The sequence below is a fragment of the Herbidospora cretacea genome, from assembly GCF_001570605.1.
Taxonomy (GTDB): Bacteria; Actinomycetota; Actinomycetes; order Streptosporangiales; family Streptosporangiaceae; genus Herbidospora; species Herbidospora cretacea.
This window is the reverse complement of sequence record NZ_BBXG01000004.1, coordinates 281,189-337,040: the sequence shown is the minus strand read 5'-3', so window position 1 is coordinate 337,040 and position 55,852 is coordinate 281,189. Positions and strand designations below refer to the sequence as shown.

The following is a 55,852-nucleotide window of genomic DNA, read 5'->3' as shown; positions in this document are numbered from 1 at the left end:
GGGCTCACGTGACGGGGACGATCTCCGCCGCCACGAGCACGCCGTCCTCGACGCGCAGGACCCCCAGCGTGCCGTGGGGCTGGCGGCGCTTGTCGGTGGGCGAGCCCGGATTGAAGATGCGCAGCCCGTCTCCGCTGTCGTCGAGGGGGATGTGCGAGTGGCCGTACACGACCAGATCGGCGTCCGGGAACCGGGCCTTCATCCGGGCGATCCGCCCTTTGGCCGGGCCGCTGTCGTGGATCATGGCCACCCGCAGACCGCCGAGCGTCAGCTCCAGCGTCTCGGGGGCCTCGACGTCGGGGCCGTCGTTGTTGCCCTTGACGACGTGGACGGGCGCGAAGGCGGCCAGCTCGTCGATCACCCAGCCGGCGCAGACGTCACCGGCGTGCAGGATCGCGTCGGCTCCGCGCAGGTGCTCGGCCACCCGGGGCGGGCACGCCTTCCAGAAGCGCGGGGCGTGCGTGTCGGACAGGACGACGATCCTCATCGTCCCATGATGGGCTCGACGCGGGCTGATCGTTGACATCTATCCCTATATTTCCTACCTTTTTACTTAGGAATTGGAGGAGATGCCGTGACCACCCACGCCCCCGCCTTCGCGAGCCCCGCCGACGTCGACGCCTTCGGCCCCTACGGACCGGGCCGCCTCGACCGGCGGACCGACCGCCCCGTCTACCCGTTCCAGGACCGGATCACCGCCGACGGCTCCAGCGGATACCCGGCCGAGCCGGGCCGCTACCACCTGTACCTCGCCCACGTCTGCCCGTGGGCGCAGCGGGTGGCGATCATCCGCGACCTGGCCGGGCTCCAGGACGTCGTGTCGCTCTCCTACGTCGACGACGCCCGCGACTCGCGCGGCTGGGCGTTCCGGGAGAACTGGGGGCCCGACCCGGTCAACGGCTTCACCTTCCTCGCCGAGGCCTACGAGGCCACCGAGCCCGGCTACCCCGGCCACATCTCCGTGCCGGCCCTCTGGGACCGCCACACCGGCCGCGTCGTCAGCAACGACTTCCCGGTGATCCCGTTCGACCTCGCCACCCAGTTCGCGGCCTTCGCCACCGCCGGAGCCGACCTCTACCCGGAGGACCTGCGCGCCGCGATCCAGGCCCTGGACGAGGAGATCGCCCGCGACGTCAGCGCCGCCGGCCACCAGGTGGCCAGGGCCGCCACCCAGGAGGAGTACGAGGAACGCCGCGCCCGCGTGACCGAGGCGCTCGACCGCCTCGACGCCCGCCTCGCCGGCTCCCGCCACCTGTTCGGCGACCGGCTCACCGAGTCGGACGTGCAGCTCTTCGTCGCCCTGGTCCGATACGACCTGCTCACCAACCCTCTGGCCGGGATCGGCGAGGAGCGCCTGACCGACTACCCGCACCTGTGGGCCTACGCCCGCGACCTGTACCGGATCCCGGCGTTCCGCGAGACCACCGACTTCGCCGCCTTCCGCCTGACCACCCGCCCCGCCTACGTCGGCGACGGCCCGGCGCGCGTCACGGTCGAGCCCCGCCTGGCCGACTGGGACGAGCCGCCCGCGCGAGGTTGACGCCGCTGGCGATGACGCCGATGTGGCTGAAGGCCTGCGGGAAGTTGCCCATGAACGTGCCCGTCGAAGGATCGATCTGCTCCGGCAGCAGGCCGACCGGGCTGGCGCGGGCGCACAACGACGCGTAGAGGTCCTCGGCCTGGTCGAGGCGGCCCTGCAGGATCAGGTTGTCCACCAGCCAGAAGCTGCAGAGCAGGAACGCGCCCTCGTCGCCGGGCAGTCCGTCGGGCGAGTGGTCGTGCAGATACCGGTAGAGCAGGCCGTCACCGGCCGACAGGCGCCCGGCGATCGCCTCGGTGGTGGCCACCATGCGCGGATGGCGGGCCGGCACGACCTTCCGCAGCGGCAGCGCGAGCAGGCTGGCGTCCAGGCTGCCGCCGCCGTCGAGGTGCTCGCTCAGGCATCGGGCCCTCTCGTCCCAGGAGTGTTCGAGGATGTGCTCCCGCAGTCTCCCGGCGGTGGCGCGCCAGGCGGCGATCGGCCCGGACAGGCCCAGCCGCCCGCCGATGGCCGCGGCCCGGTCGAGGGCCACCTGGCACATCGCGGCCGAATAGGTGAAGGTCCGGCCCTCGCTGCGCACCTCCCAGATGCCCTGGTCCGGCTGCCGCCAGCGGTGCGCGGCCGATTCGGCCAGCTCCGTCAGCCGGGACCACAGGGCGGGCTGGAGGTCGCGGCCGGGCGTCAGCCACTGGTCGGCGCAGTCGAGCACCTCGCCGTACACGTCGTGCTGGCGCTGGTCGGCGGCGCCGTTGCCCCACCGCACGGGGGCGGAGCGCCGGTAGCCCTCCAGGCCGGGGTCCTGGATCTCCTCCGGTACGGGACGACCGCCCGGCGTGTACATGATCAGCGGATGACGGCTCTGTTCGAAGGCGTCGAGGACCCATCCGAGGAAGGCGTCGGCCTCCTCCTCGAAACCGACGCGGCGCAGCGCGAACACGGCGAAGGCGGCGTCCCTGATCCAGGTGTAGCGGTAGTCCCAGTTGCGGACGCCGCCGATCGGCGCGGGCAGCGAGGAGGTCGGCGCGGCGACGAGCGAGCCCTCGCCCCAGTCGTCGCACAGCTTCAGGGTGATCACCGACCGCCGGACCAGCGCCTCCTGCGGCCCCCGGTAGTCGCACTGGGCCATCCAGCGCCGCCACGCCTCGGCCGTCTGCCGCAGCATCTCCTCGGGTTCGAACCGGTGGTGGCGGTGGATGTGGCCCCAGGACAGCACGAGGTCGAGCCGGTCGCCCTGCCTAAGGTCGTGCGCCGTGCGCAAACCGTTCAGCGGACGGCTGGAGCGCAGGTGCAGCCGCAGTTCCGGCCGCTGGAGGGAGCGCACCTCCAGCCCGCTCGCCATCGCCCTGGTCTGCCCGCCCCCACGCGGCTCCAGTTCCACCCGCAGGCGCACCGTCCCGGCCACCACGGCCACCGAGCGCACCAGCTCGCAGCGCCCGCCGCCCGCGTCGTCGCTGAGGTCGGCTCCCGCCCGCAGGGCCAGCGCGTCGGTGATCCGGACCAGGCCGGCCGGGCCGCGCAGCTCGGTCACCAGCACGGCCGTGTCCGGCTCGTAGTACTGCCGGACCTCACGCAGGTCGTCGACGGTGACCGTGAAGTGGCCGCCCCGGGCGTGGTCCAGCAGACCGCACAGGAGGGGTTCGCTGTCGAAACGGGGCAGGCACAGCCAGGGGATCGACCCGTCCGCGCCCACCAGCGCCGCCGTCGTGCCGTCGCCGATGAGGCCCAGGTCCTCCAGCCTCGGGTAGCCGTCGTGGCGGTGGAAAGGCCGGAACGGCGGATCGAGATCGAGCATGGCGGACCTGCTCCCTCCACCCCGTCCGGAATTCGCCCATAACGGTACGAATACGGCGATGTCTACCCGCGCGGCGCCCGTTCAACCAGTTCGTCGACGGTGCCGGACATGATCGTGCGGAGGTGCTCGGTGATGTGGTCGAGCGGCCAGTCCCACCAGGCCAGGGCCAGCAGGCGCTCGACGTCCGCGTCGTCGTGGCGGCGGCGGATGAGGCGGGCGGGGTTGCCGCCCACGACGCCGTAGTCGGGGACGTCGTCCACGACGACCGCGCCGGAGGCGACGATCGCGCCGTGGCCGATGCGGACGCCGGGCATGACCGTCGTCCGGTAGCCCAGCCAGACGTCGTGGCCCACCACGGTGTCGCCCCGGCCGGGGAGGCCGGCGATGAGGTCGAAGTGGTCGGACCAGGAGCCGCCCATGATCGGGAAGGGGAAGGTCGAAGGGCCGTCCATGCGGTGGTTGGCGCCGTTCATGATGAACCGCACACCCTCGCCCAGCGCGCAGAACCTGCCGATGACCAGCCGGTCGGGGCCGTAGTGGTAGAGCACGTTGCGGGTCTCGAACGCGGTCGGGTCGTCGGGGTCGTCGTAGTAGGAGAACTCGCCGACCTCGATCAGCGGCGAGGTGATCAGCGGCTTGAGCAGCACCACTCTCGGCTGGCCGGGGATCGGGTGCAGGACGGTCGGGTCGGCGGGCACGGTCGGCACGGGGACTCCACTAATGCGACAGATGATGCATTAGCATGCTGCCATGACGCCGCCCCCCGAGCAACCGGACCACCGTCCATGACTCCCACCGCCCGGCCCGGCGGCCGGACCGCCCGGGTCCGCGCGCAGGTCCTCGACGCCGTCCGCGCGGAGCTGGGCGAACACGGCTTCGACGGGCTGACCCTGGAGTCCGTCGCCGCGCGCGCCGGCGTGCACCGCGCGACGGTCTACCGGCGCTGGGGCGACGTCGGGGGGCTGCTCGCCGACGTGCTCGACGCGGCGGGCGACGACGACTGGCAGCCCCCCGACACCGGCTCCCTCGAAGGCGACCTCACGGCGCTGAACGAGGAGATCCAGTGGGCGCTGACGGTGCGGCCGTCGATCATGGCGGCGCTGATCGCCGCCTCGTTCCGCTCCGAGAAGGCCGCCGAGGCGCAGCGGCGGCTCTGGGACGACCGGTACGCCCAGTGCGAGGTCATGGTCGACCGGGCCGTCGAGCGTGGGGAACTCCCGCCAGGCACCGATGCCCGGCGGCTGCTCGTCGCCGCCACCGCGCCGGTCTACCACCAGCTCGTGCTGCTCCGCACGCCCCCCGACCCGCGCCTGCCCGCCGACACGGCCAGGACGGCCACCCTCGCCGCGACCGCCGGAGCCTTCACGACTACTCTCCGTGCCTGAAGTCTGTTTTCAACGACGGAGAGTGACGCCATGACCAAGACCTTCGTGACGGCCCTGCTCATCCTGGGCGCGGCCGGGATCGCCGCCCCCGCCCACGCCGCCGACGACCCGGACTCCAACTTCGGCCCGGGGGTGAACGCGGCCGGCAACTGGAACTTCTCCGCCGCCTCTGTCTGCTTCCAGGAACTGGCAGTGGTCCCGGTCGGCGCACCCTGGACCGGCAACCAGACGAACCACTGCGTCAACGGCAACGTCCTCAACCACAGCGGCCAGTAGAGACGAGGTCAGGGCCGGGGGTCACCGCATCGGCCTGGCCGATGCTCAGAGGAACGAGGCGACCAGCTCGGCGAACTCCTCCGGCGTGGCGATCCGCACGCCCAGGCTCTCGGCCTTGGTCCGCTTGGAACCGGCCTTCTCCCCCGCGACCACCAGCGCCGTCTTGGCCGACACGCTCGACGACGCCTTGCCGCCCGCCCGTTCGATCAGCTCGTTCATCTCGTTGCGCGACAGCGCCTCCAGCGATCCGCTCATCGCCCCGGTGACCACCACCGACATGCCCGCCAGCGGGAGATCCGAGACCTCGTCGGCCGTGACGTCGCGGGCCTCGACGCCCGGCTCGGTCATGTTGACCCCGGCCGCGATCAGCTTGTCGATGAGCGGGGCGACCTCGATCAGTTCGGCGACCACGACCGGGGCCTTCTCCGGGCCGATCCCCTCGACCTCCTGGATCGCCTCGGCGGTGGCGGCGCGGATGGCGTCCATCGTCCCGAAGTGGCGGGCGATCCGGCGGGACATGCTGCGGCCGGTGCCGCGCACGCCCAGCGCGCAGAACACCCGGCTGAGCGGCTGGCCCTTGGCCCGTTCGAAGGCGGCCAGGAGGTTGTCGGTGCTGGTCTCGCCCATGCGCTCCAAGCTCAGCAGCTGGTCGCGGGTGAGGAAGAACAGGTCGGCGAAGTCGGTGATGAACCCCACGTCGAGCAGCTGCTTGATGCGGTTGACGGCCAGGCCCTCGATGTCGAGCTGGTCGCGGCCCGCCGCGTATTCGATCGAGGCGATGGCCCGGCAGGCCCGGCCGCGCACGCAGCGCCAGCGCTCCTGGCTGCTGTCGATGGCGTCGCCGCACGACGGGCAGACCTCGGGGATCGGGATCGGCCGCTCGTCGCCGGTGCGCAGGTGGACGACCGGCGCCTCCACCCGGGGGATCACGTCGCCCGCCTTGTAGACGGTGACCGAGTCGCCGAGCATCAGGCCGCGCCGGGCGATGTCGGCGGCGTTGTGGAGGGTGGCGTAGGTGACGACCGACCCGTCGAGCTCGACCGGCTCCAGCACGGCGCGGGGCGCGATGATGCCGGTGCGGCCGGTGTTCCACTCGACCGCCAGCAGCTTGGTGATCTTCTCGGTGGCGGGCAGCTTGTAGGCGACCGCCCAGCGGGGGGCCCGCGAGCTGAACCCGGCCAGCGCCTGGTCGGCGGCCAGGTCACACTTGATCACGATGCCGTCGATGCCGAACTCCAGCTCGGCCCGCGCGGCGGCGATCTCCTCGACCCGCGCCTGCACCTCTTCCAGGGTGGACACCAGCACCCCGGCGACCGGCGTGACGGCCGTGGTCTGGACGCCCTGGCCCGACACCCACTCCATGATCTGGCTGTGCGGCAGGTCGCGCAGGCGGGCGGCCAGCTCCGACTCGTCCATCGGGAGCGCGCCGTAACCGAAGAAGGTCAGCTCGCAGACGTAGGGCCGGTCCTTGGTCCGCAGCGTCCCCGCCGCCGCCGAACGCGGGTTGGCGAAGGTCGTGCCGTCGTGGGCCTGACGTTTGTCGCACGCGTCGGCGAACTGGGCCGCGGTCATCATGACCTCGCCGCGCAGTTCCACGGTGACGGGTTCGGCCAGCCGGTCGGGCAGCCCCACGATGGTGCCGATGTTGTGGGAGACGTCCTCACCCGCGACACCGTCGCCCCGGGTGACCAGCTGGACCAGCCGCCCGCGCCGGTAGCGCGCCGAGACCGCCAGCCCGTCGAGCTTGGCCTCCACGCTCCACGCCTCCACCGGACGGCCCAGCCGCCGCTCCAGCGAGGCCGCCCACGAGACCAGCTGCTCGGCGCCGAAGACGTTGTCGAGGCTGAGCATCGGCACCGTGTGGGGCACGTCGCCGACCACCGCGCCCCCGGCGACCTTCCCGGTCGGCGAGGTCGGCAGGACCTGCTCGGGATGGTCCGCCTCGTAGGCCTCGATGCCCCGCACCAGCCGGTCGTAGGAGTCGTCGTCAAGCGTGGAGGTGCCGTCGCTGTAATAGGCGGCGGAGGCGTCGACGGCCAGCTGAACGGCCTCGGCATAAGCGGTCTCATCTGGGATCATCGTCATCGGGGGCGTTTCGCTCATGATCCCATCCTCTCGAACGGCACTGACATTTCCCGCCTCACGGAGCGGCCGTCCGGAACGAGGAACGGTAGGACCGAGGGGTGACGCCGACGACCCGTTTGAACCTCTCGCGGAAGGCGGAGGCCGAGCCGAAACCGGCCCGCGCCGCGACGCGTTCGACCCCCTCGTCGGTGGTCTCCAGCAGGAACTGGGCGCGCCGCACCCGGGCCCGCAGCAGCCACTGCACCGGCGTGGTGCCGGTCTGCTCGCGGAACCGCCTGCTGAACGTCCGCCCGCTCATCCCGCCGCGCCGGGCCATGTCGGCCAGCGTGACGTCGCGCGCGAGGTTGTCCTCGATCCACGACAGCACCGGGTCGAGCTGCGACCCCCTCGGGACGCCCGGAGGGGCGTGCGGGACGAACTGCGCCTGCCCGCCCTCCCGTTCCAGCGGCACGACCGACAGCCGGGCCGACATGGCGGCGACCGCCGAGCCGAAGTCACGCCGGACCAGGTGCAGGCACAGGTCCAGCCCGGCGGCGGCCCCGGCCGAGGTGAGGATCTGGCCGTTGTCGACATACAGGACGTCGGGCCGGACGTCCACCTGCGGGAACCGGCGGGCGAGCTCGTCGGCGGCGGCCCAGTGGGTGGTGGCGCGCAGGCCGTCGAGCAACCCGGCGGCGGCCAGGGTGAACGCGCCCGCGCAGATGGAGGCGATCCGCGTCCCGGCGCCCGCCGCCGCGCGCAGGGCGTCGAGGACCTCGGGGGCGGGGGGTGGGGCCTCCTCCGAGCAGCCCGGCACGACGATCGTGCCGGCCTCGCCCAGCGCCGCCAGGCCGTGGGGGGCGATGAGGGTGAAGGCCTCGCCCTCGACCCTCGGCGCCGGGGCGCAGACCATCACCCGGTAGGGCCGGCTCCCGTCGGCCAGCCGCGCCCGGCCGAAGACCTCGACCGGGGTCGCCAGGTCGGCCGCCACCACATGGTCCAGAGCCAGGACCGCCACCGTGTGCATGCCGCCACGTTAGGCGAGAACCCGGCGAACATTGGCGATCCATCCCCTGGGGCGGCCCCGAGGGCCGATCTACCCTCGCCACCCATGGACATCATCGTGCCGGTCGTCATCGGGCTGGTCTTCGTCGCCGTCATGTCGCTCATCCCGGAGCCGCGCCGCCGCCACGTCAACGCCGTGCTGGTCGGCGGCGCGGGGGCCGCGTATCTGAGCGGCGGCGGCCTCGGTCCCTGGGAGCTGCTGCTGCCCGTCGTCATGACCTACGTCGCCTACCGGGGGCTGTCGAGCTGGACGTGGATCGGGGTCGGCTGGCTGATCCACACCGCCTGGGACGTCGTCCACCACGTGCAGGGCAGCCCGATCCTGCCCTTCTTCCCCGACTCGTCCTTCGGCTGCGCGCTCTGCGATCCGGTCATCGCCGTGTGGTGCCTGACGGGCGGCCTGTCGATCCGTCAGATCGGCCAGCGTTCACGCCGCCAGGCGGCGTCCCAGAACATCCACTCGTAGCGGGCCGTGGTGACGAAGTGTTCCCCGGCCCTCGCCCGCTGCGCCTCGGTGGCCTCCGCGCCGGCTCTGTCGGCCAGCTTCACCACGCGGCGGACCGTGTCCTGGAAGGCCTCGTTCGCGTACGCCTCGATCCAGCGCCGGTAGAGCGGATCAGGTGAGGACCGGGCGAGCAGGTCCTCCCCGACCCTGGCGTAGATCCAGTAGCAGGGCAGCACCGCCGCCAGCCCGTCGAGGAACGACCCGCCGTAGACGGTGGCCAGCACGTAGCTGGTGTACGCCCGCGTCGTCGGCCCCACCGGCTGCTCCGCCGCCTCCTCGGCCGACCCGCCGAGGTCGGCCATGAAACCGGCGTGCATCTCCCGCTCGGCCGCGATGGCCCCGGCGGCGTCCCCGGCGAACGCCTGGGTGGTCTCGTCGTCGGGCGCCCTGGCGGCGCACACCGCCAGGGCGCGGGCGTAGTCGCGCAGGTAGTGCGAGTCCTGGACGACGAAATGACGGAACGCCTCGCGCGGCAGCGTCCCGTCGGCCAGCCCGGTGAGGAACGGGTGGCCGAGGATCGCCCGGTAGGTGGGGGCGGCGGAGTCCCACAACTGATCGCTGTACACAGACCTTCTCCCTACGCCGGCATGACCCGGTCAGGTTCCGGCGGTCTGCGGCCGCCTCAGCCGCACTCTCAGCCCGGTGCGCCGGGCTCCCGCGATGTCGTGATCAAACCTAACCCACGTCCGCCACCGGGCCGAGGCTGACCAGCCCGCTCGCCGCCCCGGCCAGCTCACCCGACGCGGGAGCCAGCGCCGCCCGGGCCCGGCGCAGCGCGGCCGCGTCTCCCCGCCGCCGGGCGGCCAGCGCCAGCAGCGCCCACATGGCCTCGGCGAGCAGGTCGCAGGGCGGGTCGGGGACCGCGCCGAGGTCGGCGTCCGCTTGCAGCAGCGGGCGGACCCACGGTTCGTAGGGGCCGTAGAGGGCCGGGTCGTCCGGTTCGGGCGGGCGGCCGTGGCGCAGGCGCAGGCACAGCGAGGCCAGTTCCGGCAGGCCACGGCTCAGGCCCGGCATCCCGGCCGTGCCGAGCAGGCGCGCCGCGTCGAGGTAGGCGGCCCGCTGCGCGGTGAAGGAGGCGGCCGGGTCCTCGGCCAGGCGCAGCGCCCGGTACCAGGTGGTGAACACGGTCGTCAGCGGGCGGTCGTGGCGGGCGGCCAGGTCGTCGAGGCGCGCGGCGTGCCCGTCGGCCACGCCGAAGTCGGCGACGGCGCACGCGGACTGCAACCCGATGAGGTGTCCCAGGATCTCGTGACTGGCCAGGCCGTGGCGTACGGACAGATCGAGGATCTCCGCGCCGACGAGCGCGCGCCGGCCCGACAGCCCGGTGTGCCCGAAGCACTGCATGTAGACGCCGTTCAGCGCGAACACCAGCAGGGCCGGGTCCTCCAGCTCGCGCGCGATCCGCTCCGCCTCCTCGGCCGCCGCGCGCGCACGGGGCGAGCCGTCGCCGCGCGACTCCACAGCGACGGTCGCCAGCAGCCGCGCCCGGGTGCCCGGCGGCGTGCCGGGCGGGAGCCGGTCGAGGGTCCGCAGGGCCGCCGCGACGACCCGCGCGGACTGGGCGGGGTCGTCGGAGCGGGTCCAGATCGCCGGCACGTCGTAGGCGCCGATCACCCGCGCGGTGAGTTCTGGATCGCCCAGCTCCTCGGCCGCCTCGACGGCGGCGGCGCGGTGTTCCCGGGCGGCCGGCAGGCCGTCTCCGCCGGTCACCGCGAGGCCCCGCATCAGCCCGACGGCCGCCTCCAGCCTCGGCCCCGCCCCCGGCGCGGCACGGTCGTGCGCGGCGGTGGCGCCCGCCCACACCCGGGCCGCCGCGTCGCCCGGAGCGGCCAGCCCGGCGTCCTGGCGCAGGACGGCGGTCTCCAGGTCGCGCAGCGCGGGCCCGGGGTCCAGGCCGAGCCGCCCGGCCAGCTCGGCGCGGGCCTCGCGCAGCACGGACAGCGCGTCGGCCTGGCGGCCGGTCCGGTAGAGGGCCAGTGCCAGCAGCCGCCACGGCTCCTCCCGCCAGGGGTGGGCCCTGGTGTGCGCGACGAGGTCGGGCACCGCCTCGGCGGCGCGGCCGAGGTCCAGCAGCGCCCCGGCCCGCCGTTCGACGGCGCGCAGCCGCAGCTCCGCCAGCCGGTCGCGCTCCGGCCGCGCCCAGGGGGCCTCGGCGAAGTCGGCGTAGGCCGGGCCGCGCCACAGGGCGAGCCCCGCGTCGAGCGCGGCCAGCAGCCGCGCGGGCGGCTCGGCGGCTCCGGCGGCCCGCTCGAAGTGCCGGGCGTCGACGTCGGCGGTCCGCAGGGCGTAACCGGGCCCGGCGGTGACGATCAGGGCGGCGGGCGTCCGGGGCGGCCGGTCGGGCTCCAGCGCCCGGCGCAGCGCCGCGACGAAGGTGCGGATCGCGCCGGCCGCGCCCTCCGGCGGGTCCTCCCACAGGTCGGCGGCGAGCACCGCGACCGGCACCACCCGGCCCCGCGCGACGACCAGCCGCGCCAGCACCTCCCGGTGCCTCGGCCCCTTCAACGGGATCGCCGCCCCCGCGGCGTCCCACGCCTGCACCGGTCCGAGCACCCCCACGGAAACGGACACCCCGCCACGCTAGCGCTGACCGGATGCTCATCGGCGCACGCCAGCCTGGACCCGTGATCGAGAACTTCACCTACCACCGTGTCCCCGTCGCCGACGGGGTGTCCCTGTCCACCGCCGTGGGCGGCTCCGGCCCCGCCGTCGTCCTGCTGCACGGCTTCCCGCAGACCCACCTCATGTGGCGGCACGTGGCCGCCGACCTCGCCGCCGACCACACCGTCATCTGCCCCGACCTGCGGGGCTACGGCGCCAGCGACAAACCCGCCGACGGCTACTCCAAACGGCGGATGGCCGCCGACGTCGTCGCGCTGGCCGCAGCGCTCGGCCACGAACGGTTCGCCCTGGCCGGCCACGACCGGGGCGCGCTGGTCGCCTTCCGCGCCGGGCTCGACCACCCGGCGGCGGTCACCCACCTGGCCTGCCTGGACGTCCTGCCGACCCTCGACATGTGGGACGTCCTGCGCGGCGCCTCCGCCGCCGTCGGCTGGCACCTGTTCCTGATGGCCCAGCCCCCGGGCCTGCCCGAGAGGATGATCGCCGCCGACCCGGACGCCTTCTTCGCGCACTTCCTGGACCAGTGGGTGAACGACCCCGCCGCCATCGACGCCACCGCCCGCGCCGCCTACCTGGCCGCCTCCCGGGAGGCGATCCCGTCGATCGTGGCCGACTACCGCGCCTCGGCCGGGATCGACATCGACCACGACACCGCCGACCGGGCGGCGGGAACGACGCTGGCCATGCCGGTGACGGTCGTCCAGCAGGACTGGGGCGCCGCCCTCGGCTACGACGCCGCCGCGCTCTGGCGGGCCTGGGCCCCCGATCTCCGCCACCACACCACCCGGGCCGGCCACTTCATGGCCGAGGAGGCCCCGGCCGAGATCGTCCAGCGGCTGCGCGAACTGCTGGCCCGCTGACCGTATTTTCTTGAGGACCGATGTCAAGAACGCCGTGCCGGTGACGACTCACCTCCGAACGACCGGCAAAGGGAGATGACATGAAGTTTCTGTTGATCATGCACATCAACGAGCAGATCTGGGACGCCCTCACCGAGGAGGAGCGCCAGGAGGTCATGAGCGGCCACGGCCCGTTCATGGAGGCGATCACCGCGTCCGGCGAGATGGTCAGCACCGCCGCGCTGGCCAACCAGACGCAGAGCGCCGTGGTCCGGGTCCGCGACGGCGTCCCGGCCGTCACCGACGGCCCGTTCCTGGAGGCCAAGGAGTACCTCGGCGGCTTCTACATGGTCGACGTCGAGTCCCGCGAGCGCGCGCTGGAGCTGGCCGCGCTCATCCCCGACGCCGCCATCCCCGGCCTGGGCGTCGAGGTCAGACCGGTGGTCTTCACCCAGTGAAGTTCCTGCTGAACCTCTACGTCGAGCCGACGGAGGAGGCGGCCCTGGCCGGGGAGCTCCTCTGCGGCCAGGTGTTCGCCGACCCGTCCATCACCGCCGCCGTCCGGTCGCACGACGGGGTGGCGGCGGTGACCGAGGGGCCGTACACCCCCGGTTCCGACCAGCCGACCGGCTGCTACCTGATCGACTGCGACAGCCGGGAACGCGCGCTGGAGGTGGCGGCGCTGATCCTGGCCGGCCGCGACGGCGGCGTCGAGGTGCGGCCGCTGATGGACTCGGCCGGGATGGAGATGTGAGCGCGCCCCCACGCGTGGAGGACCTGCTGCGCGACCTCGCGCCGCAGGTCCTCGGCGTGCTGCTGCGCCGCCACGGCGGGTTCGAGGAGTGCGAGGACGCCGTCCAGGAGGCGCTGCTCGCCGCCGCGACCCAGTGGCCGGTCGAGGGCCTGCCCGACAGCCCGAGGTCCTGGCTGGTCACCGTGGCCTCGCGCCGTCTCGTCGACCACGTGCGCAGTGAGCAGGCCCGCCGCCGCAGGGAGCTCACCGTCGCGGCGATGGAACCGGAGGGCGCCGAGCCGTCCGGCCACGACGACACCCTGAATCTGCTGTTCCTGTGCTGCCACCCGGCGCTGTCCCCGGCCTCCCAGGTCGCCCTCACCCTGCGGGCCGTCGGCGGCCTCACCACCGCCGAGGTGGCCAGGGCCTTCCTGGTCCCCGAGGCCACGATGGCCGTCCGGATCAGCCGCGCCAAACAGAAGATCAAAACCGCCGGGAGCTTCGGGCACGGCGGCTTGGACGCCGTCCTGCACGTCCTCTACCTGATCTTCAACGAGGGCTACACCGCCAGCAGCGGCCCCGACCTGCACCGCGCCGAGCTCACCGACGAGGCGATCCGCCTCACCCGCGCGGTCCACCGCTCACGCCCCGACGACGGAGAGGTCGCCGGCCTGCTGGCCCTCATGCTCCTCACCGACGCCCGCCGCGCCGCCCGCACCGCCCCGGACGGCGCCCTGATCCCCCTCGACGACCAGGACCGGGACCGGTGGGACCGGGCGCTGATCGACGAGGGCACCGCCCTGGTCACCGACGCCATGTCCCGCTCACCCCTGGGCCCCTACCAGCTCCAGGCCGCCATCGCCGCCCTGCACGTCCAGTCACCCACCGACTGGGAACAGATCCGCATCCTGTACGTCGTCCTCCAGCGCCTGGCCCCCAACCCGATGGTCACCCTCAACCACGCCGTCGCCGTCGCGATGACGCGGGGCCCGCAGGCCGGGCTCGACCTGCTCGAAGACCTCGACGACGACCCCAGGATCGCCCGCCACCACCGCCTCCACGCCGTCCGCGCCCACCTCCAGGACCTCGCGGGCGACCACGAGGCCGCCCGCGAGAACTACCTGCTGGCCGCCCGCCTCACCACGAGCCTCCCCGAACAGCGCTATCTGCGGGAGAAGGCCGGATGACGTCACGGCTCACCAGGGGATGACGCCGTCGTCCTCGAAGAAGCCGCCGGTCGGGCCGTCGTCGGGGAGGGTGGCCAGCCGGATCGCGGTGGCCGCGCCCTGCTCGGGGGTGCGGGGGCCGAGGAAACCGGTGAAATCGGTCGCGACCAGGCCGGGGCAGGCGAGGTTGACCAGGATGTTCGTATCGGCCAACTGGCGGGCGTACTGCACCGTGACGGCGTTGAGGAACGTCTTGGACGGCGCGTACGCCGCCATCACCGGGCCCGCCTGCCGGGTCAGCGAGGCGACGCTGCTGGAGAGGTTGACGATGCGCGGCGACGCCGAACGCCGCAGCAGCGGCAGCATCGCGTTGGTCACCCTGATGACCCCCAGCACGTTGGTCTCCACCACCGCCCGCACCACGTCGAGGTCGAGCGCGGTCGGGTCCTGCTCCCATCCGGGGCCCGTCGGTCCGGAGATGCCGGCGTTGTTGACCAGGACGTCCAGTTCCTCGATGAGTTCCGCGGCGGAGGTCGCGCTCGCGTCGCTGGTCACGTCCAGCGGCACCCCGAAGGCGTCGACCCCGGCGGCGCGCAACCTCCCGACGGCGGTCTCCCGGCGGGTCTCGTCGCGCGCCCCCACCCCCACCCGGAAACCGAGGGCGCCCAGTCCGGCCGCGATCTCGTAGCCGATCCCCTTGTTCGCGCCGGTGACCAGCGCGGTTCTCGTCTCGCTCATGCGGTCGATGCTGGCGCGCGGGCGAGCGGCGCGGCCAACACCGATCCGGTGCCCTGTCATACCCTGGCGGTATCACCCGAGTAGGGTGAGGCGCGTGGACACCCTGGAGACCCGCGAACTGCGCTATTTCGTCGCCGTCGCCGAGGAACTGCACTTCGGCCGCGCCGCCGAACGCCTCGGCATGGCCCAGCCGCCGCTCTCGCGCGCCATCCAGCAGCTCGAACGCCGCCTCGGCGTCACCCTCCTCGACCGCGACCGCCGCGGCGTCTCCCTCACCGGCGCGGGAGAAGTCCTCCTGTACGAAGGCCGCGCCGCCCTCGACGCCACCAGCGCCGCCGCCCGCCGCACCCGCCGCGCCGGCGGCGTGGACCACCCCGACCGCCTGGTCCTGGCGGTGAAGGCGGCCGGCTCCCACGAACTGGTCCAGAGACTCCTCGACGCCCACGCCGCCCAGCCGGACGCGGCCGAACTGGAGGTGCTGCCGTGCGGCATCTGCGAACAGGAGGAACTCCTCCGCGACGGCCGCGCCGACGCCGCCCTCATGCACGCCCCCTTCAACAACCTCGCCGGATTCGACAGCGAGGCACTCATGTCCGAAGGTCAGATCGCCGTCGTGCCCACCGGGCACCCCCTCGCCACGCGCCCGGCCCTCACCCTCGCCGAGGTCGCCGACGTCCCCGGCCTTCCCATCGCCCGCTGGCCCCGCGACGGCGTCTACCCGCCGGGACCGGGCCCGGAGGCCCGCGACCTGACCCAGCTGGCCCAGCTCATCGCCCTCGGCCGCACCCTGGCCGTCGTCCCCGACTCCGCCCGCGCCTGGTTGTGGGCCGACCACACCGCCGTCCCCCTGACCGACGCGCCGCCTGTCGTCACTCACATCGCCTGGCCCGCCCACAGCCGCTCCCGCGCCCTGGCCGCCCTGGTCCGCACCGCCACCCAGCTCTGATCATCAGCGCCCGAAGCGGCGGTCGCGTCCCGCGTAGGCGCGCAGCGCTCGCAGGAAGTCGATCTCGCGGAAGTCGGGCCAGTGGCACTCGCAGAAGTGCATCTCGGCGTAGGCCGACTGCCACAGCATGAACCCGGAGAGACGCTGCTCCCCACTGGTCCGGACGATCATGTCGAGCGGCGCCTGCTCTGCGGTGTAGACGTGCCGGGAGATCAGCTCCGCGTCGAAGCCCTCCAGGATGTCGTCCAGCGCCCTGCCCTCGGCGAGCTGCTCCGCGATCGCCGACCGGACCGCGTCGGCGATCTCCCTCTGACCGCCGTAACCGATCGCGACGTTGACCCTCGCTCCGCCCACGCGCCCGGCGGTCCGGTCGGCGGCCTCCTTGATGGCGCGCGCGGTGGCGACGGGAAGGAGGTCGAGGGTGCCGATGGGGGTGACCTGCCACGGATTGCCGGGGGCCGCGAGCTCCTCGATCACGTCCTCGATGATGCCCAGCAGGGCGGTGAGCTCGGACTCGGACCGGTTCAGGTTGTCGTCGGAGAGCAGGTAGACGGTGACCTGCTCGATGCCGTAGGCGTCGCACCAGCGGAGGAACGCCGGGATCTTCGCGCCACCCGCGCGGTGGCCGTCGGCCGGGTCGCGGAGACCGGCCGACCTCGCCCAGCGGCGGTTGCCGTCGACCATGATCCCGATGTGGCGCGGCATCAGCTCCGGGGGGAGCCGCCCGGCCAGCCGCCTGACATAGATCAGGTCCAGCACTCTCCTCAGCATCCGGCCATCGTCGGCCGTCCTGACCGGGCGGACAAGCGAGTGCACGGGATCTGCGCAGGAAAACGACACGTTGACGGGCGGCGGCGGGGGTGGGTGTAATGGACGCGGTGTCGCGTGACTCCGGCCAAAGAGCAGTGGGCCGGCCGGTGATCGGGCGAACACCCCGAACCAGGGAGACCGCCGTGAGTTCCATGCTCCGCGCCCTGTAGACGCCTCAGCGCATCCCCTTTCACACCGCAGCCGGCGGTCGCTCCGCCCTGCGCACCCGCTGCCGGGTGCCGAGGGCCGCAACCTGCGTTCATCACCATCGGTCGTTCCGCAGTCATCGCTGCGTTCGCAGAGTCTTGGAGACGTACATCCGCATGCCCACGTCGTTCAATCAATCGGTCATCGAGGAATTCCGCGCCAACGGGGGAAAGGTCGGCGGCCCGTTCGAAGGCGGGGATCTGCTCCTGCTGACGACCACCGGCGCCAGGTCGGGAAAGGAGACCACCGCTCCCCTGGGTTACGTCCGCCACGGCGACTCGCTGCTGGTCGTCGGGTCGAACCTCGGCGGCCCGCGCCATCCCGCCTGGTACCACAACCTGCTCGCCCATCCCGTCGTGCGGGTGGAGATCGGCGCCGAGAGCTTCGAGGCCCTCGCGGTCCCCGCCGAGGGAGCGCGGCGCGAGGAACTGTTCGCCCACGTCGTGGGGGTGTCCCCCGGATACGGCGACTACCAGGCGCGGACCAGCCGGGTGCTGCCGGTCGTGGTGCTGGAGCGCGCCGAGCCCGACGGCTGGGAAGCCCCCCGCGAGGTCGCCACCCTCGCCGACAAGCTGCTGGAGATCCACACCTGGTTGCGGAGCCAGCTGCGCCACGTCGGCGCGGAGGTCGACGCGCACCTCGCCGCGCGAGCGGCCCACGACGGCCTCGGTGAACCGCCGCCCCCGGGCCTCGGCCTGCAGATCCGCCAGCGCTGCCTGGCGTTCTGCCAGTCCCTGGAGTTCCACCACACCAGCGAGGACGGCCACCTGTTCCCCGGGATCGCCGCCCACCATCCCCACCTGGCGGACACCTTCGCCCGTCTCGCCGACGAGCACCGCGCGGTCGCGGGCATCCAGGCCGAACTGGTCACCCTCCTGGCCGGCATCGGCGCCGCCGACCCCGAGCGCTTCCGCGCCGAACTGACCCGGATGTCGACCGCGCTGAACGCCCACCTGGACCACGAGGAGGAGTCCCTCCGTCCGATCCTGAAGGAGGTGCCCTGGCCGCCGAACACACAGAAAAGCTGATCGCGTCCACAACGAGCTGGACAGCGCCCGGCTTCAGGTGAACGCGTGTTACAGCAGGTCGCGGCAGTTTGTGCGCCGGGCGGTGATGACGTCTGACCGCCCGGCGCCTTTACAAAGTAGATCTCCGGCTGGGGCTTTACTTCGCCCCGGACCGTCGGGTTATAGTTCCGGCGTAGGTCATGAGTGCCAGCGCACAGCCCCGGCTTGCTGGCCGGCAACCCTCGCGTCCGCGGCGGGGTGCCCCGGGTGAGGACCTGGTCCGTCGCGGGGTGCGGCGGGCAAGCGCGTGGCCCTCTGGAGGCACTTGTGTCCGCCGTGTTGTCCCTCGACGTCCCCGTTCGCGACGGCGAGCTGGTTCCCTACGCCAATCTCGACTACGCCGCCAGCGCGCCGTGTCTGGAGGCGGTCAGCGTCGCCGTCGCCGAGGCGCTGCCCGCCTACTCCAGCGTGCACCGGGGCGCCGGGTACGCCTCCCAGCTGACCACCGCCCGCTACGAGCGGGCGCGGCACACGATCAAGGCGTTCGTCCGGGCCAGGACCGACGACGCGCTCGTGTTCGTCCGCAACACCACCGACGCGATGAACCTGCTGGCCAGGAGCCTGCCCGAGGGGACCACGGTGGTGGTCTTCGACACCGAGCACCACGCCACGCTGCTCCCCTGGGCCGCGCCGGTGCGGCTCGCGCCGCCCGCCTTTCCCGGCGAGGCGCTCCGGGCGGCCGACGAGGCGCTGGCCGCGATCGAGGGGCCCGCGCTGCTGGTGGTGACCGCCGCCTCCAACGTCACCGGCGAGCTGTGGCCCATCGCCGGGCTGGCGCACATCGCCCACCGGCACGGCGCGCGGATCGCGGTCGACGCCGCCCAGCTCGTGCCGCACCGGCCGGTGAACATCGCCGCTCTCGACCTCGACTACGTCGCCTTCTCCGGGCACAAGCTGTACGCCCCCTTCGGCGCGGGGGTGCTCGTCGGGCGGCGTGACTGGCTGGCGAACGCGGAGCCCTACCTGAAGGGCGGCGGCGCGGTCGTCACTGTGGGGGTCGCGGTGGGCGAGCGGACCGAGTGGCAGAGCGACGTCGAGGCGCGGCACGAGGCGGGCACGCCCAACGTGCTCGGCGCCATCGCGCTGGCCGCCGCCTGCGACCACCTGACCCTGACCGGCTGGGACGGCCTGGTCGAGGAGGAGGAACGCCTGCTCACCCGGCTCCGCACCGGGCTGGCCGCCCTCGGCAACGTGCACGAACTGGCGCTGTGGCCGGCCGACCACCCCCGCGTGGGCATCGTCTCCTTCGTCGTGGACGGCCACACCGCCCGCGAGGTCGCCGAGCGGCTCTCCGCCGACCACGGCATCGGCGTCCGGGACGGCAAGTTCTGCGCCCACCCGTTCGTCCGGCACCTGCTCGGCGTCGGGCAGGGCGGCTGCGACGAGATCGGCGGCGCGGTCCGGGCCTCGATCGGCATCGGCAGCACCGAGGAGCATGTCGACCGCCTGCTGGCCGCCCTCCGCACCTTCCAGCCCTGATCAGGCCGACGGGCTGATGCCCGAGAAGGCCAGGCCGAGGAGGCGGTTCGCCTCCTCGGCGGGGTCGGGGTGGTTCTCGGTGGCCAGGGCGATGCCGGTGATCAGGGCGATGAGGTCGGCGACGGTGACGCCCGGCGCGAGGGCTCCGGCGGCCTGACGGACCAGGGGTTCGCCGGCCTCCAGAAGACGGGAGGTCGCGCAGTGTTCGTGGGCCGGCCCCGGCTCCAAGCCGCAGTCGCGGTTCAGGGCCACGGCCAGGCCCCGGATGGTGGCCGCCGAGGTGGTGACGGCGGTCAGCCACTCCAGCAGCGCGGCCCGGGCGTCGGGGCGGCCGGTCAGGTCGGCGGCGTGGGCATGGAGCGACTCCACCCGTTCGCGGAAGACGGCGGCCAGGAGCGCGTGCCGGTTGGGGAAGTGGCGGCGTACCGTGCCCGACCCCACGCCGGCGAGGCGGGCGATCTGTTCCAGGGAGGCGTCGGCGCCGTTGAGGGCGATCTCCTCCGCTGCCACCGAGAGCAGGCGCGCGTAGTTGCGCTGGGCGTCGGCGCGCATGGGCTCACCTCGGGGATTGCTAAACGGCGGGGCCCTCCGTATCGTACCGGAACATAACCGGCGGGGTCCGCCGGTTAAACCTCTGGGGAGTTCTCATGTCGTATGTCCTGGTCACCGGTGCGACCGGCCGGCAGGGCGGGGCCACCGCCCGTGCCCTGATCGCGGCGGGGGTGCCCGTCCGGGCGCTGGTCCGCGATCCCTCGACGGCGCGGGCCAAGGCGGTGGAGCAGCTGGGCGCCGAGCTGGTGACCGGCGACCTCACCGACCCCGCGTCCCTGGCCGAGGCCGCGCGCGGGGCGCGGGCGGTGTTCTCGGTGCAGATGCCGCCGATGACCGAGGGGCCTTCGGGGACCGTCATCGACTTCGACGGCGAGCTGGCCCAGGCCGTCAACCTGATCGAGGCCGCGCGGAGCGCCGGGGTGCCGCAGTTCGTGCACACGTCGGTCTCCGGCGCGGGGCAGCGGGTGACCGTCGAACGGTGGGCCGGGATGGACCCCTACTACGCTACCAAGGGCGCCGTCCAGGACCGCGTCCGGGAGGCGGGGTTCACCTACTGGACGCTGATCAAGCCGGGCTTCTTCATGGAGAACTTCCTGCCCGAGCTGGCCTATCTGTTTCCCCGCGGGGTCGAGGGCGGTCTGGCCACCGTGATCAAGCCGCACACCAAGTTGTCCCTGGTCGCGGTCGACGACATCGGGCGGGCCGCCGCCGCGGCCGTCGCCGATCCCGAGCGGTTCCACGGGATCGAGCTGGAGCTGGCGAGCGACCGCCGCTCCATGACGGAGATCGCCAAGGCCCTCTCGGCCGCGCTGAGGACCGAGGTGGCCGCGCCCGACCTGACCGAGGAGGAGGCCATCGCCAAGGGGATGCCCGCGTGGGCGGCGGTCTCGCACGAGCGCACCGGCGTCGTCGGCCAGCCCGCCCGGCCGGAGTACGCGCGCGCCTTCGGCATCCCCCTGACCACCTTCGAGGAGTGGACGCGCGCGTACCTCTGACGACCTGGTCCCTAGCCCTCGATCATCTGGTCGCGCAGGGTGGTGCGCACGTCGCAGTTGGCCAGGGCGAACGAGTCGGCCAGCGCGATCAGCTCCTCGTCGGAGACGTCGCGGAACAGCTCGGCGTACTCGTAGGCGAGCGGCTGGGCCACCGTCAGGTTCAGCAGCAGGGTCCGGACCCAGTCGTACTGGCCCCACGGGTAGGGGTCGAAGCCGGGGAACTCGTCGGCGATCATCTTGTAGTAGGGGCCGGTCACCTCGGCGACGCCCGTGCCGTCGCTCCCCCACTGGTCGGCGCCCAGGCGCACCTTCTTGGCCACGAAGTCCCCGAACCGCTTCATGTACGGGGAGTCGGGACGCACCGTCACCAGTCCCTGGCGGCCCAGGTCCTTGTACATCCAGATCGACCAGCCGGCGTCGTCGCGCTTGAAGATGTCGAGCTGGTCGGCCAGGAGCTGCCGGAGCTCGGCGTCGCGGGGCTCGTCGCCGGTGTAGATGGGGCCGAACTCGCCGACCCAGACGGGGGTGCCGGTGCGGCGGGAGTACTCGGTGCGCTCGGCGTACTTCTCCTCCAGGGTGGACTTGTCCCAGTATTTCCCGGCGGTCTCGCCCGGATAGGGGCCGCCGCCGCCCAGGCCGGGGGCGGCGTAGTCGTGGGCGGCGTACACGGTGTTGTCCCACGGCTCGTCGAAGACGTCGAACTCGGTGGAGTAGGTGTTGCCGTCCAGGAACAGGATGTGCCGGTCGTCGATCGCGCGGATCGCGTGGACCAGGCGGGTGTAGAACGGGCCGACCACCTTGCGCGACTCGTCGGCGGGCTCGTTGATCGGGTTGTAGCCGGCCACCCAGGGGTTGTCCTTGTAGTGCTCGGCGATGTGCTCCCAGATCTTGACCACGCGGTCCTGGAAGTGGGGGTGGTCCCAGAACAGGGGGCGGTGGGTGATGTTGTCGGAGTGCCAGTGGTGGTTCTGCGAGCCGGGCAGGGCGTGCAGGTCGATCACGGTGTAGATGCCGTGCTTGGCGCACGCCTCCACGGCCCGGTCGAGGTGCCGGAAGCCCTCGGTCTTGAACTCGAAGGGCCGCTCGTCGTCCTCGAAGTGGCGGTAGTTGACCGGGAGGCGGACGCAGTTCATGCCCATCTCGGCCAGCAGCTTCGCGTCGTCCTCGTTGAAGAACGCGGTCAGGAGGCGGTCGAAGAACAGCTCGTACTTCTCTTCGCCGAGGACCTCGCGCACCGTGCTGCGCATCAGCGACTCGTTGGCCGCGTAGCCGGTGATGAAGTTCTCCATGTTCAGCCAGCCGCCGACCGCGACGCCGCGCAGGCGGATGGACGTGCCCGACTCGTCGACGAACCGGCGTCCGTCGACCCTGAGGAAGGTCATGGGGGAGGTAATCCTTTACTTGACGGCGCCTGCGGCCAGGCCGCGTTCGAACAGGCCCTGCAGGCAGAGATAGGCGACGATCTCGGGGATCGCGGTGATGACCGCGCTGGCCAGCACCTTGGTCTGGTCGTTGCTGAACTGGCTGACGAAGAACTGCGGCAGCAGCGTCACGGTCTGCTGAGCGGGGTCCTGGATGAGGACCAGCGGCAGCAGGTAGGCGTTCCACGAGCCGATCAGCGTCAGCACCACGATCGCCGCGGCGATCGGCCGCGTCATCGGGATGATGATGTAGCGGAAGGAGGTGAACGTGCTCGCGCCGTCGATCCGGGCGGCGTCGAACAGGGCGTCCGGGACACCGTCGACGAACCGGCGGGCGATCAGCACCGTGAACGGGATCTGCAGCGCGGCCAGCGGGAGCACGACGGCCCAGTAGGTGTCGTACACGCCGAGGGCCAGCGTCGTGGCGAACAGCGGGGTGAGCAGGACGACCTCGGGCAGCGTCAGCGCGGCCAGGATCATCCAGAAGTAGACCTCCTTGCGGCGCACGCGCAGCTTGGAGAAGCCGAAGGCGGCGAGCATCGTCAGGACGTACACGATGACGATCGTCGAGGCGGAGATGATGACGCTGCTCTTGAAGAACGTGCCGATCGTGCCGACCTCGAAGACGGCGCGGTAGTTGCCCCAGCCCTCCCCCGCCAGCGACCCCTGGACCATGACGACCAGCGGGAACAGGTAGGGGATGACCATCGCGGTGGCCAGGATCTGGAGCAGCAGCCTGGCCGACGGGCGGCGGGCCTCAAACACCGCTCTCACCGTCCTTCCGGTTGGAGCGGGCGGCGACGGCGATGGCGCCGAGCAGGGCCAGCACGAGGAGCATGATCGACAGGGCGGCGCCGTATCCGACGTGGGCGCTGGGGATGCTGATCCGGTAGATGTAGGTGCCGAGGAACTCGGTGGCGTAGTTGGGGCCGCCGATCGTCACCAGATAGGGGATGTCGAAGGTCTTCAGCGCCCCGATCACGCTGAGCATGGCGAGCGCGACCGTGGTGCTGCGGACGCCGGGCCAGACGATGCTGACCAGGGTGCGCAGGTTGCTGGCGCCGTCGGTGCGGGCGGCCTCCAGCACCTCGGGGTCGATCTGGCCCATCGCGGCGTAGTAGAGCACGAAGGTCAGGCCGGTGAAGTTCCAGACGGTGATGAACATGATCACCGGCATCGCGGTGCTCGACTGGGCCAGCCAGGGCTGAGAGAGGAAGCCCAGGCCGATGTGGTCGAGGAACCAGTTGAGCTGGCCGTCGGCGGCGAACATCTGCCGGAACACCGGCGCCATCGTCGCCGGGGCGATCACCACCGGGGTGAAGACGATCACTTTGTAGAGGGTGGCGAGCTTCACCTTCGAGTGCAGCAGCGCCGCGAACACGAAGCCGAGCGCGGTCTGCGCGGTGAAGGTGACGACGAAGAAGATGATCGTGTGCCAGATGGCCTGCCAGAAGATCGGGTCGACCAGGATGTCCTGGTAGTTCTGCAGGCCCACCGAGGTCGGGGTGGGGCTGGTGCCGTCCCAGTCGAGGGTCGACAGATAACCGGTCTCGCCGATGCAGTAGTAGAGGATGCCGACCACGAAGACGAACGCGGGCAGGATCCAGGGAAGGCCGGAGGGGCGGATCGCCCCGCTCCGGGAACGCTGTCCCGGAGCGGAGGACCCGGAAGGACGGCGTGCCCCGGTCTTCGATGTGGTCGTGGAGGTCAAGGGTTCCGTCCTCGGGGGTTACTTGATCTTCGAAGCGGTGTCCTGCAGCGTGGCCGCGGCCTCCTCGGGGGTGGCCTCGCCGGCCGCCACCGTGGTGGACGCGACGCCGATCGCGGTCTGCAGGTCGGCGACCACGGTGGCCAGGCGCGGCTCGTCCGACTTGCCGGCGTCGGAGATCAGCTTCTCCAGCGCGGGCTTCTGCGCCTCGGGGTTGACCAGCTTGACGGCGTCCCAGTTGGGCTGGGCGCTGACCAGGGCGGGGATGTCGTTGAGGATGTCGGCCACCGCCTGCTGGCCCTCGGCGGAGGTGCCGAGCCAGGTCGCGAAGGTCGTCGCGGCGGCGATGTTCTTCGACTTCTGGTTCACGGCCAGGCCGAAGTCGGCGTCACCGTAGAGGGAGCCCACGTTGCCGGTGCCGGCGATGTCGGGGAAGGCGATGGGGAGCTGGGTGAACGGCTTGGGGTCGGCGACGCCGGCGCCGGAGATGGCGGCCGTCATGCCCTCCACGGTGGAGTACTGCATGTACCAGCTGCCCATCATGACCATGGCGTACTTGCCGGACATGAAGCCGTTGTTGGCGTCGGGGTACTGCTGGGTGCCGAGGGCGCCCTCCTGCATGATCCCGTCGTCGAACAGGCCCTTCCACAGGGTCAGCGCCTTGACGATCGTCGGGTCGGTCCAGGGCACCTCCTTCTTGAGGGCCTTCTCCCAGACGCCCGGCTGGACGTTGTTGGAGATCGCCTGGAGGGTGTCCTCGTTGAACGCGGTCTGGGCGGCGCCCTGCACGAAACATCCGACGTTGTTGGCCTTGAAGGTCGCGCAGACCTTCTTCCACTCGTCGTAGTTGGTCGGCGGCTGGAGCTTGTACTTGTCGAACAGGTCCTTGTTGACCCAGACCGTGCCGGAGAAGACCGAGCCGACCGACAGGGCGGCCAGCTTGTCACCGTTCTTCAGGCTCGACACGCCGATCGGAGCCAGTTTCGACTCCCAGTCGGCGCCCAGCGCCTTCTCCACGGCCGGCTTCAGGTCGAGGGCGTTGACGCCGTAGATGTCGACGGAGCCGTTGGCCGCTCCCGGGGCGACGTCGAAGACGTCCGGGCCGACCGACGAGGCGAGCGCCGGGCGGATGGCCGCGTCGTAGCCGTCGATCGTGAGCTTCTTGAAGGTGACCTTGATGTTCGGGTAGACCTTGTTGAAGGCCTTGATATAGGCGTTGGCGGGCGCCGCGTCGGGCGTCCACCCCCACCAGGTGATCTCGCCCGAGTCGGCAGGCCCCTGGTCGGCGCCCTGGGCGCCGTTCTGTGCGGGTGTGCCGCCGCCGGCGCATCCGGCGAGCACCAGCGCGCCGCTCATGAGCGCCGCGGCGAAGCCGAGGGGACGACGCTTCCAGATCCGCGAAGATCCCAGCATGTGATCTCTCCTTGCGCGTGATAGGCACGCACCGTGGTACTGACGCCGTTCCGCGCCCCGTTCGACGAGAGCCGGATCAGGCAAGGCTTCCGAAAACTTCCGAAAGTTTCGAAAGCGGTCTCGAAAGAGAGAAACACCGAGCTCTCGGCAGTGTCAAGAATTTCGGCTAAATTGTTTCCGTTGAGTTTCGAAACTCTAGATCTCGCATGACCTGTCGCCACCGCTCCCCCGAGCTGCCTCTTTGCGAACGTGTCCATGTTTCCGCAGTTCAAAAGCGCTCTGGACGGCACCGGCCCGGCCGGTGCTACGGTGTGAGAAAGTTTCGACAGATCGAATCTACGCATGATGAGGTGTCGTGCCGAAGCGGGCCACAGCCAGCCGCGCCGACCGGGTGACCATCGCGGTGGTCGCACGGGAGGCGGGGGTATCCGTGCCAACCGTGAGCAAGGTGCTCAACGGCCGTGACGCCGTGGGCCCGGACACCCGCAGACGCGTGCAAGCTGCGCTGGAGGCCACAGGCTACCAGCGAAGGGCCAGGTCAGAGCCACGCAAAGTGGGTCTGGTCGACTTCGTGATCACCGAGCTCGACACCGCCTGGGCGAGCGAGTTGCTGCGCGGAGCCGAGCAGGAGGCCTACCGGCTGGGCGCCCGGCTGGTGCTGACGGTCACCCACGACCGGCAGGCGAACCCGCGCGAATGGCTGCCGGCCCTCGCCTCCCGTCCCACCGACGGCGTGGTCCTGGTCGGGTCGGGCACCCAGCATCTGTCGGCCGCCCGGCTGCGCACGATCGACGCGCCCTTCGTGGTCATCGACCAGATGGGCGGCTACGACAAGGACATCCCGACGATCGGCGCCACCAACTGGGCCGGCGGCTTCACCGCCACCGAGCACCTGATCGGGTTGGGCCACCGGCGGATCGGCATGATCACCGGACCCGACGGCATCCCCTGCAGCCTGGAGCGCCTCGACGGCTACCGCGCCGCGCTGCGCCGGGCCGGCCTGCCGGTCGACGAGGGCCTGATCAGGCCCGGCGACTTCTACCCCGAGAGCGGCCGGCTGGGCGCCGCCGAGCTGCTCGGCCTGCCCGAACCTCCCACCGCGGTGTTCGCCGCCTCCGACCAGCAGGCGGCCGGGGTGTACGAGGAGGCGCGGGTCCGCGGCCTGCGGATCCCCCACGACCTCAGCGTCGTGGGCTTCGACGACACCGAGGTCTGCGAGTGGACGGCCCCGAAACTCACCACCATCCGCCAGCCCCTGGCGCAGATGGCGGTCCTGGCCGTGCGCGACGTGCTGGAGGGGGAGCACCCGGCCGAGGAGCCGCTGCGGCTGGAGCTCTCGACCAGCCTGGTGATCAGGGACAGCACGGCGGCACCGCCCGAAACTTCCCCGAAACAGCCTTGACGTCCCGGAAAGACGGCTCTACGTTGTCACCGAACGATTGGAGTTTCGGAGAATTCCCGAAACTTTCTTAAAGGAGTCCCAGTGCCTCTCGTGCAGATCGACCTCGACCGTTCCCTCGCCGAACGGCTGGGCCCGCAGATCAGCGAAGGTGTTCATCAGGCACTGGTCGACGGTCTCGGCATGGACCCGACCGACAAGTTTCAGATCTTCCGCACGCACGCGCCCGGCGAGCTCGTCGCCGACCCCGGATACAACGGCGTGGACCGCCGCGACCTGATCAGCATCCAGATCCAGATGGTCCACATGTACGACGTGACCACCAAGTGGGCGACCTTCGACCTGATCGCGAAGAACCTGGCGGACCTCGGCATCCGCAACGACGACCTGTTGATCAGCGTCGTGGAGAACGGCTTCGAGGACTGGTACGCCGGCAAGTCCCGCAACTAGGAGTTCACCATGAAGGTTCTCTACATCGGCGGCACCGGCACGATCAGCTCGTCGTGCGTGGCCGAGTCGGTCGCCCAGGGTCAGGACGTGTACGTCCTGAACCGCGGCAGGACGAGCAAGCGCCCCCTCCCCGACGGCGTCACCGCCGTCACCGGCGACGTCTCCAACCCCGCGTCCCTCAAGGCGGCGTTCGAGGGCGCCGACTTCGACAGCGTGGTCAACTTCCTCAGCTTCGGCGCCGAGGACGCGCAGGCCATGGCCGACCTGCTCGACGGCCGCGTGGGCCAGTACGTCCACATCAGCTCCGCCTCGATCTACCACAAGCCGGTCCGGCAGTGGCCGGTCACCGAGTCGACCACCCGGCGCAACCCCTACCTGGCCTACGCCCAGGACAAGATCGCCGCCGAGGTCGTGCTGGAGCGCGCCTACGAGGAGCGCGGCTTCCCCGTCACGATCGTCCGCCCGTCGCACACCTACGACGACGCCAACCCGCCGCTCCCCGGCGACTGGACCGCCTGGGACCGCATCGCCCGCGGCGACGAACTGGTCGTCCCCGGCGACGGCACCAGCCTGTGGACGCTCACCCACGCCCGTGACCTCGCGGTCGGCCTGGCCGGGCTGATCGGCAACTGGCAGGCGATCGGGGAGGACTTCCACATCACCTCCGACGAGTCGCTGACCTGGGACGAGATCTACGGCGTCATCGCCCGCACCGAGAGGGTCGAGCCCCGGCTGGTGCACCTGCCGTCGGAGTTCCTGCCGAAGGTCGCGCCCGACTGGTTCTGGTCCACCCTCATCCTGGGCGACCTGGCGCACACCGCGGTCTTCGACAACAGCAAGATCAAGCGCTTCGTCCCGGCGTTCCACGCGACCACGACGTGGTCCGAGGGAGCGCGGCGGCTGCACGCCTGGCGGGCCGCCAACCCCGAGCTGACCCGTCCCGACGCCGGCACCGACGCGGTGCTGGGCCGGCTCGTCGAGGCGCACCACACCGCCGTGGCCGCGATCACGGCTCCGGCGTCCTGATGGCGGAGGTCTGGCTGGAGGTCGGCGGCGTCCACCTGGAGGGTGTGACCTGGGACGACGTCGCCGGCTGCGTGCGGTTCGTGGACATCCCGCGAGGCCGCGTCTACGCCGGCGCCGACTGGGTCCACCTGCCCGCGCCCATCACCGCGGTGCACCTGACGACCGACCCGGCGACCCTGCTGGTCGCCGACGGCGACGGCATGGCGCTGGCCTCGGGCGGCTCCATCACCGCGCGCCTGGCCGCCCCGCTGGCGAACCGGCCGGAGATCCGGATGAACGACGGCAACGTCGACCCGGCCGGCCGCTACCTGGCCGGGAGCATGGCCTACGCCTTCACCACCGGCGCGGCGGAGCTCTACCGTCTCGACCGCGACCGCTCGCTGCACACCGTCCTCACCGGCGTGACGTGCAGCAACGGCATCGACTGGTCGCCCGACGGGACCCTCTGCTACTACGTCGACACCCCGACGAGGAAGATCGACCTCTTCGACTACGACGTGACGACGGGGGCGATGACCAACCGCCGGACCTACGCCGACACCTCCGACCTCTCGGGCATGCCCGACGGCCTCACCGTCGACGCCGACGGCGGGGTGTGGGTGGCGTTCTGGGGCGGCGGCCGGGTGGTCCGCTACTGGGAGGGGCGGCCCGACCTGACGATCGAGCTGCCGGTCACCCAGGTGACGTCGTGCGCGTTCGGCGGCCCCGGCCTGGACGAGCTGTACATCTCCACGTCCACCGAGGAACTCTCCCCCGCGCAGCTCCGCGACCAGCCCGCCGCCGGTGCGATCTTCCGGGCCGAGCCCGGCCACCGCGGCCGACCCGCGAACAGGTATGTGATCTGACCATGGACAGACGGCCTTTCGGTCGTACCGGCCTGAGTGTGACGCCGATCTGCATCGGCACGAGCCCGCTGGCCAGCATGCCCGACCTCTACGGCTACGCCGTCGACGACGCCCGCGCCGAGGCGACCGTGGGGGCCGTGTTCGACGGCCCGGTCAACTTCCTCGACACCTCCAACAACTACGGCGCCGGGTCGGCCGAGCGCCGGGTCGGGGCGGTGATCCGGCGGCGCGGGCTGCCGGAGGGGTTCGTGCTGGCCACCAAGGCCGACGCCGACCCGGAGACCGGCGACTTCTCCGGCGAGCGGGTCCGCCGCTCGGTCGAGGAGAGCCTGGAGCGGCTGGGACTGGACCATGTCCCGGTCATGTACCTGCACGACCCCGAATACCACGTCACCTTCGAGGAGGCGATGGCCCCGGGCGGCGCGGTCGAGGCCCTGGTCGCACTGCGCGACGAGGGCGTGGTCGGCCACCTCGGCATCGCGGGCGGGCCGGTCGGCCTGATGCGGCGGTTCGTCGGCACCGACGTGTTCGACGCCGTGATCAACCACAACCGCTGGACCCTGGTGGACCGCTCGGCCGGCCCGCTGATGGACGACGCCGCCGCCAAGGACATCGCCTTCGTCAACGGCGCGCCCTACGGCGGCGGCATGCTCGTCAAGGGCCCCGACGCCCAGCCCCGGTACGCCTACCGCGAGACCGGCGAGTCGATCCGCGCGGCGGTCCGGGCGATGGCGGCGGCGTGCGCAGAGCACGACGTGCCCCTGGCCGCCGCCGCGCTCCAGTTCTCGCTGCGCGACCCCCGCGTCACCTCCACCATCGTCGGCGTCTCCGAGCCCGGACGGATCGCCGCGACGCTGCAGCTCGCCGACACCCCGATCCCCGCCGAACTGTGGGACGAACTCGACCGGCTCGCGCCCCCCTCGGGCGGGTGGCCCGCATGATCCGCCGTATCAACCGGAGAGACACATGACGACCGTGACCACGCCCGTCCCCTGGAAAGACGCGGGACGCTCCCCCGAAGAGCGGGTCGAGGCGCTGATGGCGCGGCTGAGCCTGCCCGAGAAGATCGCCCAGCTCTACGGTGTGTGGGTCGGCATCGACAACACCGACGGCGAGATGGCCCCCCACCAGCACGAGTTCACCGCGCTGCCGATCCCGTGGGACGACCTGGTCAAGGACGGCATCGGCCAGCTCACCCGGCCGTTCGGCACCACCCCGGTCGACCCGGTCAAGGGCGCGGCGACCCTCGCGGCGGCCCAGCGCTCCCTCATCGAGGCCGGACGCTGGGGCGTCCCCGCGCTCGTGCACGAGGAGATCCTCACCGGCGTGGCCGCCTGGCAGGCCGGCGTCTACCCGAACCCGCTGTGCTGGGGCGCGACGTTCGACCCCGAGCTGGTCGAGCGGATGGGCGCCCAGATCGGCGCGACCATGCGCCGCCTCGGCGTCCACCAGGGCCTGGCCCCGGTCCTCGACGTCGCCCGCGACCTGCGCTGGGGCCGGGTCGAGGAGACGATCGGCGAGGACCCGCACCTGGTCGGCGTCATCGGCAGCGCCTACGTCAGGGGCGTGCAGTCGCAGGGAGTCGTCGCCACGCTGAAGCACTTCGTGGGCTACTCGGCGTCCAAGGGCGGCCGGAACCTGGCCCCCGTCTCGGCGGGCCGCCGCGAGGTCGCCGACGTGCTGCTGCCGCCGTTCGAGATGGCGCTCCAGGCCGGTGCGGGGTCGGTGATGAACTCGTACTCCGACATCGACGGCACCCCCGTCGCGTCCGACGTGACGCTGCTGACCGACCTGCTGCGCGACACCTACGGCTTCACCGGCACGGTCGTCGCCGACTACTTCTCGGTGGCGTTCCTCCAGACGCTGCACCACGTGGCCGAGTCGCCCACCGACGCGGCGCGGCTGGCGCTGACCGCCGGGATCGACGTCGAGCTGCCCACGGTCAACACGTTCGGGCCCGCGCTGGTCGAGGCGGTGGAGAAGGGCGAGGTGGACCTCGCCCTGATCGACCGCGCGCTGCGCCGGGTGCTGCTCCAGAAGGTCGAGCTGGGCCTGCTCGACGAGGGCTGGAGCGCCGACCCGCCCATCCTCGGCGAGGACGACCCCGTTCTCGACGGCCCCGAGGTCCGCGCCCTGGCCGGTGAGCTGGCCCGCCGTTCGGTCGTGCTGCTGCACAACGCCGGGGAGGCGCTGCCGCTGGCGCCGGGCGCGAGGCTGGCCGTGGTGGGGCCGCGCGCCGACACCGCGCAGGCCATGATGGGCTGCTACTCCTTCCCGATGCACGTCGGCGTGCACCACCCGGAGACCGAGATGGGCGTCGAGATCCCGACGCTGCTCGACGCGCTGCGCGCCGACTTCGACGTCGTCCACGCGCAGGGCGTGCCGGTGACCGGCGGCGACGACGAGGGCATCGCGGCGGCGGTCGCGGCGGCCGAGGAGTCCGACGTGGTCGTGGCGGTGCTGGGCGACCAGGCGGGGCTGTTCGGGCGCGGCACCTCCGGCGAGGGCTGCGACGCCCCCGGCCTGGCGCTGCCCGGCCGTCAGGAGGAGCTGCTGGAGGCGCTGCTGGCCACCGGGAAGCCGGTCGTGCTGGTGCTGCTGGTCGGCCGCCCCTACGAGCTCGGCCGCCAGATCGACCGGCTCGCCGCTGTGGTCTGCGGGTTCTTCCCCGGCGAGGAGGGCGCGGCGGCGCTGGCCGACGTGCTGTCGGGCCGCGCCAACCCGGCCGGGCGCCTGCCGGTGAGCTTCCCCCGCGACGGCGGCAACCAGCCCGCCACCTACCTCGGCGCGACCCTCGCGCAGAAGAGCGAGGTCAGCAACGTCGACCCGACCGCGCTGTTCGCCTTCGGCCACGGCCTGTCCTACGCGCCCGTGACGTGGGGCGAGGTCACCGGCTCCGGCGAGTGGGCCACCGACGGCACCTTCGACGTGACGGTGCGGCTGCGCAACGAGACCGCGCGGGAGTCCTCGGAGGTCGTCCAGGTCTACCTGCACGACCCGGTCGCCGAGGTGGCCCGGCCGCTCCAGGCGCTCGTCGCGGCGCAGCGCGTCGACCTGGCCCCCGGCGAGAGCCGCGAGCTCACCCTGACGCTGCACGCCGACCTGACCTCCTACACCGGGGCGTCGTGGCGGCGGCAGGTCGACCCCGGCGCGGTCGAGCTGCGGGTGGGCGCGTCCAGCGCCGACATCCGGGCCACCCTCGCCGTCACGATGACCGGCCCCCGGCGGCACGTCGGCTTCGACCGCGTCATGCAGGCGACCGTCACCTCCGCATGACCGAACGTGACTGACCGTGACCGAGAAGGAGTCCCCCATGTCCGAACCGCTGCGCTGGGCGATCATCGGCACCGGCGGCATCGCCCGCGCCTTCGCCGACGACCTGCGGCTGTCCGGCGCCGGTGAGCTGGTCGCGGTCGGCTCGCGCACCTCGGCCCGCGCCGAGGCGTTCGCCGCCGAGACCGGCGCGCCCCGCGCCTACGGTGACCAGGCCGCGATGCTCGCGGCCGACGACGTCGACGCCGTGTACGTCGCCACGCCCCACCCCGCCCACCACGCGGGCGCCCTGGCGGCGATCGAGGCGGGCAAGGCCGTGCTGGTGGAGAAGCCGTTCACCCTCAACCGGGGCGAGGCCGAGGACCTGGTCGCGGCGGCCAAGACGCACGGGGTGTTCCTGATGGAGGCCATGTGGACGCGGTTCCTGCCCCACATGGTCCGCATCCGCGAGCTGCTCGCCGAGGGGCGGCTCGGGGACGTGCGGCTCGTGGTGGCCGAGCACGGGGTCTGGTTCCGCCATGACCCCGTCCACCGCATGTTCGACCCGCACCTCGGCGGCGGCGCGCTGCTCGACCTGGGCGTCTACCCGGTGTCGTTCCTGTCGATGGTTCTCGGCACGCCGGTCTCGGTGACCGCCTCGACCCAGTTCGGCGACACCGGCGTGGACGGCCAGACCTCCGTCATCACCGGCTACGCGAACGGCCGCCAGGGCGTCGCGACCAGCAGCATGGAGGCGTTCCTGCCCAACCACGCCTCCATCGCCGGGACGGACGCGCGCATCGACATCGACCCCTGGTGGTACCGCCCCACGTCGTTCACGCTGACCGCGCGGAGCGGCGCGGTCGAGCGGTTCACCTTCGACGTGCCCGGCAACGGGCTGCGCTTCCAGGCCGAGGAGGTCGCCCGCTGCGTGCGGGAAGGCCTGCCGGAGAGCCCGATCCTGACCTTGCAGGAGACCTGCGAGATCATGGGCACCATGGACGAGGTCCGCGCCCAGGCGGGGCTCGTCTACCCAAGCGAGACGCGGACGGCCGAAGGCCGGCCGTGGCTCGCGCCTTGAATCTGCCTCAACGACACGAGTGAGTGCTGGAGCGGACCACCAGCTTGGTCGACAGCTCGACCCGGCCCTCGGTCATCTCGGTGCCGTCCTGGTGACCGAGCAGTGAGCGGACCGCCAGCGCGGCCATCTTCGCGATGGGCTGGCGGACCGTGGTCAGCGGCGGGGCCATCCACTGCGCCATCGGCACGTCGTCGAACCCGACGACGCTGACGTCGGTCGGCACCCGCAGGCCCCGCTCCTGGATGGCGGCGTAGACGCCGAGGGCCTGCTCGTCGTTGCCGGCGAAGATCGCCGTGGGCGGGTCGGCCCGGTCGAGCAGGATCCCCGCCTTCTCGAAGCCCGCCCCGTAGTGGAAGTCGCCGTGGTGGACCAGGTCGTCGTCGAGCGTGATCCCGGCCCGCTCGACCGCCGCGCGGTAGCCGGCCAGCCGCGCCTGGCTGCACAGCAGCCGCATCGGGCCGGTGATCATGCCGATGCGGCGGTGGCCGAGCTCCAGCAGGTGCTGCGCGGCGACCATGCCGCCGCCCCAGTTGCCCGCCCCGATCGACGGGATCGAGCCGTCGGCGTCGCCCACGGGGTCGACCAGGACGGCCGGGAGGGCGAGCTTGGCGATGTGGGAGCGGTCGGCCGGGTTCAGCTCCGACAGCGCGAGGATGACGCCGCCCGGCGCCCGGTCGGCGATGTCCTCCAGCCACTGCTGCCCGTGGCCCGGCCCGCTGTCGAGCACCGACACCACGACGCCGACGCGGGCCGACCGCGCCTCCTGCTCGGCCCCGCGGATCACCTCGGCCGCCCACGGCGAGTTCACGTCGCTCACCACCAGCTCCAGCAGCCCGCCCCGCCGGGGGGCGACCCTGGGCAGCGGGAGATGCAGCGGGCGCTTGGTGCGCTTGGTGGGGACGTATCCGCGGGTGGCCAGCAGGGCCTCGATCTGCGACCGGGTGGCGGGCGCCACGTCCGAACGGCCGTTGAGCACTTTCGAGACCGTCGCCCGCGACACCCCCGCCTCGGCGGCGATGTCGGCGACGGTCACGCGAGAATCTAACGAGTCGGACACCAACCGATCGTACCGAGGTCAGTGCGAATCGCGCGGCACGTCGCTCCCGCGACCACCGGTGAGGAAGTCGAAGTCGGCGCCGCCGTCGGCCCCCAGCACATGTTGCCGGTAGAGCCATCGGTAGCCGGAGACGTCGTCGTGGTCCTCCGGCGTCCATTCCCGCTTTCGCAGGGCGAGCTCCTCGTCCGGCACGAGCAGGGTCAGGCTCCGGTTCGGCACGTCGAGTTCGACGCGGTCACCGGTCCGCACCAGCGCCAGCGGTCCGCCGACGGCCGCCTCCGGGGAGACGTGCAGGACGACCGTGCCGAAGCCGGTGCCGCTCATCCGGCCGTCGCTGATCCGCACCATGTCGGTCACGCCGGCGCGCAGCAGCTTGGCGGGCAGCGGCACGTTGGCCACCTCGGGCATGCCCGGGTAGCCCTTCGGCCCGGCCCCCCGGATGATCAGGATGTCGTCGGCGGTCACGTCGAGGTCGTCGTCGTCGCAGACCGCGTGGTAGGCCTCCGGCGAGTCGAAGACCAGGGCCCGGCCGACGTGGGTCATCAGCGCGGGCGTGGCCGCCGACTGCTTGATCACCGCTCCGTGGGGGGCGAGGTTGCCGCGCAGGATCGCGGTGCCGGTTCCGGCGGGCTGGAGCGGCTCGGTCATCGGGCGGATGACCTCGGTGTTCCAGTTGACCGCGGTGGCGACGTTCTCCCCCATGGTCCGGCCGGTGGAGGTGAGCGCCTCGGCGTTCAGCAGACCGGCCTCGTCGAGCTGGCGCAGGACGACCGGCAGGCCGCCCGCGTAGCAGAAGTCCTCCATCAGGAACCGGCCCGAGGGCATCAGGTCGACGATGGTCGGGACGTCGCGGGCCAGCGCGTCGAAGTCGTCGAGCAGCAGGTCGACGCCGAGCCGGCCGGCCAGCGCGGTCAGGTGGACGATCGCGTTGGTGGAGCCGCCGATCGCCGCGTTGGCGCGGATCGCGTTCTCGAACGCCGCCCGCGTCATGATCTGGCTCGGCTTGAGGTCCTCCTCGACCATCGTCACGATGCGCCTGCCCGCCTCCTGGGCGACCTCGTAGCGGCGGGAGTCGACGGCGGGCCAGGAGGCCGAACCGGGCAGCTGCATGCCGAGCGCCTCGGCCAGGCACGCCATCGTCGAGGCGGTGCCCATCGTCATGCAGTGGCCGTTCGAACGGGCCATGCAGCCCTCGGCGACGTAGCCGTCCTCGACGCTCATGCGCCCGGCCTTGATCTCGGCCTCGAACTTCCACACGTGGGTGCCCGAGCCGACGTCCTGCCCCCGGAACTTGCCGTTGAGCATCGGCCCGCCGGTCACCATGATCGCGGGCAGGTCGACGCTGGCCGCGCCCATGAGCAGGCCCGGCGTCGTCTTGTCACAGCCCGACAGCAGCACGACACCGTCGAGCGGGTTGGCCCGGATCAGCTCCTCGGCCTGCATGGCGAGCATGTTGCGGTAGAGCATCGCGGTCGGCCGCAGCAGTGTCTCACCGGTCGCCATCACCGGGAACACCAGCGGGAACCCCCCGGCCATCCAGACGCCGCGCTTGACCGCGTCGGCCACCCGGTCGAGGTGGGCGTTGCACGGCGCGAGCTCCGACCAGGTGCTGGCGATGCCGATGACCGGCCGCCCGTCGAAGACCTCCGCCCCGAACCCCTGGTTGCGCATCCAGGAGCGGTAGAGCATGCCCGAGCGCCCCTCGGCCCCGAACCAGTGCTGACTGCGCCTCTTCACCTGATCCCCCCGGTGTGGACGCCCCGTCCTTCAAATGGGGGAAGAAACGCGGAACGGTGCGGCACTTTGGGCTCCCTGTACTGTCGGCCGGCGTCGGTAAACTTTTCAGCATGTCCCGCTACCGGCTTGCCCCGACGCCGGTCCAAGAGGTGGCATTGGCGGAGCATTGCAGGCATGCGCGATATGTCTGGAATCTGGCGGTTGAACAGCACTCGTGTTGGCGGCCGGGTGGGAGATCCGCGCCGGGATTCGCCGAACACTGTCGCCAGCTGACCGAAGCGCGAGCCGAATTCGCATGGTTGCGCGCGGGTTCCATCGTCGTCCAACAGCAAGCACTCAAGGACTTCGCCCAAGCGATGGCGAATTTCTTCGGAAAAACGCACCGCAAGCCGACGTGGCGCAAACGCGGGCAGAGTGACGGTTTCCGCATTGTCGCGGTCAAGACGGGCGACGTCCGCCGCCTCTCCCGCAACATCGGAGAGGTCCGCGTTCCCAAGGTCGGTTGGGTCCGCTTCCGCTGGTCGCGTGCCGTACCCGAGGGTGTGAGATCGTTCCGGGTCAGCCGCGACACGGCGGGGCGCTGGTTCGTGGCCTTCGCGGCGATCCCTGAACCCATCGCCGCGCCTGGGACCGGTCAAGTCGTCGGAGTGGATCGCGGCGTGGCCGTCAGTGCGGCGCTCTCCAGCGGCGAGATGACCAGCGCGCCGACCTTGCGCGACTCGGAGAAAGCCCGCCTGCTGGGGCTGGTCCGCAAGCTGGCCCGCGCAGAGAAGGGCTCGCATCGGCACCGCAAGGTCAAAGCCGCAATCGGGAAGCTGAAGGCCCGCGAAATCGACCGGCGCAAGGACTGGATCGAGAAGACTTCCACGGATCTGGCTCGCCGTTTCGACATCATCGGCGTCGAAGATTTGAACGTCTCCACCATGACCCGGTCGGCCAAAGGGACGATCGAAGCGCCCGGGAAGAACGTGCGCCAGAAGGCCGGGCTCAACCGGTCGATTCTCGCGGCCGGCTGGGGCCGGCTCGTCACCCGTTTGGAGCAGAAGGCCCCGGGCCGGGTCGTCAAAGTCAATCCGCGTTTCACGTCGCAGACCTGTAACACCTGCGGTTATCGCGCACCGGGAAACCGCGAGAGCCAAGCGGTATTCCGGTGCGCAGCTTGCGGGCATCAGGCGAACGCTGACGTCAACGCGGCCAGGAACGTCCGTGACATCGCCGCGGGGCTCGCGGTGAATGCGCGCCGAGGCGACCCGGTTGCGGGGCCGGAGAAGCGCGAACCTCAACTTGTCCTCCTTTCCGGGTGAGATGAGTTGGATCCCCCTCCTTCAGGAGAGGGAGGAGGTCAAATCATCCATCCGGCGTCGACTATCCAGTTCTGTCCGGTGCACATCGCGCTGTCGTCGGCGGCCAGCCACAGCACCATCCGGGCCACGTCGGACGGCGCGAGGTTGTCGGGGAGACACTGCACCTCGGCCAGTTTCTCCCGGACCTCGGGGGTGACCCAATGGGTGAGCTGGCGCTCGGTGAAGACCCAGCCGGGTATGACGCAGTTGACCCGGATGTGGTCGGGCCCGAGCTCGCGGGCCATCATCCTGGTCAGGCCCTCGATGGCGGACTTGGAGGAGACGTAGGCGGGCAGCCCGAGGAGGCCGACGTGGGGGCTGACCGAGCCGAGGTTGACGACCGAGCCGCCGCCGAGGGAGCGCATCCCGGCGAGCACGGCCTGGGTGGCGAAGAACTGGTGGCGCAGGTTGACCGCGATCCCCTGGTCCCACTCGGCGGGTTCGAGCGTCTCGATCCCGGTGCGGGTGTCGTTGGCGGCGTTGTTGACCAGGACGGAGATCGGGCCGAGGGCCTGTTCGACCATGACGATCGCGCCGCGCAGGGCGTCGATGTCGGTGACGTCGGCGTGGATGTAGAGGGCCCGGTCCTGGAGCTTCTGCGCGCCCTCGTCGTCGATGTCGACGAAGGCGACCTTCGCGCCCTGGGCGGCGAGCTGGGCGACGAACTCCGCGCCCAGGCCGGTCGCCCCGCCGGTGACGAGGGCGACCCGGTCGCGCAGGCTCGGGTAGGTGGCGTATTCGGTCACGGCACGATCACCCCTCGGCCGACGGCGCCCCCGGTCAGGTCGGCGAACGCCTCGTTGATCTGGTCGAGCCGGTAGCGCCTGCCGATCAGCAGGTCGAGCGGGAGGCGTCCGGCCAGGTAGAGGTGGAAGAGCTTGGGCAGGTCGATGAGGGGGTTGGCGGAGCCGTAGAGGCTGCCGACCACCCGCTTCTCGCGCTGGACGAGCAGGTTGACGGGGACGTTGAAGGTCTGGCCGACCTTGCCCAGGCCGACCGCGACGAGGGTGCCGCCGGGGCGGAGCACCTCGAACGCCGACTCCAGCGTGCTCGGCCGGCCGATGGCCTCGATCGCCCATTCGGCGCCGCCGGGGCGGATCTCCTGGACGGCCGCCACGACGTCCACCTGGGAGGCGTCGACGGTGTGGGTCGCGCCGAGGCGCTCGGCCGTCTCCAGGCGTTCGGCGACGACGTCCACGACGATGATCGGGTTCGCGCCCGCCAGCACCGCGCCCTGGACGGCCGACAGGCCGACGCCGCCCGCGCCGAAGATGACGACGGCGTCACCGGCGCACTCGCCGATGGCGTTGAGGACCGCGCCGACGCCGGTGATGACCGCGCAGCCCGCGATGGCGGCGATCTCCGGCGGCACCCCGTCGGGGACCGGCACGACGGCGCGCTCCGACACCACGGCGTATTCGGCGAAACACGAGACGCCGAGCAGGTGGTGGACCTTCCGGCCGTCGGCGCTGAGCCGGGTGGTGCCGTCGAGCAGCCCGCCGGAGCCGACCATGATCCCGGCGGCCTCGCACAGGGCGGGCCGCCCGACCAGGCAGTTGCGGCACTGGCCGCACCTCGGCCGCCACATCAGGCAGACGCGGTCGCCCGCCTTGTGGCGGGTCACTCCCGGGCCGACGGCCTCGACGACTCCGGTGCCCTCGTGGCCGGGGACGACCGGGAGGGGGCAGGTGAGGTCGCCCGCCAGGTAGTGCTGGTCGCTGTGGCAGACCCCGGCCGCCTCGATCCTGACCAGCACCTCTTCGGGGCCCGGTGGGGCGAGGTCGAGGTCGCGCACCACGAGCGGCGCCCCGACCCGTTCCAGCAGCGCAGCTCTCATCTGACCCCGTCCCTCCATGTGCCGAACTCGATCGCAGTAAACGTAGATGTAACCGAACGAACCGGTCAATAGTTTCGAAACTTTCGAGATCGCGGCCCGTGATCCCGCGTGGATAGCCAGGTAGGAGCCGTCTGGACCGGCGCGAAACTTTCTCGTCCACTGCTTGACATTCGGTGGATCGCAGCGGGATGGCGATCAGGCACGGTGCAGCAGCACGATCTTCCCCCGGGCATGGCGGGTCTCGCTGAGCTCGTGCGCCCTGGCGGCCTCGCCGATCGGGAACGCCGCAGCGACGGGCACCCGCAGCCGCCCCTCCCCGGCGAGTTCGACGGCGACCGCCAGGCCGTGCCAGGCCAGCGGGTCGGCCGCGCCCGTCTCCGACTCGGGCGCGCCGTGGGACAGGTGCACCCCGTGGTCACGCGCCGTGACGTCGGCGATCGTCACCACGCGCGCCGGGTCGCCCGCGACGGCGACCAGGTCGGGGAGCGCGCCTCCGGCGCAGTCGACCACGGCGTCCACCCCGCCGGGGGCCATTGCGCGGACCCGGTCCACCAGTCCGGGGCCGTAGGTGGTCGGCTCGGCTCCGAGGGAGCGCAGGAAGTCGTGGTTGTGCTCGCTGGCCGTGCCGATGACCCTCGCGCCCCGGGCCGCCGCGAACTGGACGGCGACCGACCCCGTCCCGCCGGCCGCGCCCTGGATCAGCACGGTCTGCCCCGCGCGGACGGCGAGCCGGTCGAGGACCCGGGCGGACGTCTCGGCCGCGCCCGCCGCGCCGCCCGCCTCGGCCCAGCTCCAGGCCGCCGGTCTGGCCGCCCACGCGACCAGGACCGCGAAGTCGGCGTTGGCGCCGCGCCGGGCCGGGTGGACCGCCCCGAACACCGCGTCGCCGACGTCCACCCCGGTGACGCCCGCGCCGATCTCGTCGACCACCCCGGCCGCGTCGAACCCGGTCCGGAACGGGAAGGCGACCGGCAGGACGTCGCGCATCCGGCCGGAGCGGACCGCGATCTCCCCGGGCGACACCCCCGAGGCCCGCACGGCGACGCGGATCTCCCCCGGTCCGGCGTGGGGTTCGGGGACCTCGGCGACGTGGACGACACCGGCGGGGCCGTACTCCGTGAACTGCACTGCTCTCATGCCGGCGAACGTAACGGAACACCCCGTCCGTTTGACTAAAGTGAGAGCGATGACGGCACAAGTGGGAACGAGGCTCCGCTCCGACGCCCGTGACAACCGGGAGCGCATCCTCGCGGTCGCCCGTCTCGCCTTCGCCACCGAGGGGCTCGACGTGCCGATCCGGGAGATCGCGCGGCGGTCCGGGGTCGGGGCCGCGACCGTCTACCGCCACTTCGAGACCAAGGAAGCGCTGCTGGCCGAGGCGTTCGCCGAGCAGATGACGGCGTGCTCGGCGGTGGTGGAGGAGGGGCTGGCGGCGGCCGATCCGTGGCTCGGGTTCCGGCTGGTGGTCGAGCGGCTGATGGAGATGCACGCCCTCGACCGGGGCTTCGCCCGCGTGTTCACCTCGCAGGTCTCCCAGAGCGTCTTCGCCGCCGACCGCGACCGCACGCTGCGGATGCTGCTCGACCTGGTCCGGCGGGCCAAGGAGGCGGGCCCGCTGCGGCGCGACTTCGTGCTGGAGGACCTCGTCCTGGCGCTGATGGCCAATGACGGCATCCGCGCCGAGTCGCCCGAGATCCGGGCCGCCGCGTCCCGGCGGTTCGCGGCGCTGATGATCCAGTCGTTCATGGCCGACCCCGTCCCGGCGCCGCTGCCGCCGGCCGTCCGGCTGCCGCTCACCCGGGGCTGACGCCGGCGTCAGCGCGGGACGAGGAGCCCCCGGTTGAAGGCCTCGGCGACGGCGGCGGCGCGGTCGTTGACGCCGAGTTTGGCGTAGACGTTCAGCAGGTGGCTCTTGACGGTGGCCTCGGTGATGAAGAGCCGGGCCGCCGCCTCCCGGTTGGTGTTCCCGGCGGCGATCAGTTCGAGGACCTCGATCTCGCGGGGGCTGAGCGGCGGCGGCGGGGTGCGCACCCGGGTCAGCAGCCGCGCCGCGACCGACGGCGACAGCACGCTCTCGCCCCGGGCGGCGGCCCGCGCGCCGCGCAGCAGTTCCTCGCGCGGGGAGTCCTTGAGCAGGTAGCCGGTCGCGCCGGCCTCGATCGCCGGGAGCACGTGGGAGTCGGTGTCGTAGGTGGTCAGCACCAGGACCTTCGAGGTCACGCCCGCCTTGGCGAGCTCGGTGATCGCGGTCAGGCCGTCGGTGCCGGGCATGCGCAGGTCGAGCAGGATCACGTCGGGCCGCAGCTCGGCGGCGAGCCGCACCGCCTCCGCGCCGTCGCAGGCCTCCCCCACGACTTCGAAGCCGGGCGCGGCGGCGAACATGGCGGACAGGCCGTCGCGGACGACGGGGTGGTCGTCGGCGATCAGCAGCCGGATCATTCGGGCCTCCAGGGGACGCAGGCGGAGATCCCCGTCCCACCGCCGATCTCGGACTCCACGCGCAGGCTGCCCGCCAGCCCTTCCACGCGCTGGCGCATGATGGCCAGTCCGAACCCGCCGCCCGGCCGGGAAAGATCGAAACCCTTTCCATCATCCCGTACGTCCAGAGCCACCTCCCCCTCCAGGTACGACAGCGTGACCCCCACCCGCGTCGCCCCGGCGTGTCTGGCCACGTTGGCCAGCGCCTCCTGGGCGGTGCGCAGCAGCGCGAACTCGGTGTCGGGGGCCAGCGGCAGGACCGTGCCGGTGGTGGTCACCCGGACCGGGATGCCCTGCAGGGCCGACCAGCGCGCGGAGACGTCCGCCAGGGCCTCGCTCAGCCGGGCGGTCTCCAGGGCCGCCGGCCGCAGGGCGTCGACCGAGCGGCGGGCCTCGTTGAGGCTCTCCCTGGCCAGGCCCTTGACCGCCTCGAACGGCCGCCGCCAGGGGTCCGGCACCTCGTGGAGCTGCTCGGCGGCCTGGAGCTGGGTGATGATCCCGGTCAGCCCCTGGGCGAGGGTGTCGTGGATCTCCCGGGCCATCCGCTGGCGTTCGTCGAGCGCGCCGGCCTCGCGGGCCTGGACGAGGAGCTGGGCGTGCAGCCCGGCGTTCTCCTCCAGGGCGGCCTCCAGCCGGGCCACGGCCTCGATCCGCTGCTCGCGCTCCAGGTCGGCGAGGTGCAGCACCCAGGCGGTCGTGCCCATCATGACGACGTTGACCGCGACGATGACCACCGGCAGCAGCAGGCCCGGCGCGGGCGACGCCTGCGCCAGCCCCGACACCACCGCCGTCAGGCCGACCCCGGCCAGGCGCCACGGCCAGCGCAGCATGGTGAAGGCGTAGATGTAGGGAACCGGGGTGAACAGCCCGAACAGCGGGTTCCGCACCACCATGACGGCGGCGATCACCAGCAGCCCGGCGAAGAAGAACGGCCTCTCACGCCAGCGGTAGAGCAGGAGCATCCACGCCGCCGCCACCCCGCACAGGGCGAGGTCGGCCGCCGGATATCCGGCGGCCGCCACGAACCCGGCGAGCGCCGCGATCAGCGTGAACGGCACCACGGCGATCAGCAGAAACGGCACGTCCTACTCCCAGCGGAACCAGCGGACGGCGACGACCGCGCAGATCGCCGCGTAGGCCACCAGGATGGCCAGCGGCTGCCAGGAGGGAAAGCCGCCCAGGTAGGAGTCCTGGAATGCGGCCATCCCGGCCCCGAGCGGGGTGTAGGCGCTGACGTTCTGCAAGATCGGCGGCATCTGCGCGATCGGCACCCACAGGCCGGCGAAGAACATCATCGGGAAGAACAGCAGCGTGCCGATCGCGGTGGCCGCCGCCCGCGACGGCACCAGCGCGGTGACCAGCAGCCCGATCGACAGCAGCGCGGCGGTGGCCAGCAGCCAGGCCACCGCGAACCCGAGCGGGTGGCGCGGCGGTTCGACCCCGAACCCGAGCCCGGCCACCAGGAGGAACAGCGCCATCGCGACCAGCGCGATCACGAAGTTGGCGACGAGCTGGGCGGCCAGCACCCTGACCGGCCCGACGGGGGTGGTCCGCATCCGGCGCAGCACGCCGTTCTCCCGGTATCCGGCGAGCGTGGAGGGCAGCGCGGTCATCGCCAGGATGGCGACGTTGAACAGGATGAGCACCGGCACGTAGACGTCGAAGACCGTAAGGTCGGCGGTGATCGGTTCCCGTAACGACGGGATGCCGCCCAGGATGACCAGCACGACCAGCGGGCAGGCGACCCCCCAGACGAGCGCGGCCCGGTCCCGGACGCAGAGCTTCCCCTCGACGGCGATGAGCCGCCACGTCGCGCTGTTCATTCCGCGTCCTTCCGTCCGGTCAGTTCCACGAATGCGTCCTCAAGGCCGGCCTGCTCGACCCGGAGCCGTTCGGCCACGATCTGGTGGCGCGCCAGCACGGCCATGACCGCGTTCAGCGCGCCGTCGCCGCCGGTCACGACGACGAACTCGCCCCGGCCGCCGACGCCCGACACCTCGGGCAGGTCGGCGAGGAGCCCGGTGTCGAACTCCCGGGAGGGCCGGAACCGGATGCGCTGTTCCGCCTGGGCCCGCTCGGCCAGCCCGGCGGGGGTGTCCACGACGACGACCCGCCCCCGGTCGATCAGGGCGATGCGGTCGCAGAGCCGTTCGGCCTCCTCCATGAAGTGGGTGACCAGCACGATCGTCACCCCACGCGCCCGCACCCCCTCGATCAGCTCCCAGGTGTCGCGGCGCGCCTGCGGGTCGAGCCCGGTGGTGAGCTCGTCGAGGATCGCGACGTCGGGGCTGCCGACCAGGGCCAGCGCGATCGACAGGCGCTGCTTCTGGCCGCCCGACAGGTCGGCGTACCGGGCCTTCTCGGAGAGCCCGAGGTCGTGGAGCAGGCCGCGCCAGTCGGCCGGGCGGGGATAGAAGGAGCTGTAGAGCTCCAGCGCCTCGCCGACCCGCAGCCGTCCCGGGAGCATCCCGGCCTGGAGCTGGACGCCCAGCCGCCGGGTCAGCTCGGCGCGGTCGGCCAGCGGGTCGAGCCCGAGGACCGAGATCGTGCCCCGGTCGGGTGCGCGGAGGCCTTCGACGCACTCCACGGTCGTCGTCTTCCCGGCACCGTTGCGGCCCAGGATGCCGAAGATCTCTCCCTTGTCGACCGTGAACGACACGTCGTCCACGGCCACCTTGTCGTCATAGCGCTTGTGGAGGTGGGTTACCTCGATCACGGGTGGCATGGCTCAAGAGTGCTCTCACCAGGCCCTTCTCCGGCACCGCCCAACGGTCGGGACCTCGGACCAGCCGATCGGCTGATGGCGCGCCGGGTTCGAGCATGCTCCGGGGGGCAGGGGGACCGTCCACTCAGGTCCTAGGGGGAACTCAGTGAACAAGAAGAACCCGGTCGCTAAGGCCGTCGACAAGGTCATCGACGCGGTGGCGGAGGACACCGACGTAGCGGAGATCCCCGGTCGTCCCGGCGTCGAGCCGCCCAGCCTGGCCGAACCGGTCGAGCCGCGCGGCCCGCTGCCGCCCAAGCCCGACCAGCGCGGGCCCGACCCGTTCACGCCGACCGGGCAGCCGTCCGGGGACACCACGGAGTCGCGGGCCCAGGGCGGGTCGTTCCTGACCACCGCCACCGGGACCCGGCTGCCGGACACCGACCACTCGCTCAAGGCGGGCCCGCGCGGGCCCGTGCTGCTGCGCGACCACCACCTGCGCGAGAAGATCACCCACTTCGACCACGAGCGGATCCCCGAGCGGGTCGTGCACGCCCGGGGCGCAGCCGCCCACGGCGTCTTCCGCGCCTACGGCACCGCCGCCCAGGTCACCAAGGCCGCGTTCCTGGCCAAGGACGTCGAGACGCCCGTTTTCGTGCGGTTCTCCACCGTGCTCGGGTCGCGCGGGTCGGCCGACGCCGTCCGCGACACCCGGGGGTTCGCGACCAAGTTCTACACCTCCGAGGGGATCTTCGACCTGGTCGGGAACAACATCCCGGTCTTCTTCATCCAGGACGCGATCAAGTTCCCCGACGTCATCCACGCCGGCAAGCCGCATCCCGACCGGGAGATCCCGCAGGCGCAGAGCGCCCACGACACGTTCTGGGACTTCGTCTCGCTGCACACCGAGGCGACCCACCACACGATCTGGAACATGTCCGACCGGGGCATCCCCAGGTCGTACCGGATGATGGAGGGGTTCGGGGTCCACACGTTCCGGCTGGTCGCCGACGACGGCGGCACGGTGCTGGCGAAGTTCCACTGGAAGCCGAAGGCAGGCGTCCACTCCCTGGTGTGGGAGGAGGCGCAGATCGTCAACGGCGTCGACCCCGACTTCCACCGCCGCGACCTGGCCGACGCCATCGAGGCGGGCGCCTGTCCGGAGTGGGAGTTCGGCATCCAGGTCTTCCCCGACACGGGCGACCAGACCTTCGAGGGCATCGACCTGCTCGACCCGACGAAGATCGTGCCCGAGGAGCTCGCCCCGGTCCAGCCCATCGGCCTGATGACGCTCAACGCCAACCCGGTCAACTACTTCGCCGAGACCGAGCAGGTGGCCTTCCACGTGGGCCATCTGGTGCCGGGGATCGACGTGACCGACGACCCGCTGATGGCGGGCCGCCTGTTCTCCTACCTCGACACCCAGATCACCCGCCTGGGCGGCCCGAACTTCGACCAGCTCCCGATCAACCGCACCCACGCCCCGGTCAACGACATGCAGCGCGACGGCATGCACCAGACGGCCGTCCACGCCGGGGCCGCGCCCTACCGGCCCAACTCGCTCGACGGCGGCTGCCCGTTCCAGGCCCCCGGCGGATACGTGGAGGTCCCGTTCCCGGTCGAGGCGGGGGCGCGCGGGCGGGTGGCGCCGGCCTCCTTCGACGACCACTTCAGCCAGGCGCGGCTGTTCTGGCTAAGCATGTCGCCGGTCGAGCAGGCGCACATCATCGCCGCCTACACCTTCGAGCTGAGCAAGGTCTTCGAGCAGGCGATCAAGGAGCGGCAGCTCCAGATCCTGGCCCGGATCGACCCGTACCTGTGCGAGCAGGTCGCGCTCGGCCTCGGCCTGCCCGCCCCGGAGGGCAAGCCCGAGGCGCACGTCGAGCCGAGCCCCGCGCTGTCGCAGGTCGGGCGGGCGTGGCCGGCCGAGGGCCGGATCGTCGGCATCGTGGCCGGTCCGGATCTCGACGCGGTGCGGACCGTCCGCCAGGCGGTCCTCGACGGCGGCATGGTGCCCCTGGTGATCGCCCCGGTGGGCGGCGTCCTGCCCGGCCCCGGTGAGCCGGTGACGGTGCAGCGCACCTTCGCGGCGGCCCGGTCGGTCGAGTTCGACGCCATCGTGGTGGCAGGGTCGCCCGCGCCGGCGGCCGACGCGGTCGGCGCGCGCGACGCCAAGGCGGGCCTGGGCGGCCCGGTCGACCCCCGGATCACGCTGATGCTGAACGAGGCCTACCGGCACGGCAAGCCACTGGGCGGCTGGGGCGGCGCGGAGGAGGCCTTCGCCGCCGCGGGCGTCGCGCCCGGCTCCCCCGGTGTAGTGTCCGACGACGACCCGGCGACCGTGCTGGCCCGGGTCACCGAGCTGCTCGGCCGCCACCGCGTCTGGGACCGCTTCCCCGGCGCCCTGACCTGACCGGCGGCCCCGCCGTCTGGAGGTGTCCGGCCGATGATGCGCTTTCCCGACGCGGCGGCCTGGGAGGAATGGCTGGCGGCCAACCACGCCGGTGAGGGCGTCTGGCTGCTGATCGCCAAGAAGGGGTCGCCGCTGGTTTCGGTCACCATCGGCGAGGCGCTCGACGTGGCCCTCTGCCACGGCTGGATCGACAGCCAGCGCAAGGGCCACGACGAGCACAGCTACCTGCAGCGCTTCTCCCGGCGGCGCAAGGGCAGCCCGTGGTCACAGGTGAACGTCCGCAAGGTGGAGGCGCTCATCAAGGCGGGGCGGATGCGTCCGGCGGGGCTGGCCGAGGTCGAAATGGCCCGCGCCGACGGACGCTGGGACGCCGCCTACGTGAAGCAGAGCGAGTTCACGGTGCCCGACGACCTGGCGGCGGCGCTCGACCCGGACCTGCGGGCGGTCTTCGACGCGCTCGACCGGACGGCTCAATACCTGCTGATCCTTCCGCTGCTCAAGGCGCGCACCCCGAAATCACGGGCCGCACGGTTGGAGAAGGCACTCGGTGAACTTCGTACCGGCTCGGCCCCCTCTGCCGGGAAGACCTGAAGGATCAGCCCGGCGACCTGCTCAATCTTCCGGCGTTTGCGAAGAAGACGCCCAGTCGTTATCGGGCGTTATAAAGGGGCCGCCGGGGCGCCTGGGACGTCTGTGACCAGGTAATATGTCGCATGTCACATGACTTGACAGGCGTCAGTCGACCTTTCTACTATCTTGTCCGTTTTATTGCGTTCCATTACCGTCCGCAGTGGTTTTTGTACTCCCTCGGACGGGCTCTCTCCCGAGCGCCCCCGTCCCCTCCGCCTGGAGGCGTGATGCGGTTCCGCGCGAATATGCGCAGCAAATCCCCGTATGTCGCGGCGTTGGGTGCCGCGGTCCTGGTGGCGGCCGGCCTCACCCTGACGCCGACGGCCTCGGCCCAGTCGGCCGCGGCCGACTGCTCCACCGACCCGAGCGCCCACGTCGCGTCGGTGCCGACGCCCGAGCAGTTCTTCGGGTTCCCTCTCGGCACGGGCCAGACCCGGATCCTCACCACCGCTGAGATCCAGAACTACGTCGCCGCCGTCGCCGGCGCGTCCGACCGCGTTCGCACGGGCACCCTGGTCAAGAGCGTCCTCGGCTCCGACCTGCCCTACGCCATCGTGTCCAACTCGGCCAACGTCACCGATGCGCGGCTGAAGAAGCTCGTCGACGACATCGTGTCGCTGCGAGACCCGCGCACCCTGAGCGACGCCAAGGCCGCGAAGATCGCCGCCGAGAACCCCGCGATCGTCTGGGTGGCCGGCAACGTCCACGGCGGCGAGAAGAGCGGCGCCGACGCCTCGCTCAAGACGCTGTACGAGCTGGCCTCCGGCCTCTCCTGCGACGTCGCGAAGCGCAACGACAACCTGATCACGGTCATCCTGCCGACCCAGAACCCGGACGGCCGCGACGCCAGCCGCCGGCAGAACGAGTACGGCTTCGACCTCAACCGCGACTGGTTCGCGCGCAGCCAGCCGGAGACCGACGCCAAGGTCGCGATGCTGCGGGAGTACCCGCCGCAGGTCTTCATCGACGCGCACGAGATGGGCGGCCGGCAGTACTTCTTCCCGCCGAACGCCGACCCGATCCACCACGAGATCGCCGACCAGCCGGTCGACTGGATCAACCGCATCGGCGAGGCCAACAAGGCCGGCTTCGGCTTCAACGGCGCCTGCGGCGGCGCGGTGACGGTCGAGTGCTACTTCAACTACGCGACGTACGACCTGTTCTACATGGGCTACGGCGACACCGTCCCGGCGGCCGGCTTCGGCGCGGCGGGCATGACGTTCGAGAAGGGCTCCACCTCGGCCGTCCCGGACCGCGTGCAGCAGCAGTTCAACACCCAGTGGGCGACCACGGGCTGGGCCGCGGCCAACAAGCACGAGATCCTGAGCAGCTACTTCCAGATCTGGAAGACCGCGCTCGCCGAGGGCGCGCAGGGCAAGCTCGAGCCCAACGAGGTCGTGCAGCCCACCAACACCGTGCAGTTCCCGGTGCCCGAGCAGACGGTCCGCTCCTACTTCCTGCTGCCGGACCGGCAGATCGGCGACGTGCGCAAGCTGGTCGAGCGCCTGCGGAACATGGACGTCGAGGTCTACCGCCTGACCAAGCCGCTCACGGTGCCGAACGCCAAGATCTTCGGCGGCCGGTCGGAGACGAACAAGGTCATCCCCGAGGGCGCCTACTACATCCCGATGGAGCAGCCGCAGAAGCACTGGATCCAGGCGACGCTCGGCGAGGACCCGTACACCCCGTTCCCGTACTTCTACGACGTCTCCTCCTGGAGCAACCCGCTCCTGGCCGGTGTCGACACCGTCTACTCCGGTGACGTCGTCGCGCCCAAGGCCGACCTGGTCCGGAAGATGGAGGGCGGCGTCGCGCAGGGCGCGTCCAAGAAGGGGTCCTACTCCTACCCGCTCGACTCCTCCTCCGCGTCCGAGCTGACCTTCAAGCTGCTGAAGCAGGGCGTCGCGCTGAAGCGCGACCTCACCACCGGCGTCGTCAGCTTCTCGCCCGCCGAGGTCGGCCGCGCCGAGCTCGACGAGCTCGCCACCTCGCTCGGCGTCACCGTCTCGGCCGGGAGCTCCGCCCCCACCGGCACGGCGCTCGTCAGCCCGGACCTGGGCCTGTTCAACGGCACCGGCATCAGCACCACGTCGGGCTCCTACGGCGAGGCGCGCTACGTGCTCGGCGCCCGCTGGGGCATCGACCTCAAGCCGGTCGGCACCGCGGACATCAACAACAACACCGCCGCCTTCACCGGCCGCACCGTCCTGCTCGTGCCGGACGGCAGCAACGCCACGGGCGGTCTGACCGCCCAGGGCCAGGCCAACCTCAAGGCGTGGGTCGCAGGCGGCGGCACCTACATCGGCCTGCGCAACGAGGGCACCCGCGTGGCCCGCGCGGCCGGTCTGACCAGCACCACCGAGAAGACCAAGCCCGCCGGTTACACCGTCGTCGGCTCGCACTTCCGCGTCGACACGGCGACCTCCGACCCGGTGGGCCTGGCCCGCCCGGCCGAGGACTTCCAGTTCAACAACGGCGACCTGATCCTCACCCCGAGCACCACCGGGACCAACGTCCTGACCTACCCGGCCGACGGCACCTTCTGGTCGAACGGGTACACGGTGGGCGCGGACGCCCTCAAGGGCAGCGTGTCGCTGACCAACGAGCCGACCGGCGCCGGGCACGCGGTGCTGTTCGCCTACAACCCGCTGTTCCGCGCGTACAACGAGAACGGCATCCACCTGCTCGCCAACGCCATCCTCCAGCCGAAGGGCACCGCCACCGCCACGCAGAAGCGTGCGGCGGCGCGTTCGCTCGCCCCGGCCGAGGCCGCGGCCGAGGCGCAGCCGGAGGCGGCCAACCTCGGTGGCGAGTGGCGTCCGATCCAGATCCAGGTGGCCGACGCCGACCTCGCCCGCACCCAGGGCGTCGTCGCGAAGTACACCGGCACCGCCACGGTCGCGAAGGCGGACGGCTCGTCGTACCTGACGATCCCGAACCCGGAGGGGCTCGACATCCACGAGCACCCCTACCTGCGTGACCTGATCAACGACCTGAACGTGGCGGGCATCCCGCTCCGCTCGGTCGTCGGTTAAGCCTCACCAGCAGTACGGAAAGCCCGGCCGGTGCCACCCGGCCGGGCTTTCTGGTTTCACGCCTGTCAGTCGATCGCCTGGTAGACGGTCGTCCAGAAGTCGTGGATGAGCCGCGCCGGGTCGGGCACCGACATCCCGACCTGGGTGAGCAGGACGCCGGTGAGCCCGTTGACCGGGTCGGCGTAGGCGGAGGCTCCGCTGCCGCCGTCCCAGCCGAACTGGCCGACGGGCGCGTAGTCGCCCCGGTAGGTCCGCACCGCCATGCCCAGGCCCCAGCCGCCGTGCTGCCCCTGGCCGAAGGACAGGTGGACGTTCTCGGTCGCCATCGCGTTGCGGGCGGCGCTCTGCGCGGGCGTGAGCCGGTCGGTGGTCATCAGCTCGACGGCGGGCCGGGACAGGATCCGCTCACCCTCGTGGACGCCGCCGTTCAGCAGCATCCGGAAGTAGGCGTGGTAGTCGCCGGCGGTGGAGACCAGCCCGCCGCCACCGCCCTCGAACGCCGGAGGGCTGCTCCACCGGCCGCCGTCGGCGGCGTCCCACACGTGGAACTCGCCGCTCGCCGGGTCGGGCGCGTAGAGGTCCGGCAGCCGGCCGGCCTTCTCGGCCGGCACGTGGAAGCCGGTGTCCTCCATCCCGAGCGGCCCGAAGACGCGCTCCCGGAGGAAGTCGCCGAACGACCGGCCGGTGACCCGGGAGACCAGCACGCCGAGCAGGTCGCTGCCGATGTGGTACTGCCAGCGCTCGCCGGGCTGGTGCATCAGCGGCAGCTCGCCCAGGCGGCGCATCCACTCGTCGGGGCCGGGCATCGGCGTCGGCCCGTCGGGCGTGAGCCCCTGCCCGAAGACCGCGTCCATGATCGGCGCGCCCAGCGCGGTCATGTCCATGCCGAGCCCGAACGTGCAGGTCAGCACGTCGCGCACGGTGATCGGCCGCCGGGCCGGCACGGTGTCGTCGAGCGGCGCGTCGAGCCGCGTCAGCACCCGCCGGTCGGCCAGCTCGGGCAGCCACGGCAGCACCACGTCGTCGAGCCGCAGCCGGCACTCGTCGAGCAGCACCATCGCCGCCGCCATCGTCACGGGCTTGGAGGTGGACGCCATGCGGAAGATCGTGTCCCGGCGCATCGGCGCGCCGCCGCCGTGGTTCATCGTGCCGAGCGCCTCGACGTGGGTCTCACCGTCCCGGCCGACCAGGGCCACCACGCCGGGGATGCGCCCGGAGTCGACATGGCGCGCCAGCACGTCGCGCATCCGGCGCAGACCCTGGCCGGAGAAGCCTCTGCTCATCGTGAGCCCCTTTGCGTCTTATCGTTCACGAATCTGCGAACGGTCGCAAAGCTACATTGCGTTCACGAATCCGTCAACGCCAAAAGTGCTGCAAGAGCGGACTTTTGCAACAACTACGAAGGTGAACGCAATAGCTTCATTGCAATGAGCTACTGGTGAACGTCATCCGGCCGGCGGGCGTCCCGGGCGGCCTGGCCGCGCTTCCACTCCTCGATCGCCCGCCGGTGGGACTCGCCCACCAGGACGAGCAGTTCGGCGGAGGACTCGAAGCGGGCCCCGGCCGGGGTCCCGGGGCCGAGGATCGCCGCGCCGCGCCGCGAGGCGGCCGTGATGGTGTCGTTCATCTCCAGCGCCGCGAGGAGGGAGCGGAGCCAGAACTCGTCGTCGATGACGTAGCGCTCGCGGCGCTCGCCCGGCGGGCGTTCCCGCGTCAGCATCCCCTGCTGTTCGAGGAAGGTGACGGCGTGGGAGACCGACGCGGGGCTGATCCGCAGCCGCCGCACCAGCTCGGCGGCGGTGAGGGCGCCGGAGTCGGTCATGTGCAGGCAGGTCAGCACCCGGGCCATCATCCGGGGCAGCCCCTGCCGGGTCAGCAGATCGTTGAAGAAGCCGGTGAACTCCTCGACCGCCTGCGGATCACGCCCGTAGCGGTCCTCGGAGGCCGGCGGCGCGGCGGGCCGCTCGGCCTTCCGCCGTCGCGCCCGCTCCCGGGTCGCCTCGGCCGCCCGGTCGGCCCGGTAGCCCTCGGGCCCGCCGTTGCGCGTCACCTCACGCATGACCGTCGAGGCGGGCCGGCCGAGCCGCTTGCCGATCTCGGTGTAGCCGAGCCCCGCGGCCAGGCCCTCGGCGATGGTCTGCCGTTCCTGGCCGGTCAGTCTGCCTCCGGGCATCGGCGCTCGACTCCTGTCTGGGCTCATTGCACGAGGAGCCATGATTGTCCATTGCACGTCGCGCCGCACGCCTCCGGCCGGAACACCGGGTTCTCATGGACGCCATTCGTGACATCCGTTTTGGGAGGACGGCAATGATTCGTATCGCCACGCTCGCCGGTGTGATCGCCGGTGGGATCACCCTGGCCACGCTCACCGTCGCGGCCCCCGCCGCGCAGGCGAAGGACGGCGACATCTGCATGTGGAGCGGGCGCGACTTCAAGGGCGCGTCGTGGTGCTGGAACCCGGGCAACGGCTACGTCGACGTGCCCCCGGCGCTGCACGACAACGTGGGCTCCTTCCGGGCGGGCTCCGACGGGTGCTTCATCAACTGGATCCACGTGCCCGACCGCAAGGAGACCCGCGCGGTGCGTGACGGCGACTTCCGCCATGTCTACGACGACGACTTCGGCCGCAAGATCGACGCCGTCGCGCCCACCTGCTAGCAGTCGCACTTACAGCAGTCGCAGCAGTCACAGCACCCGTCGCACCCGCTGCAGTCGCAGTTGCAGACGAAGCGGTCCCAGCAGGACTTGTACCGCTCCTCGTCCCACGGGGGGCGGTACAGCCCGCAGGTGCAGCAGACGGCGGTCGTGCACAGCAGCGAGACGAGCCCGCCGGGGTCGGGCTTCACCCGGGGATCCTTGTTCGAGGCCTCGTGGAAGGTCCGCTCGACCGACCGTCCCGTCTCCCTGACCAGCAGCGCCCTCACCAGCCCGCGCCGCTCCAGGTCGAGGTCGGCGACCGCCAGCCGCAGCCCCTCGACGGCGTCGTCGCAGTGCCCGCGCGCGGTGGCCAGGTCGGTGCCCGAGGCGACGAGCGGGTTGTAGGCGCCCTGCGCGCGGTCGTCGTCGAGGTCCTCGACGGCGTCGAGCAGATGCGCCAGCCGCCCGAAGTACCGCCCGGCCTCCTCCAGCGCCGCCCGGTTGCCCGGCTTCCCGGCCAGCACCGCCGTGTGCCCGAAGGCCGCCGCGACGGCGTCCTCGGTCGGCGCGGTCAGCCGCAGCAGCGCGGTGCCCGGCCGCCGCTCCAGAAGGGCCTGTTCCCGTACGGCGGCCAGCAGCGGCCCCGGATCGAAGGCGAGCGCCGAGGCGGTGCCCGTCCCCGCCGCCGACCACCGGTCGGCCAGCCGCCCCGCGCCCGCCGCGACCAGCCTGCGCCGGAAGGGCCCGTCGCCGTCCTCGACGTGGTCCCTGAGCTTCCCGGCGGCGAGGATCAGCGACACCGAGGCGGCCAGCCGCACGCCTTCGGCCTCGCTGATGTCGGCCCCCTTGAAACCGCGCAGCGCGCAGGCCTTCGCCCGCCTGCGCCTGGTCACCGGCGTCTGCGCCTCGGTGAGCACCGAGACCAGCAGGCCGTCGTAGTTGGTGACGAGGCGGGCGGCGTGCCCGTGCTCGTCACGAAGGGCCACGCAGAGGCCGCACAGGTGGGCCATCCACTCCGCGAACAACCCTCCGCACAGGTTGTGGCGGCAGGGGCGAACAATCCCGAACACGATGATCCTTCCCGAAAAATTCGGGATCAGCCTGCCAGGCCCGACTTGCACCCCGCTTGGATTCGGCCGGGTCAGGCCTCCGGGACGGCGCCGAGGATGACGGCGGCGGCCTGGGCGGGGAGGTCCTCGCCGGTGCTCAGGTCGCGCAGGATCGCGTAGGCGCTCTCGTCGCCGGGGAGCAGGGCAAGCGCGATCCGGTAGCGGACGCCCCGGTCCGCCTCCATCGGCAGGCGCGCCCGCAGCGCCCCGGCGGACGCGCCCAGAGTGGCGGCGGCGCGGACGCGGAGATCCGCGTCGTGGAGGGCGCGGTCGAACTCCCCGGCATGGGTCCCGGGAGCGGCGAGGGAGGCGAGGGCTTCGAGGGCCACCATCCGGACCGGTGTCCGGGCCGACTCGTCGGGGTCGTTAAGGTCGTCCCGATCGTCGAACTCGCCGGGGTCCGCAATCAGCGCCGCGACGGCCTCGGCGTCGGTCGCGTCGCCGTGCCGGGCCAGGCGGCGCAGGGCCTGAGCTCGGCGGGCGGGATCTGGCGCGGTCAGGTCGTGTTCCACCATTCGGTTACCCCGTTATGTCTATCGGTTTGGTAGGATATAGTCCGCTTCGTGACGATCACTACCGCACCCGCAGGTGTCTCGCTGCGCGGCGTCGGCCGGGCCTTCGGCGACCATGTCGTGCTGCGCGACATCGATCTGGACATCGCTCCCGGCGAGGTGGTCGCGCTGCTCGGCGCGTCCGGCTGTGGTAAGTCCACGCTGCTGAGGATGGTCGGCGGGCTCGACACGGCCACGTCGGGAACGGTCCGCGTCGACGGCCACGACGTCACCGGGATCGACCCCCGCTGCGCGGTCGTCTTCCAGGAGCCCCGCCTGCTCCCCTGGCGGACCCTCGCGGGCAACGTCGCCCTCGGGCTCCCCCGTGACCTGCCCAGGAACCAGCGCGACAGCGAGAGCCGCCAGTGGCTCGGCGAGGTCGAGCTCCAGGGCTTCGCCGACCACCGCCCCCGGCAGGTGTCGGGCGGCATGGCGCAGCGGACCGCGCTGGCCCGCGCGCTGGCCCGCAAGCCCGGCGTCCTGCTGCTGGACGAACCCTTCGCCGCGCTCGACGCCCTGACGCGGCTGCGCATGCAGGACCTCGTCGAGGACGTCCAGCGGCGGTCGGGCACCACCGTCATCCTCGTCACCCACGACGTCGACGAGGCGTTGAAGCTGGCCGACCGGGTCGTGCTGCTGGGCGGCGCTCCCACCGGAGTGAGCGTCGTCCTGGACGTGCCGGGAGACCGGCCCCGCGACCATCATCAGCCGGAACTGGCCGCGCTGAGGTCCGAACTGCTGGCAGGCCTCGGCGTGCCGCGACGTACCCCCCTGGAAAGAGAGACCCACGCACGATGAGCAGACTCCGGATCACCCTGACCCTCGCCCTGGCGGCCACCCTGGCGACCGCCTGCGTCAGCGGCGAGGACGCGACCGGGCAGCCCGCGGCCGAAGGCGGCGGGGCGCAGACCGAACTGCGGCTCGACTACGCCTACTACAACCCCT

At 72.0% G+C, this 55,852-nt stretch carries 54 protein-coding genes and 2 riboswitches (1 of these 56 only partly in view); of the genes, 27 read left to right on the top strand and 27 right to left on the bottom strand.

The window, feature by feature from the left end; all coding sequences use genetic code 11:
- Nucleotides 1–4: 4 nt before the first annotated feature.
- Nucleotides 5–487, bottom strand: coding sequence for a metallophosphoesterase family protein (locus AW270_RS09695; RefSeq protein WP_061292984.1), 483 nt, complete (start codon nucleotides 485–487; stop codon nucleotides 5–7).
- 87 nt (nucleotides 488–574) lie between these two features.
- Between AW270_RS09695 and AW270_RS09690 the strand changes: the two genes are divergently transcribed.
- Nucleotides 575–1,540, top strand: a complete 966-nt coding sequence (locus tag AW270_RS09690; RefSeq protein WP_061292981.1) for a glutathione S-transferase C-terminal domain-containing protein — start codon at nucleotides 575–577, stop codon at nucleotides 1,538–1,540.
- Here AW270_RS09690 and AW270_RS09685 read toward each other — a convergent pair.
- On the bottom strand, nucleotides 1,488–3,332 hold the full coding sequence (locus AW270_RS09685; RefSeq protein ID WP_061292979.1) for a glycoside hydrolase family 15 protein: 1,845 nt from the start codon (nucleotides 3,330–3,332) through the stop codon (nucleotides 1,488–1,490). The genes AW270_RS09690 and AW270_RS09685 overlap by 53 nt on opposite strands.
- A 62-nt stretch (nucleotides 3,333–3,394) precedes the next feature.
- Nucleotides 3,395–4,039, bottom strand: coding sequence for a CatB-related O-acetyltransferase (locus AW270_RS09680; protein WP_061292976.1), 645 nt, complete (start codon nucleotides 4,037–4,039; stop codon nucleotides 3,395–3,397).
- Between the two features lie 78 nt (nucleotides 4,040–4,117).
- Between AW270_RS09680 and AW270_RS09675 the strand changes: the two genes are divergently transcribed.
- On the top strand, nucleotides 4,118–4,717 hold the full coding sequence (locus AW270_RS09675) for a TetR/AcrR family transcriptional regulator (RefSeq protein WP_061292974.1): 600 nt from the start codon (nucleotides 4,118–4,120) through the stop codon (nucleotides 4,715–4,717).
- A 30-nt stretch (nucleotides 4,718–4,747) separates the two neighbouring features.
- Nucleotides 4,748–4,993, top strand: a complete 246-nt coding sequence (locus tag AW270_RS38570; RefSeq protein WP_061292971.1) for a hypothetical protein — start codon at nucleotides 4,748–4,750, stop codon at nucleotides 4,991–4,993.
- Between the two features lie 45 nt (nucleotides 4,994–5,038).
- Here AW270_RS38570 and ligA read toward each other — a convergent pair whose 3' ends face one another.
- On the bottom strand, nucleotides 5,039–7,096 hold the full coding sequence (gene ligA / locus AW270_RS09665; RefSeq protein ID WP_061292969.1) for an NAD-dependent DNA ligase LigA: 2,058 nt from the start codon (nucleotides 7,094–7,096) through the stop codon (nucleotides 5,039–5,041).
- Nucleotides 7,097–7,133: 37 nt separating this feature from the next.
- On the bottom strand, nucleotides 7,134–8,084 hold the full coding sequence (locus tag AW270_RS09660; protein WP_061292967.1) for a GlxA family transcriptional regulator: 951 nt from the start codon (nucleotides 8,082–8,084) through the stop codon (nucleotides 7,134–7,136).
- Nucleotides 8,085–8,168: 84 nt separating this feature from the next.
- Between AW270_RS09660 and AW270_RS09655 the strand changes: the two genes are divergently transcribed.
- The gene (locus AW270_RS09655; protein WP_061292966.1) at nucleotides 8,169–8,588 is read left to right on the top strand and encodes a DUF6010 family protein; all 420 of its coding nucleotides are present in this window, start codon (nucleotides 8,169–8,171) and stop codon (nucleotides 8,586–8,588) included.
- On the opposite strand, the gene tenA is transcribed toward AW270_RS09655, so the two are convergent.
- Entirely contained in the window at nucleotides 8,534–9,193 is a 660-nt protein-coding gene (gene tenA, locus AW270_RS09650) for a thiaminase II (protein WP_061292964.1), read from the bottom strand. The two genes, AW270_RS09655 and tenA, sit on opposite strands and share 55 nt — an antisense overlap.
- A riboswitch (TPP riboswitch) is annotated at nucleotides 9,185–9,296 on the bottom strand. (Overlaps the previous gene by 9 nt.)
- A gap of 6 nt (nucleotides 9,297–9,302) precedes the next feature.
- The gene (locus tag AW270_RS09645; protein ID WP_061292961.1) at nucleotides 9,303–11,198 is read right to left on the bottom strand and encodes an AfsR/SARP family transcriptional regulator; all 1,896 of its coding nucleotides are present in this window, start codon (nucleotides 11,196–11,198) and stop codon (nucleotides 9,303–9,305) included.
- A gap of 23 nt (nucleotides 11,199–11,221) precedes the next feature.
- Between AW270_RS09645 and AW270_RS09640 the strand changes: the two genes are divergently transcribed.
- From AW270_RS09640 to AW270_RS09625, 4 genes are all read left to right on the top strand, one after another.
- Nucleotides 11,222–12,109, top strand: coding sequence for an alpha/beta fold hydrolase (locus tag AW270_RS09640; RefSeq protein WP_061292958.1), 888 nt, complete (start codon nucleotides 11,222–11,224; stop codon nucleotides 12,107–12,109).
- 80 nt (nucleotides 12,110–12,189) lie between these two features.
- Nucleotides 12,190–12,546, top strand: coding sequence for a YciI family protein (locus tag AW270_RS09635; protein WP_061292957.1), 357 nt, complete (start codon nucleotides 12,190–12,192; stop codon nucleotides 12,544–12,546).
- On the top strand, nucleotides 12,543–12,842 hold the full coding sequence (locus AW270_RS09630; RefSeq protein ID WP_061292955.1) for a YciI family protein: 300 nt from the start codon (nucleotides 12,543–12,545) through the stop codon (nucleotides 12,840–12,842). The genes AW270_RS09635 and AW270_RS09630 overlap by 4 nt, the downstream gene beginning before the upstream one ends.
- Nucleotides 12,839–14,008, top strand: coding sequence for an RNA polymerase sigma factor (locus AW270_RS09625; RefSeq protein ID WP_061292953.1), 1,170 nt, complete (start codon nucleotides 12,839–12,841; stop codon nucleotides 14,006–14,008). Before AW270_RS09630 ends, AW270_RS09625 begins: the two co-directional genes overlap by 4 nt.
- Before the next feature lie 9 nt (nucleotides 14,009–14,017).
- On the opposite strand, the gene AW270_RS09620 is transcribed toward AW270_RS09625, so the two are convergent.
- Nucleotides 14,018–14,725, bottom strand: a complete 708-nt coding sequence (locus tag AW270_RS09620; protein WP_061292952.1) for an SDR family oxidoreductase — start codon at nucleotides 14,723–14,725, stop codon at nucleotides 14,018–14,020.
- Between the two features lie 94 nt (nucleotides 14,726–14,819).
- Between AW270_RS09620 and AW270_RS09615 the strand changes: the two genes are divergently transcribed.
- Entirely contained in the window at nucleotides 14,820–15,671 is an 852-nt protein-coding gene (locus tag AW270_RS09615) for a LysR family transcriptional regulator (RefSeq protein ID WP_157521787.1), read from the top strand.
- Between the two features lie 3 nt (nucleotides 15,672–15,674).
- On the opposite strand, the gene AW270_RS09610 is transcribed toward AW270_RS09615, so the two are convergent.
- Nucleotides 15,675–16,442, bottom strand: a complete 768-nt coding sequence (locus AW270_RS09610; RefSeq protein WP_061292950.1) for an isoprenyl transferase — start codon at nucleotides 16,440–16,442, stop codon at nucleotides 15,675–15,677.
- 362 nt (nucleotides 16,443–16,804) lie between these two features.
- Here AW270_RS09610 and AW270_RS09605 point away from each other — a divergent pair, with 362 nt between their 5' ends.
- Nucleotides 16,805–17,716: a nitroreductase/quinone reductase family protein gene (locus AW270_RS09605; protein WP_061292948.1), complete on the top strand. Its 912-nt coding sequence runs from the start codon at nucleotides 16,805–16,807 to the stop codon at nucleotides 17,714–17,716.
- A 175-nt stretch (nucleotides 17,717–17,891) separates the two neighbouring features.
- Nucleotides 17,892–18,007, top strand: a riboswitch (SAM riboswitch).
- Between the two features lie 15 nt (nucleotides 18,008–18,022).
- Nucleotides 18,023–19,234: an aminotransferase class V-fold PLP-dependent enzyme gene (locus AW270_RS09600; protein ID WP_245674643.1), complete on the top strand. Its 1,212-nt coding sequence runs from the start codon at nucleotides 18,023–18,025 to the stop codon at nucleotides 19,232–19,234.
- Here AW270_RS09600 and AW270_RS09595 read toward each other — a convergent pair whose 3' ends face one another.
- Nucleotides 19,235–19,786 (bottom strand): TetR/AcrR family transcriptional regulator, encoded by a 552-nt coding sequence (locus tag AW270_RS09595; RefSeq protein WP_061292946.1) that lies wholly within the window; start codon nucleotides 19,784–19,786, stop codon nucleotides 19,235–19,237.
- A gap of 95 nt (nucleotides 19,787–19,881) precedes the next feature.
- Between AW270_RS09595 and AW270_RS09590 the strand changes: the two genes are divergently transcribed.
- Entirely contained in the window at nucleotides 19,882–20,781 is a 900-nt protein-coding gene (locus AW270_RS09590) for an NmrA family NAD(P)-binding protein (RefSeq protein WP_061292944.1), read from the top strand.
- 11 nt (nucleotides 20,782–20,792) lie between these two features.
- On the opposite strand, the gene AW270_RS09585 is transcribed toward AW270_RS09590, so the two are convergent.
- The 4 genes from AW270_RS09585 to AW270_RS09570 are packed head-to-tail and all read right to left on the bottom strand — an operon-like array spanning nucleotide 20,793 to nucleotide 25,323.
- Nucleotides 20,793–22,163, bottom strand: a complete 1,371-nt coding sequence (locus tag AW270_RS09585) for a glycoside hydrolase family 5 protein (protein WP_061292943.1) — start codon at nucleotides 22,161–22,163, stop codon at nucleotides 20,793–20,795.
- Nucleotides 22,164–22,178: 15 nt separating this feature from the next.
- Entirely contained in the window at nucleotides 22,179–22,976 is a 798-nt protein-coding gene (locus tag AW270_RS09580) for a carbohydrate ABC transporter permease (protein ID WP_218009141.1), read from the bottom strand.
- Nucleotides 22,960–23,913 carry a carbohydrate ABC transporter permease gene (locus AW270_RS09575; RefSeq protein WP_218009140.1) on the bottom strand — a complete coding sequence of 318 codons (954 nt, stop codon included), beginning with the start codon at nucleotides 23,911–23,913 and terminating at the stop codon, nucleotides 22,960–22,962. The genes AW270_RS09580 and AW270_RS09575 overlap by 17 nt, the downstream gene beginning before the upstream one ends.
- An 18-nt stretch (nucleotides 23,914–23,931) precedes the next feature.
- Nucleotides 23,932–25,323, bottom strand: a complete 1,392-nt coding sequence (locus AW270_RS09570) for an ABC transporter substrate-binding protein (RefSeq protein ID WP_061292939.1) — start codon at nucleotides 25,321–25,323, stop codon at nucleotides 23,932–23,934.
- A 355-nt stretch (nucleotides 25,324–25,678) separates the two neighbouring features.
- Here AW270_RS09570 and AW270_RS09565 point away from each other — a divergent pair, with 355 nt between their 5' ends.
- The 7 genes from AW270_RS09565 to AW270_RS09535 all read left to right on the top strand — a co-directional run bounded on the left by AW270_RS09565 (nucleotide 25,679) and on the right by AW270_RS09535 (nucleotide 33,376).
- On the top strand, nucleotides 25,679–26,725 hold the full coding sequence (locus AW270_RS09565; protein WP_061292937.1) for a LacI family DNA-binding transcriptional regulator: 1,047 nt from the start codon (nucleotides 25,679–25,681) through the stop codon (nucleotides 26,723–26,725).
- Between the two features lie 81 nt (nucleotides 26,726–26,806).
- The gene (locus AW270_RS09560) at nucleotides 26,807–27,172 is read left to right on the top strand and encodes a tautomerase family protein (RefSeq protein ID WP_062332562.1); all 366 of its coding nucleotides are present in this window, start codon (nucleotides 26,807–26,809) and stop codon (nucleotides 27,170–27,172) included.
- A gap of 9 nt (nucleotides 27,173–27,181) precedes the next feature.
- Nucleotides 27,182–28,198 carry an NAD-dependent epimerase/dehydratase family protein gene (locus AW270_RS09555; RefSeq protein ID WP_061292934.1) on the top strand — a complete coding sequence of 339 codons (1,017 nt, stop codon included), beginning with the start codon at nucleotides 27,182–27,184 and terminating at the stop codon, nucleotides 28,196–28,198.
- Complete coding sequence (locus AW270_RS09550; RefSeq protein WP_061292932.1) at nucleotides 28,198–29,043, top strand: SMP-30/gluconolactonase/LRE family protein; 846 nt, start codon at nucleotides 28,198–28,200, stop codon at nucleotides 29,041–29,043. The genes AW270_RS09555 and AW270_RS09550 overlap by 1 nt, the downstream gene beginning before the upstream one ends.
- A gap of 2 nt (nucleotides 29,044–29,045) precedes the next feature.
- Nucleotides 29,046–29,984 carry an aldo/keto reductase gene (locus AW270_RS09545; protein WP_061292929.1) on the top strand — a complete coding sequence of 313 codons (939 nt, stop codon included), beginning with the start codon at nucleotides 29,046–29,048 and terminating at the stop codon, nucleotides 29,982–29,984.
- A gap of 25 nt (nucleotides 29,985–30,009) precedes the next feature.
- Nucleotides 30,010–32,319 carry a glycoside hydrolase family 3 N-terminal domain-containing protein gene (locus AW270_RS09540; RefSeq protein WP_061292928.1) on the top strand — a complete coding sequence of 770 codons (2,310 nt, stop codon included), beginning with the start codon at nucleotides 30,010–30,012 and terminating at the stop codon, nucleotides 32,317–32,319.
- 37 nt (nucleotides 32,320–32,356) lie between these two features.
- Nucleotides 32,357–33,376, top strand: a complete 1,020-nt coding sequence (locus tag AW270_RS09535; protein WP_061293517.1) for a Gfo/Idh/MocA family protein — start codon at nucleotides 32,357–32,359, stop codon at nucleotides 33,374–33,376.
- A gap of 7 nt (nucleotides 33,377–33,383) precedes the next feature.
- On the opposite strand, the gene AW270_RS09530 is transcribed toward AW270_RS09535, so the two are convergent.
- Together AW270_RS09530 and AW270_RS09525 are read right to left on the bottom strand one after the other, a co-directional pair.
- Nucleotides 33,384–34,433, bottom strand: a complete 1,050-nt coding sequence (locus AW270_RS09530; protein ID WP_061292926.1) for a LacI family DNA-binding transcriptional regulator — start codon at nucleotides 34,431–34,433, stop codon at nucleotides 33,384–33,386.
- A gap of 18 nt (nucleotides 34,434–34,451) precedes the next feature.
- Nucleotides 34,452–36,170, bottom strand: a complete 1,719-nt coding sequence (locus AW270_RS09525) for an IlvD/Edd family dehydratase (protein WP_061292924.1) — start codon at nucleotides 36,168–36,170, stop codon at nucleotides 34,452–34,454.
- A gap of 110 nt (nucleotides 36,171–36,280) precedes the next feature.
- On the opposite strand from AW270_RS09525, the gene AW270_RS09520 reads away from it, so the two are divergent.
- Nucleotides 36,281–37,474, top strand: a complete 1,194-nt coding sequence (locus tag AW270_RS09520; RefSeq protein ID WP_082801462.1) for an RNA-guided endonuclease InsQ/TnpB family protein — start codon at nucleotides 36,281–36,283, stop codon at nucleotides 37,472–37,474.
- Between the two features lie 38 nt (nucleotides 37,475–37,512).
- On the opposite strand, the gene AW270_RS09515 is transcribed toward AW270_RS09520, so the two are convergent.
- From AW270_RS09515 to AW270_RS09505, 3 genes are all read right to left on the bottom strand, one after another.
- A complete protein-coding gene (locus AW270_RS09515) occupies nucleotides 37,513–38,259 on the bottom strand; it encodes an SDR family NAD(P)-dependent oxidoreductase (protein WP_061292922.1) in 747 nt (248 codons plus the stop codon).
- Nucleotides 38,256–39,350 carry a zinc-binding dehydrogenase gene (locus AW270_RS09510; RefSeq protein ID WP_061292921.1) on the bottom strand — a complete coding sequence of 365 codons (1,095 nt, stop codon included), beginning with the start codon at nucleotides 39,348–39,350 and terminating at the stop codon, nucleotides 38,256–38,258. The genes AW270_RS09515 and AW270_RS09510 overlap by 4 nt, the downstream gene beginning before the upstream one ends.
- A 195-nt stretch (nucleotides 39,351–39,545) precedes the next feature.
- Nucleotides 39,546–40,487: an NADP-dependent oxidoreductase gene (locus AW270_RS09505; protein WP_061292919.1), complete on the bottom strand. Its 942-nt coding sequence runs from the start codon at nucleotides 40,485–40,487 to the stop codon at nucleotides 39,546–39,548.
- Nucleotides 40,488–40,536: 49 nt separating this feature from the next.
- Between AW270_RS09505 and AW270_RS09500 the strand changes: the two genes are divergently transcribed.
- Nucleotides 40,537–41,157, top strand: a complete 621-nt coding sequence (locus AW270_RS09500; RefSeq protein ID WP_061292917.1) for a TetR/AcrR family transcriptional regulator — start codon at nucleotides 40,537–40,539, stop codon at nucleotides 41,155–41,157.
- An 8-nt stretch (nucleotides 41,158–41,165) separates the two neighbouring features.
- On the opposite strand, the gene AW270_RS09495 is transcribed toward AW270_RS09500, so the two are convergent.
- The 4 genes from AW270_RS09495 to AW270_RS09480 are packed head-to-tail and all read right to left on the bottom strand — an operon-like array spanning nucleotide 41,166 to nucleotide 44,553.
- Nucleotides 41,166–41,789: a response regulator gene (locus tag AW270_RS09495; protein WP_061292915.1), complete on the bottom strand. Its 624-nt coding sequence runs from the start codon at nucleotides 41,787–41,789 to the stop codon at nucleotides 41,166–41,168.
- On the bottom strand, nucleotides 41,786–42,910 hold the full coding sequence (locus tag AW270_RS09490; protein WP_061292913.1) for a sensor histidine kinase: 1,125 nt from the start codon (nucleotides 42,908–42,910) through the stop codon (nucleotides 41,786–41,788). The genes AW270_RS09495 and AW270_RS09490 overlap by 4 nt, the downstream gene beginning before the upstream one ends.
- A 3-nt stretch (nucleotides 42,911–42,913) precedes the next feature.
- Nucleotides 42,914–43,651, bottom strand: coding sequence for an ABC transporter permease (locus AW270_RS09485; protein ID WP_061292911.1), 738 nt, complete (start codon nucleotides 43,649–43,651; stop codon nucleotides 42,914–42,916).
- Nucleotides 43,648–44,553: an ABC transporter ATP-binding protein gene (locus AW270_RS09480; RefSeq protein WP_061292909.1), complete on the bottom strand. Its 906-nt coding sequence runs from the start codon at nucleotides 44,551–44,553 to the stop codon at nucleotides 43,648–43,650. Before AW270_RS09480 ends, AW270_RS09485 begins: the two co-directional genes overlap by 4 nt.
- Nucleotides 44,554–44,698: 145 nt before the next feature.
- Here AW270_RS09480 and AW270_RS09475 point away from each other — a divergent pair, with 145 nt between their 5' ends.
- From AW270_RS09475 to AW270_RS09465, 3 genes are all read left to right on the top strand, one after another.
- Complete coding sequence (locus tag AW270_RS09475) at nucleotides 44,699–46,945, top strand: catalase (RefSeq protein ID WP_061292906.1); 2,247 nt, start codon at nucleotides 44,699–44,701, stop codon at nucleotides 46,943–46,945.
- Nucleotides 46,946–46,978: 33 nt separating this feature from the next.
- A complete protein-coding gene (locus AW270_RS09470) occupies nucleotides 46,979–47,536 on the top strand; it encodes a YdeI/OmpD-associated family protein (RefSeq protein ID WP_061292904.1) in 558 nt (185 codons plus the stop codon).
- 314 nt (nucleotides 47,537–47,850) lie between these two features.
- Nucleotides 47,851–50,610 carry a M14 family zinc carboxypeptidase gene (locus tag AW270_RS09465; RefSeq protein WP_218009139.1) on the top strand — a complete coding sequence of 920 codons (2,760 nt, stop codon included), beginning with the start codon at nucleotides 47,851–47,853 and terminating at the stop codon, nucleotides 50,608–50,610.
- A gap of 65 nt (nucleotides 50,611–50,675) precedes the next feature.
- On the opposite strand, the gene AW270_RS09460 is transcribed toward AW270_RS09465, so the two are convergent.
- Both AW270_RS09460 and AW270_RS09455 read right to left on the bottom strand, forming a co-directional pair.
- The gene (locus tag AW270_RS09460) at nucleotides 50,676–51,893 is read right to left on the bottom strand and encodes a serine hydrolase domain-containing protein (protein ID WP_061292899.1); all 1,218 of its coding nucleotides are present in this window, start codon (nucleotides 51,891–51,893) and stop codon (nucleotides 50,676–50,678) included.
- A gap of 149 nt (nucleotides 51,894–52,042) precedes the next feature.
- Complete coding sequence (locus AW270_RS09455; protein WP_061292897.1) at nucleotides 52,043–52,783, bottom strand: GbsR/MarR family transcriptional regulator; 741 nt, start codon at nucleotides 52,781–52,783, stop codon at nucleotides 52,043–52,045.
- A 134-nt stretch (nucleotides 52,784–52,917) separates the two neighbouring features.
- Between AW270_RS09455 and AW270_RS09450 the strand changes: the two genes are divergently transcribed.
- A complete protein-coding gene (locus AW270_RS09450; RefSeq protein ID WP_061292894.1) occupies nucleotides 52,918–53,268 on the top strand; it encodes a peptidase inhibitor family I36 protein in 351 nt (116 codons plus the stop codon).
- Here the strand turns inward: AW270_RS09450 and AW270_RS09445 are convergent.
- The gene (locus AW270_RS09445) at nucleotides 53,265–54,317 is read right to left on the bottom strand and encodes a DUF5685 family protein (protein ID WP_061292893.1); all 1,053 of its coding nucleotides are present in this window, start codon (nucleotides 54,315–54,317) and stop codon (nucleotides 53,265–53,267) included. The two genes, AW270_RS09450 and AW270_RS09445, sit on opposite strands and share 4 nt — an antisense overlap.
- A 71-nt stretch (nucleotides 54,318–54,388) precedes the next feature.
- A complete protein-coding gene (locus AW270_RS09440) occupies nucleotides 54,389–54,871 on the bottom strand; it encodes a hypothetical protein (RefSeq protein ID WP_061292891.1) in 483 nt (160 codons plus the stop codon).
- Nucleotides 54,872–54,919: 48 nt separating this feature from the next.
- On the opposite strand from AW270_RS09440, the gene AW270_RS09435 reads away from it, so the two are divergent.
- Both AW270_RS09435 and AW270_RS09430 read left to right on the top strand, forming a co-directional pair.
- Nucleotides 54,920–55,705 carry an ABC transporter ATP-binding protein gene (locus tag AW270_RS09435; RefSeq protein WP_061292889.1) on the top strand — a complete coding sequence of 262 codons (786 nt, stop codon included), beginning with the start codon at nucleotides 54,920–54,922 and terminating at the stop codon, nucleotides 55,703–55,705.
- Nucleotides 55,702–55,852: the beginning of an aliphatic sulfonate ABC transporter substrate-binding protein gene (locus tag AW270_RS09430; RefSeq protein ID WP_061292887.1), read on the top strand. It continues 860 nt past the right edge of the window; 151 of the gene's 1,011 nt are visible here — the first part of the coding sequence; its start codon is at nucleotides 55,702–55,704; its stop codon lies off the right edge, out of view. The genes AW270_RS09435 and AW270_RS09430 overlap by 4 nt, the downstream gene beginning before the upstream one ends.

Coding starts and splice junctions, on each gene's coding strand:
- AW270_RS09695 (WP_061292984.1), bottom strand. CDS start 487: ATGAGGATCGTCGTCCTGTCCGACACGCACGCCCCGCGCTTCTGGAAG.
- AW270_RS09590 (WP_061292944.1), top strand. CDS start 19,882: ATGTCGTATGTCCTGGTCACCGGTGCGACCGGCCGGCAGGGCGGGGCC.
- AW270_RS09585 (WP_061292943.1), bottom strand. CDS start 22,163: ATGACCTTCCTCAGGGTCGACGGACGCCGGTTCGTCGACGAGTCGGGC.
- AW270_RS09485 (WP_061292911.1), bottom strand. CDS start 43,651: ATGAACAGCGCGACGTGGCGGCTCATCGCCGTCGAGGGGAAGCTCTGC.
- AW270_RS09440 (WP_061292891.1), bottom strand. CDS start 54,871: ATGGTGGAACACGACCTGACCGCGCCAGATCCCGCCCGCCGAGCTCAG.
- ligA (WP_061292969.1), bottom strand. CDS start 7,096: ATGAGCGAAACGCCCCCGATGACGATGATCCCAGATGAGACCGCTTAT.
- AW270_RS09455 (WP_061292897.1), bottom strand. CDS start 52,783: ATGCCCGGAGGCAGACTGACCGGCCAGGAACGGCAGACCATCGCCGAG.
- AW270_RS09660 (WP_061292967.1), bottom strand. CDS start 8,084: ATGCACACGGTGGCGGTCCTGGCTCTGGACCATGTGGTGGCGGCCGAC.
- AW270_RS09550 (WP_061292932.1), top strand. CDS start 28,198: ATGGCGGAGGTCTGGCTGGAGGTCGGCGGCGTCCACCTGGAGGGTGTG.
- AW270_RS09595 (WP_061292946.1), bottom strand. CDS start 19,786: ATGCGCGCCGACGCCCAGCGCAACTACGCGCGCCTGCTCTCGGTGGCA.
- AW270_RS09540 (WP_061292928.1), top strand. CDS start 30,010: ATGACGACCGTGACCACGCCCGTCCCCTGGAAAGACGCGGGACGCTCC.
- AW270_RS09520 (WP_082801462.1), top strand. CDS start 36,281: ATGTCCCGCTACCGGCTTGCCCCGACGCCGGTCCAAGAGGTGGCATTG.
- AW270_RS09635 (WP_061292957.1), top strand. CDS start 12,190: ATGAAGTTTCTGTTGATCATGCACATCAACGAGCAGATCTGGGACGCC.
- AW270_RS09505 (WP_061292919.1), bottom strand. CDS start 40,487: ATGAGAGCAGTGCAGTTCACGGAGTACGGCCCCGCCGGTGTCGTCCAC.
- AW270_RS09555 (WP_061292934.1), top strand. CDS start 27,182: ATGAAGGTTCTCTACATCGGCGGCACCGGCACGATCAGCTCGTCGTGC.
- AW270_RS09510 (WP_061292921.1), bottom strand. CDS start 39,350: ATGAGAGCTGCGCTGCTGGAACGGGTCGGGGCGCCGCTCGTGGTGCGC.
- AW270_RS09675 (WP_061292974.1), top strand. CDS start 4,118: ATGACTCCCACCGCCCGGCCCGGCGGCCGGACCGCCCGGGTCCGCGCG.
- AW270_RS09610 (WP_061292950.1), bottom strand. CDS start 16,442: ATGCTGAGGAGAGTGCTGGACCTGATCTATGTCAGGCGGCTGGCCGGG.
- AW270_RS09535 (WP_061293517.1), top strand. CDS start 32,357: ATGTCCGAACCGCTGCGCTGGGCGATCATCGGCACCGGCGGCATCGCC.
- AW270_RS38570 (WP_061292971.1), top strand. CDS start 4,748: ATGACCAAGACCTTCGTGACGGCCCTGCTCATCCTGGGCGCGGCCGGG.
- AW270_RS09640 (WP_061292958.1), top strand. CDS start 11,222: ATGCTCATCGGCGCACGCCAGCCTGGACCCGTGATCGAGAACTTCACC.
- AW270_RS09460 (WP_061292899.1), bottom strand. CDS start 51,893: ATGAGCAGAGGCTTCTCCGGCCAGGGTCTGCGCCGGATGCGCGACGTG.
- AW270_RS09470 (WP_061292904.1), top strand. CDS start 46,979: ATGATGCGCTTTCCCGACGCGGCGGCCTGGGAGGAATGGCTGGCGGCC.
- AW270_RS09480 (WP_061292909.1), bottom strand. CDS start 44,553: ATGCCACCCGTGATCGAGGTAACCCACCTCCACAAGCGCTATGACGAC.
- AW270_RS09570 (WP_061292939.1), bottom strand. CDS start 25,323: ATGCTGGGATCTTCGCGGATCTGGAAGCGTCGTCCCCTCGGCTTCGCC.
- AW270_RS09685 (WP_061292979.1), bottom strand. CDS start 3,332: ATGCTCGATCTCGATCCGCCGTTCCGGCCTTTCCACCGCCACGACGGC.
- AW270_RS09500 (WP_061292917.1), top strand. CDS start 40,537: ATGACGGCACAAGTGGGAACGAGGCTCCGCTCCGACGCCCGTGACAAC.
- AW270_RS09495 (WP_061292915.1), bottom strand. CDS start 41,789: ATGATCCGGCTGCTGATCGCCGACGACCACCCCGTCGTCCGCGACGGC.
- AW270_RS09655 (WP_061292966.1), top strand. CDS start 8,169: ATGGACATCATCGTGCCGGTCGTCATCGGGCTGGTCTTCGTCGCCGTC.
- AW270_RS09605 (WP_061292948.1), top strand. CDS start 16,805: ATGCCCACGTCGTTCAATCAATCGGTCATCGAGGAATTCCGCGCCAAC.
- AW270_RS09545 (WP_061292929.1), top strand. CDS start 29,046: ATGGACAGACGGCCTTTCGGTCGTACCGGCCTGAGTGTGACGCCGATC.
- AW270_RS09450 (WP_061292894.1), top strand. CDS start 52,918: ATGATTCGTATCGCCACGCTCGCCGGTGTGATCGCCGGTGGGATCACC.
- AW270_RS09620 (WP_061292952.1), bottom strand. CDS start 14,725: ATGAGCGAGACGAGAACCGCGCTGGTCACCGGCGCGAACAAGGGGATC.